The 45,492-nt window shown below is 65.8% G+C and carries 42 protein-coding genes, 1 tRNA gene and 1 pseudogene (1 of these 44 cut by a window edge); 29 read left to right on the top strand and 15 right to left on the bottom strand.

From position 1 onward, the window contains the following. On the top strand, positions 1 to 268 hold the end of the coding sequence (locus tag GL279_RS11280; protein ID WP_155064729.1) for a lysine--tRNA ligase. 1,325 nt of this gene lie to the left of the window's left edge; 268 of the gene's 1,593 nt are visible here — the last part of the coding sequence; its start codon lies off the left edge, out of view; the stop codon is at positions 266 to 268. A gap of 164 nt (positions 269 to 432) precedes the next feature. Beyond that, positions 433 to 2,724 (top strand): glycosyl hydrolase family 28-related protein, encoded by a 2,292-nt coding sequence (locus tag GL279_RS11285; protein ID WP_155064730.1) that lies wholly within the window; start codon positions 433 to 435, stop codon positions 2,722 to 2,724. Positions 2,725 to 2,811: 87 nt separating this feature from the next. On the opposite strand, the gene GL279_RS11290 is transcribed toward GL279_RS11285, so the two are convergent. Then, on the bottom strand, positions 2,812 to 3,291 hold the full coding sequence (locus GL279_RS11290; RefSeq protein ID WP_211371297.1) for a HugZ family pyridoxamine 5'-phosphate oxidase: 480 nt from the start codon (positions 3,289 to 3,291) through the stop codon (positions 2,812 to 2,814). Positions 3,292 to 3,527: 236 nt separating this feature from the next. Between GL279_RS11290 and acs the strand changes: the two genes are divergently transcribed. The 4 genes from acs to GL279_RS11310 all read left to right on the top strand — a co-directional run bounded on the left by acs (position 3,528) and on the right by GL279_RS11310 (position 8,145). Beyond that, positions 3,528 to 5,483 (top strand): acetate--CoA ligase, encoded by a 1,956-nt coding sequence (acs, locus tag GL279_RS11295; protein WP_155064732.1) that lies wholly within the window; start codon positions 3,528 to 3,530, stop codon positions 5,481 to 5,483. A 186-nt stretch (positions 5,484 to 5,669) separates the two neighbouring features. Continuing rightward, on the top strand, positions 5,670 to 5,978 hold the full coding sequence (locus GL279_RS11300; RefSeq protein WP_155064733.1) for a DUF485 domain-containing protein: 309 nt from the start codon (positions 5,670 to 5,672) through the stop codon (positions 5,976 to 5,978). After that, the gene (locus tag GL279_RS11305) at positions 5,975 to 7,690 is read left to right on the top strand and encodes a cation acetate symporter (RefSeq protein ID WP_211371298.1); all 1,716 of its coding nucleotides are present in this window, start codon (positions 5,975 to 5,977) and stop codon (positions 7,688 to 7,690) included. Before GL279_RS11300 ends, GL279_RS11305 begins: the two co-directional genes overlap by 4 nt. 68 nt (positions 7,691 to 7,758) lie before the next feature. Beyond that, the gene (locus GL279_RS11310) at positions 7,759 to 8,145 is read left to right on the top strand and encodes a response regulator transcription factor (protein ID WP_155064735.1); all 387 of its coding nucleotides are present in this window, start codon (positions 7,759 to 7,761) and stop codon (positions 8,143 to 8,145) included. A 125-nt stretch (positions 8,146 to 8,270) separates the two neighbouring features. On the opposite strand, the gene GL279_RS11315 is transcribed toward GL279_RS11310, so the two are convergent. Further along, positions 8,271 to 9,875: a peptide ABC transporter substrate-binding protein gene (locus GL279_RS11315; protein ID WP_155064736.1), complete on the bottom strand. Its 1,605-nt coding sequence runs from the start codon at positions 9,873 to 9,875 to the stop codon at positions 8,271 to 8,273. A 114-nt stretch (positions 9,876 to 9,989) separates the two neighbouring features. Here GL279_RS11315 and cobU point away from each other — a divergent pair, with 114 nt between their 5' ends. The 5 genes from cobU (at position 9,990) to GL279_RS11340 (ending at position 14,396) form a co-directional block, all read left to right on the top strand. Next, the gene (gene cobU, locus GL279_RS11320; protein WP_246175280.1) at positions 9,990 to 10,535 is read left to right on the top strand and encodes a bifunctional adenosylcobinamide kinase/adenosylcobinamide-phosphate guanylyltransferase; all 546 of its coding nucleotides are present in this window, start codon (positions 9,990 to 9,992) and stop codon (positions 10,533 to 10,535) included. Beyond that, a complete protein-coding gene (gene cobT, locus GL279_RS11325) occupies positions 10,532 to 11,488 on the top strand; it encodes a nicotinate-nucleotide--dimethylbenzimidazole phosphoribosyltransferase (protein WP_343039784.1) in 957 nt (318 codons plus the stop codon). Before cobU ends, cobT begins: the two co-directional genes overlap by 4 nt. Next, entirely contained in the window at positions 11,481 to 12,263 is a 783-nt protein-coding gene (gene cobS / locus GL279_RS11330) for an adenosylcobinamide-GDP ribazoletransferase (protein ID WP_155064738.1), read from the top strand. The genes cobT and cobS overlap by 8 nt, the downstream gene beginning before the upstream one ends. Positions 12,264 to 12,338: 75 nt before the next feature. Further along, a complete protein-coding gene (locus GL279_RS11335; protein WP_155064739.1) occupies positions 12,339 to 12,896 on the top strand; it encodes a TRAP transporter small permease subunit in 558 nt (185 codons plus the stop codon). A gap of 15 nt (positions 12,897 to 12,911) precedes the next feature. Further along, positions 12,912 to 14,396: a TRAP transporter large permease gene (locus tag GL279_RS11340; RefSeq protein ID WP_155064740.1), complete on the top strand. Its 1,485-nt coding sequence runs from the start codon at positions 12,912 to 12,914 to the stop codon at positions 14,394 to 14,396. A 55-nt stretch (positions 14,397 to 14,451) separates the two neighbouring features. On the opposite strand, the gene GL279_RS11345 is transcribed toward GL279_RS11340, so the two are convergent. Next, a complete protein-coding gene (locus GL279_RS11345) occupies positions 14,452 to 15,576 on the bottom strand; it encodes a TRAP transporter substrate-binding protein (protein ID WP_155064741.1) in 1,125 nt (374 codons plus the stop codon). A gap of 186 nt (positions 15,577 to 15,762) precedes the next feature. On the opposite strand from GL279_RS11345, the gene nrdR reads away from it, so the two are divergent. Next, positions 15,763 to 16,227, top strand: coding sequence for a transcriptional regulator NrdR (gene nrdR / locus GL279_RS11350; RefSeq protein WP_155064742.1), 465 nt, complete (start codon positions 15,763 to 15,765; stop codon positions 16,225 to 16,227). Positions 16,228 to 16,265: 38 nt separating this feature from the next. After that, positions 16,266 to 17,252 carry a bifunctional diaminohydroxyphosphoribosylaminopyrimidine deaminase/5-amino-6-(5-phosphoribosylamino)uracil reductase RibD gene (gene ribD, locus GL279_RS11355; RefSeq protein WP_155064743.1) on the top strand — a complete coding sequence of 329 codons (987 nt, stop codon included), beginning with the start codon at positions 16,266 to 16,268 and terminating at the stop codon, positions 17,250 to 17,252. On the opposite strand, the gene gloA2 is transcribed toward ribD, so the two are convergent. From gloA2 to GL279_RS11375, 4 genes are read right to left on the bottom strand one after another with little or no spacing between them, the layout of a single operon-like run. Beyond that, positions 17,240 to 17,629 carry an SMU1112c/YaeR family gloxylase I-like metalloprotein gene (gene gloA2 / locus GL279_RS11360; protein ID WP_425495603.1) on the bottom strand — a complete coding sequence of 130 codons (390 nt, stop codon included), beginning with the start codon at positions 17,627 to 17,629 and terminating at the stop codon, positions 17,240 to 17,242. The genes ribD and gloA2 overlap by 13 nt on opposite strands. Positions 17,630 to 17,677: 48 nt before the next feature. Then, positions 17,678 to 18,511, bottom strand: coding sequence for a 3-deoxy-8-phosphooctulonate synthase (gene kdsA, locus GL279_RS11365; RefSeq protein WP_155064744.1), 834 nt, complete (start codon positions 18,509 to 18,511; stop codon positions 17,678 to 17,680). Further along, positions 18,508 to 20,319: a KpsE/RkpR family capsule polysaccharide export protein gene (locus GL279_RS11370; protein WP_155064745.1), complete on the bottom strand. Its 1,812-nt coding sequence runs from the start codon at positions 20,317 to 20,319 to the stop codon at positions 18,508 to 18,510. The genes kdsA and GL279_RS11370 overlap by 4 nt, the downstream gene beginning before the upstream one ends. After that, positions 20,303 to 20,956 (bottom strand): ABC transporter ATP-binding protein, encoded by a 654-nt coding sequence (locus GL279_RS11375; protein WP_155064746.1) that lies wholly within the window; start codon positions 20,954 to 20,956, stop codon positions 20,303 to 20,305. Before GL279_RS11375 ends, GL279_RS11370 begins: the two co-directional genes overlap by 17 nt. Positions 20,957 to 21,186: 230 nt before the next feature. On the opposite strand from GL279_RS11375, the gene GL279_RS11380 reads away from it, so the two are divergent. From GL279_RS11380 to GL279_RS11420, 9 genes are all read left to right on the top strand, one after another. Next, entirely contained in the window at positions 21,187 to 21,792 is a 606-nt protein-coding gene (locus GL279_RS11380) for a uracil-DNA glycosylase family protein (protein ID WP_155064747.1), read from the top strand. Between the two features lie 131 nt (positions 21,793 to 21,923). Further along, on the top strand, positions 21,924 to 22,514 hold the full coding sequence (locus GL279_RS11385) for an ANTAR domain-containing response regulator (protein ID WP_155064748.1): 591 nt from the start codon (positions 21,924 to 21,926) through the stop codon (positions 22,512 to 22,514). Beyond that, complete coding sequence (locus GL279_RS11390; protein WP_155064749.1) at positions 22,505 to 23,701, top strand: ABC transporter substrate-binding protein; 1,197 nt, start codon at positions 22,505 to 22,507, stop codon at positions 23,699 to 23,701. Before GL279_RS11385 ends, GL279_RS11390 begins: the two co-directional genes overlap by 10 nt. 300 nt (positions 23,702 to 24,001) lie before the next feature. Further along, complete coding sequence (locus tag GL279_RS11395; protein WP_155064750.1) at positions 24,002 to 25,225, top strand: MFS transporter; 1,224 nt, start codon at positions 24,002 to 24,004, stop codon at positions 25,223 to 25,225. A 14-nt stretch (positions 25,226 to 25,239) separates the two neighbouring features. Beyond that, positions 25,240 to 27,669 (top strand): nitrite reductase large subunit NirB, encoded by a 2,430-nt coding sequence (nirB, locus tag GL279_RS11400; RefSeq protein WP_343039785.1) that lies wholly within the window; start codon positions 25,240 to 25,242, stop codon positions 27,667 to 27,669. After that, positions 27,666 to 28,001, top strand: a complete 336-nt coding sequence (nirD, locus tag GL279_RS11405; RefSeq protein ID WP_155064751.1) for a nitrite reductase small subunit NirD — start codon at positions 27,666 to 27,668, stop codon at positions 27,999 to 28,001. Before nirB ends, nirD begins: the two co-directional genes overlap by 4 nt. 11 nt (positions 28,002 to 28,012) lie before the next feature. Beyond that, the gene (locus GL279_RS11410) at positions 28,013 to 28,861 is read left to right on the top strand and encodes a formate/nitrite transporter family protein (RefSeq protein WP_155064752.1); all 849 of its coding nucleotides are present in this window, start codon (positions 28,013 to 28,015) and stop codon (positions 28,859 to 28,861) included. Positions 28,862 to 28,867: 6 nt separating this feature from the next. Beyond that, entirely contained in the window at positions 28,868 to 31,489 is a 2,622-nt protein-coding gene (locus GL279_RS11415) for a nitrate reductase (RefSeq protein WP_155064753.1), read from the top strand. A 100-nt stretch (positions 31,490 to 31,589) separates the two neighbouring features. Then, the gene (locus GL279_RS11420; RefSeq protein ID WP_246175281.1) at positions 31,590 to 32,351 is read left to right on the top strand and encodes an SseB family protein; all 762 of its coding nucleotides are present in this window, start codon (positions 31,590 to 31,592) and stop codon (positions 32,349 to 32,351) included. A gap of 69 nt (positions 32,352 to 32,420) precedes the next feature. Here the strand turns inward: GL279_RS11420 and mepK are convergent, their stop codons facing one another. Then, a complete protein-coding gene (mepK, locus tag GL279_RS11425; RefSeq protein ID WP_155064754.1) occupies positions 32,421 to 32,981 on the bottom strand; it encodes a peptidoglycan L,D-endopeptidase MepK in 561 nt (186 codons plus the stop codon). Positions 32,982 to 33,298: 317 nt separating this feature from the next. On the opposite strand from mepK, the gene GL279_RS11430 reads away from it, so the two are divergent. The 5 genes from GL279_RS11430 to GL279_RS11450 all read left to right on the top strand — a co-directional run bounded on the left by GL279_RS11430 (position 33,299) and on the right by GL279_RS11450 (position 38,232). Then, complete coding sequence (locus GL279_RS11430; protein ID WP_246175282.1) at positions 33,299 to 34,984, top strand: L,D-transpeptidase family protein; 1,686 nt, start codon at positions 33,299 to 33,301, stop codon at positions 34,982 to 34,984. A gap of 28 nt (positions 34,985 to 35,012) precedes the next feature. After that, positions 35,013 to 36,128, top strand: a complete 1,116-nt coding sequence (locus GL279_RS11435; protein ID WP_155064755.1) for a UDP-3-O-(3-hydroxymyristoyl)glucosamine N-acyltransferase — start codon at positions 35,013 to 35,015, stop codon at positions 36,126 to 36,128. Between the two features lie 12 nt (positions 36,129 to 36,140). Beyond that, positions 36,141 to 36,401 carry an acyl carrier protein gene (locus GL279_RS11440; RefSeq protein ID WP_155064756.1) on the top strand — a complete coding sequence of 87 codons (261 nt, stop codon included), beginning with the start codon at positions 36,141 to 36,143 and terminating at the stop codon, positions 36,399 to 36,401. A 137-nt stretch (positions 36,402 to 36,538) separates the two neighbouring features. Further along, positions 36,539 to 37,747, top strand: coding sequence for a beta-ketoacyl-[acyl-carrier-protein] synthase family protein (locus GL279_RS11445; protein WP_155064776.1), 1,209 nt, complete (start codon positions 36,539 to 36,541; stop codon positions 37,745 to 37,747). A gap of 161 nt (positions 37,748 to 37,908) precedes the next feature. Continuing rightward, positions 37,909 to 38,232, top strand: a complete 324-nt coding sequence (locus GL279_RS11450) for a 2Fe-2S iron-sulfur cluster-binding protein (protein ID WP_155064757.1) — start codon at positions 37,909 to 37,911, stop codon at positions 38,230 to 38,232. Between the two features lie 24 nt (positions 38,233 to 38,256). Here GL279_RS11450 and GL279_RS11455 read toward each other — a convergent pair whose 3' ends face one another. The 5 genes from GL279_RS11455 to GL279_RS11475 all read right to left on the bottom strand — a co-directional run bounded on the left by GL279_RS11455 (position 38,257) and on the right by GL279_RS11475 (position 42,755). Continuing rightward, complete coding sequence (locus tag GL279_RS11455) at positions 38,257 to 38,886, bottom strand: TetR/AcrR family transcriptional regulator (protein ID WP_155064758.1); 630 nt, start codon at positions 38,884 to 38,886, stop codon at positions 38,257 to 38,259. Positions 38,887 to 38,979: 93 nt separating this feature from the next. Next, positions 38,980 to 40,800, bottom strand: a complete 1,821-nt coding sequence (typA, locus tag GL279_RS11460) for a translational GTPase TypA (protein ID WP_155064759.1) — start codon at positions 40,798 to 40,800, stop codon at positions 38,980 to 38,982. A gap of 222 nt (positions 40,801 to 41,022) precedes the next feature. Continuing rightward, entirely contained in the window at positions 41,023 to 41,451 is a 429-nt protein-coding gene (locus GL279_RS11465; protein ID WP_155064760.1) for a protein tyrosine phosphatase family protein, read from the bottom strand. Between the two features lie 69 nt (positions 41,452 to 41,520). Continuing rightward, a complete protein-coding gene (gph, locus tag GL279_RS11470) occupies positions 41,521 to 42,204 on the bottom strand; it encodes a phosphoglycolate phosphatase (protein WP_155064761.1) in 684 nt (227 codons plus the stop codon). Beyond that, positions 42,201 to 42,755, bottom strand: a complete 555-nt coding sequence (locus tag GL279_RS11475) for a thioredoxin family protein (RefSeq protein WP_155064762.1) — start codon at positions 42,753 to 42,755, stop codon at positions 42,201 to 42,203. Before GL279_RS11475 ends, gph begins: the two co-directional genes overlap by 4 nt. 227 nt (positions 42,756 to 42,982) lie before the next feature. Between GL279_RS11475 and GL279_RS19695 the strand changes: the two genes are divergently transcribed. Next, positions 42,983 to 43,333 carry a TetR-like C-terminal domain-containing protein gene (locus tag GL279_RS19695; RefSeq protein WP_211371299.1) on the top strand — a complete coding sequence of 117 codons (351 nt, stop codon included), beginning with the start codon at positions 42,983 to 42,985 and terminating at the stop codon, positions 43,331 to 43,333. 42 nt (positions 43,334 to 43,375) lie between these two features. Here GL279_RS19695 and GL279_RS11485 read toward each other — a convergent pair whose 3' ends face one another. Next, positions 43,376 to 44,599 carry a BaiN/RdsA family NAD(P)/FAD-dependent oxidoreductase gene (locus GL279_RS11485; protein WP_155064763.1) on the bottom strand — a complete coding sequence of 408 codons (1,224 nt, stop codon included), beginning with the start codon at positions 44,597 to 44,599 and terminating at the stop codon, positions 43,376 to 43,378. A 96-nt stretch (positions 44,600 to 44,695) separates the two neighbouring features. Here GL279_RS11485 and GL279_RS11490 point away from each other — a divergent pair. Then, positions 44,696 to 44,770: transfer RNA gene (locus GL279_RS11490), tRNA-Gln, on the top strand. A gap of 191 nt (positions 44,771 to 44,961) precedes the next feature. Here GL279_RS11490 and GL279_RS11495 read toward each other — a convergent pair. Further along, positions 44,962 to 45,492, bottom strand: a pseudogene (locus tag GL279_RS11495) (hypothetical protein); the annotation flags it as partial.

Below are 45,492 nucleotides of genomic sequence, written 5' to 3' on the forward strand. Positions count from 1 at the left end.
CCGCGCGCTGGAGGATCTGGCAGGGCGGCTGGCGGCATGGGACCAGCCGGCCGATGCCGAGGCGCTGCAGACCATGGTTTTTGCCATCGGCCGCGAGCATGGGTTCGAGCCGATGAAGGACTGGTTCCAGGCGCTGTATCAGGTGCTCCTGGGTGCCGATCAGGGGCCGCGCTTTGGCGGTTTCATCGCGCTTTACGGCGTGGCCGAAACCCGCGCACTGATCGAGCGTGCCTTGGCAGGCGAACTGGCGGGGCCCACCCCCGCCTGACCTGAAACCTGACCGCCCGTTGATGCCGCTGTTGCGTCTGGCCCCGTTGCCGCGCACGGTTGGTTAACGGGCGGTTAACGCCAGATTGCCAAATTCCGACCAGAGCGCGCGGCCCGGAGATTTTCCCTTGGGCTCGCAAGATCTGGTAGAGGGAGACATTTGGCATGACCATTGCGATTGGCAGCAAGGCATTGATGCCGCGCGAGTTCCGGCTGGGGCTGAACCTGTGGTCGCGGACCGACGGCACACCCGACAGCCCGACCTGGGCCGGGCAAGGCAATGCCGCCGTGGTGGCCTCTGATCAGGATTTCGGCAATTGCCTGGAAATCCTCAAGCTCGATACGGTCACCTCGCTGCGCTATATGCGGCCGACGCCGATCAGCCCGGGCACCTATCTGCGCATCTCGACGCGCGTGAAGGCACTGGCAGGCAATATCCCGCAGGTGCGCATCGCGGGCTATGCGGGCGGGCCGGGCGGCGGCAATATCGCCGGCGCGGTGCAGATCGGGCCGGTGGTGACGCTGCCGGGCTATGGCAATGTGGTCGAGGTCTCGGCCGTGGTCGGCTCGGGGCGGCGCAATGGCGTCGACATGCCCTGGGGCCGGCAGGCGACCTTTGGCTATTTCGGCCTTGATCTGATCGGCGACAACAACGGTTCGGTGGTGATCGAGAATTTCGTCATCGAGGATGTCACGGCGGCCTTTGTGCCGGACATGCTGGACTGGGTCGATGTGCGAGACTTTGGCGCAGTCGGCGATGGCGTCACCGACGACCGCGCGGCCTTTGTCGCGGCCAATGCGGCTTCCGGCACCAATCAGGTGCTGGTGCCTGCGGGCACCTATTTCATCGGCTCGGATCTCAGCATCAGTTCGGTGGTGCGTTTCGTGGGCAAGCTCAGCATGCCGCGAACCGCGCGGCTGGCGCTGACCGGCAAGTTCGATTTCCCGACCTATGCCGCAGCTTTCGGCGACGAGACCGAGGGCATGAAGCGCGCTTTGCAGGCGCTGTTCGGCTATACCGATCACAGCGTGCTGGATCTGGCCGGGCGCTGCGTGCATCTGACCGAGCCCCTGCGCGTCGCCGATTACGCCCCTGCGCTGACGACGTTTTCCAACCGCCGCGTCATCACCAATGGCCAGATCGCCATCGTGCCGGGCAATGCATGGCAGACCGGCACCGTCACCGCAGCCGGCACCTATAACCCGGCGCTGCCGGTGACCCTGTCGGCGGTCGGCAATATCGGCACGATCGAGGTCGGCGCGCGGCTTTCGGGCCCCGGCGTCGGGCGCGAGGTCTATGTGCTGGCCAAGAACGCCGCCGCCGGCACCCTGACCCTGTCGCAGCCGCTTTACGGTGGTGCCGGCACGCGCAGCTATACCTTTACCCGCTTCCGCTATGCCTTTGATTTCTCGGACATGGAGCAATTGGCGCGGTTCAACTTCGACGATGTGGAGTTCCTGCTTGAGGGCAATGCCAGCGGCGTCATGCTGGCCAAGACCGGCTCGATGAACTGTTTCCGCGACTGCTATTTCACCCGGCCCAAGGATCGCGGCATCACCTCGATCGGCACTGCCTGTCAGGGGATGCTGGTGGATCGCTGCGAGTTCCTGTCCAACGAGATGGGTCTGCTGGCGCAAAACCGCAGCAGCGTCGCGCTGAACGTCAACAACAACGACACCAAGATCCGCCACAGCCGGTTCATCCGCTTTGGCCATTTTGCGGTGTTGAACGGCGGCGGCCACATGATCGAGGGCAACCACTGGTTTCAGGGCGATGCGGCGCAGAACGGCGTGCGTTTCGGCGGGCTGGTGCTGACCCAGACCAACGTGCAGGCGACGGTGACCGGGAACTATATCGACAACTGTTCGATCGAATGGACGAACGAGCATGACGCCCGGCCGAATTTCGAGGGGGATGAGTATTCCTTTGGCGGGCTGACCATCACCGGCAATACCTTTCTGGCCTCGGACACCAACCTTGGTTTTAACTGGCTGGTGGTCAAACCCTATGGCTCGGGGCATTTCGTGCATGGGCTGTCGGTGATGGGCAATGTGTTCAAATCGCTGAACAACAAGATCACCCGCATCGACCGCGTCGATACCACCTTTGCCAGTCTGGATTATACACGGATGCGCAACATCCAGTTTCAGGGCAATATGTTCAACGGCGTCAACACCTATGTCGCCAACCCGGTCGATGTCACCTTTACGCAGGCCACGGCCTCGAACCGCTGGCTGGTGCCGGTCAATGTCGCGCTGCCCTTCGACGGCTGGGCCAAGAACGTGCAATCGGTCATCGCGACCGGCCCGATCACCAATGCCAACAATGCCCGCGTGGCCGAAATGCCTTGGGTGCAGGCGGCCATGGGCACCACGCGCAAGCAGGTGGCGGTGAACTGGGGGGCCGCGACCAAGGGCACGATCTCGTTGCGGGTGCGGATGGACAACCCGGACTAGGCGCGCAGGGCATCGTCCTTTCCCTCTCGCGATGCCCCCGGCCCCCGGCTGCCCCTGTGGCGGCCGGGGTTTCCGGCGTTGCGGCGGTCAGAGGCCGGGCGTCAGCAGATCCTGCGCGTCAAGGTGAAAGGCGCGGCCAAAGCCGCCGTTCAGCAGTGCCGATTGCGGCACCAGCCGCCAGAAGCGGAAATCGGGCAGATCGACATAGACCCGCGCCTTGGGATCACGTGCCAGCCACAGATCGCGGCGCGCGGCATCGGCCGGCGCCGGTTCGGCGCGGGCGATGATCGACAGCCGGGCATGGGTCATCGGATCGCCCTTGGCCGCCTCGGCGTCAGTGATCATGAGACCGGCGCGCGGATCGGCCATCAGCGCGCGCGTATGCGCTGCAAGCCCCGAAAGCAGTGCCAGCGGCACGCCGTCGCGGTCCACCTGCAGCGCGATGCGGGTCACAAGTGGCGCACCGCTGGCCGGATCCAGACTGCCCAGCGTTGCATGGCGCGCGGCATGGATCAGCCGGCGGGCCAGCGCGCGGGCCTCGTCATCGGTGGGGCGGATGGGGTCCATGGTCAGTCTCGCCAGCAGCTTATGGGCGATCCATGCGCAAGCGCGCGGGTAATGTCAAAAATTTACTAAACCGCAAGCGATCTGGTGAAGTAATTTACAAAATTCTCCTTTTCAAAAAATGGTTTACGCAGAAGGGTAAAGCGTATTAACTTCGGCACAGCCAAAGCCGGCTTGCGCAGCAAGGGAAGAGGGTTGCGCATCGCGACGTGCCGCATAGCGAGTAGAGGAGGCCCGCCATGTCTGTTGAAAATACTGCCAAACATCCCATTCCGCCCGGGTTCGAGGGCGCGCTGGTCACGCCGGCCGACTATGATCGGCTCTATGCCGAATCGATGAATGACCCCGATGGTTTCTGGCGCCGCGAAGGGCGCAGGCTGGACTGGATCGAACCCTATACCAAGGTGAAGAACACCGATTTCACCATGGGCAAGGTCTCGATCAAATGGTTCGAGGACGGGGTGCTGAACGCCTCGGTCAACTGTATCGACCGCCACCTGCCGGCCCGTGCCAACCAGACCGCGATCATCTTTGAACCCGATGATCCGCAAACCCCGGCCCGCCACATCACCTATGCCGAGCTGTCGGAAAAGGTGAACCGCTTTGCCAACGTGCTGCTGAGCCAGGGCGTGATGCGCGGCGACCGCGTGGTGATCTATCTGCCGATGATCCCCGAGGCCGCCTATGCCATGCTGGCCTGCGCTCGGATCGGTGCCATCCATTCCATCGTCTTTGCCGGCTTCTCGCCCGATGCGCTGGCCAACCGCATCAACGATTGCGGCGCCAAGCTGGTCATCACCGCCGATACCGCGCCGCGCGGCGGCCGCCGCACCGGGCTCAAGTCGAACACCGATGCCGCCCTGCTGCATTGTTCGGACAAGGTGCGCTGTCTGGTGGTCAAGCATACCGGCGACCAGACCACCTGGATCCAGGGCCGCGACATCGACGTGCTCAAGCTGATGGAGGACGTCAGCCCCGATTGCCCGCCGCGCCCGATGGGGGCCGAGGACCCGCTCTTCATCCTTTACACCTCGGGTTCGACCGGCAAGCCCAAGGGTGTGGTGCATACCACCGGCGGCTATCTCGTCTATGCCTCGATGACGCATCAATACACCTTCGACTATCAGGAAGGTGACGTGTTCTGGTGCACCGCCGATGTGGGCTGGGTCACCGGGCACAGCTATATCGTCTATGGCCCGCTGGCCAATGGCGCGACCACGCTGATGTTCGAAGGCGTGCCGACCTTCCCCGATCCGGGCCGGTTCTGGGCGGTCTGCGAAAAGCACAAGGTGACGCAATTCTACACCGCCCCCACCGCCATCCGCTCGCTGATGGGGCAGGGGCCGGACTGGGTCGAGAAATACGATCTCTCGTCGCTGCGTGTCCTTGGCTCGGTCGGCGAGCCGATCAACCCCGAAGCCTGGGTCTGGTATGACAAGCATGTCGGCAAGGGCCGCTGCCCGATCGTCGACACCTTCTGGCAGACCGAGACCGGCGGCCATATGATCACCTCGCTGCCCGGCGCGATCGAGACCAAGCCGGGCGCGGCGACGCTGCCCTTCTTTGGCGTCAAGCCGGTGGTGCTAGAGCCGCAGACCGGCCAGCCGATCGAGGGCAATGGCGTCGAGGGCGTCTTGTGCATCGGCGACAGCTGGCCGGGGCAGATGCGCACGCTGTGGGGCGATCACGAGCGCTTCATGGAGGCCTATTTCCAGCAATATCCCGGCTATTACTTCACCGGCGACGGCTGCCGGCGTGACGAGGACGGCTATTACTGGATCACCGGCCGGGTCGATGACGTGATCAACGTCTCGGGCCATCGCATGGGCACGGCCGAGGTGGAATCGGCGCTGGTCGCCCATGCCAAGGTCGCCGAGGCCGCCGTGGTCGGCTATCCGCATAACCTCAAGGGGCAGGGCATCTATGCCTATGTCACCCTGATGAACGATGTCGAACCCAGCGAGGATCTCCGCAAGGAGCTGGAAGCCTGGGTCCGCACCGAGATCGGGCCCATCGCCAAGCCTGACCTGATCCAATGGGCACCGGGCCTGCCCAAGACACGTTCGGGCAAGATCATGCGCCGCATCCTGCGCAAGATCGCCGAGAACGACTTCGGCGCGCTTGGCGATACCTCGACGCTGGCCGAGCCGGGCGTCGTCGATGAGCTGATCGAAAACCGCATGAACCGCGCCTGAGCCCTTCGGGGCCGGTTCGATACCTGACTGAGCCTGCTGCGGGCGCCCTGCGCGCCCGTGGCCCGGCAGCGGCTGCGCGCGCTTAAAGGCCCGCGCCTGCCGCCGCCCCGCCCGTCCGCCGGTGGAGCGAGGACCGCCAGCGCCGGGCGCCAAGGACAATCGTGGCAGTGGAGGAACACGACGACGATGGAACAAAATCTGGCCGACCGGATCGCAGCGGATCCGAACTATCAACTGCTCAAGACAACGCGATCGCGCTTTGGCTGGAGGCTGACCATCGCCATGCTGGTGGTCTATTACGGCTATGTCCTGCTGATCGCCTTTGACAAGTCGGTGCTTGCCGCCCGGATCGGCAGCGGCGCGATGACCTGGGGGATCCCGCTGGGTTTTGGCGTGATCATCTTTACCATGGTGGTGACCGGCATCTACGTGCGCCGCGCCAACAGCGAATTCGACGAGCTGACCGAGCGCGTCAAGCGGGAGGCGCTGAAATGAGGGTTTCGATGCGCAACCTGCCGGCGCTTGCGCTGGCATCAACCCTTGCGCCGGGTCTGGCGCTGGCCGATGTGATCCAGGGCGGCACCAAGCAGGCGACGAACTGGACCGCCATCGCCATGTTCGGCGGCTTTGTCATCCTGACGCTGTTCATCACCAAATGGGCGGCCGCCAAGACCAAGTCGGCCTCGGATTTCTACACGGCCGGCGGCGGCATCTCGGGCTTTCAGAACGGGCTTGCGATTGCCGGCGACTATATGTCGGCGGCCTCGTTTCTGGGGATTTCGGCGGCGGTGATGACCACCGGCTATGACGGGCTGATCTATTCGATCGGCTTTCTGGTCGGCTGGCCGATCCTGACCTTCCTGATGGCCGAGCGGCTGCGCAACCTTGGCAAGTTCACCTTTGCCGATGTGGCGGCGTTCCGCTTTGCGCAGACGCCGGTGCGGATCTTTGCCGCCTCGGGCACGCTGGTCGTGGTCGCCTTCTACCTGATCGCGCAAATGGTCGGCGCGGGCTCGCTGATCCAGCTGCTCTTCGGTCTGGACTACTGGATCGCCGTGGTCATCGTCGGCGCGCTGATGATGATCTATGTGCTCTTTGGGGGCATGACGGCGACGACCTGGGTGCAGATCATCAAGGCCTGCCTGCTTTTGGGCGGCGCCTCGTTCATGGCCTTCATGGTCGTGCTGCATTACGGCTTCTCGCCCGAGGCGATGTTTGCCGATGCGGTCAAGGTCAAGGCCGATCTGGCAACCGCCGCCGGCAAGACCCCCGAAGAGGCCGCCGCCGAAGGCTGGTCGATCATGGGGCCGGGCACCTTCATCAAGGACCCGATCTCGGCCATCAGCTTCGGCATGGCGCTGATGTTCGGCACCGCCGGCCTGCCGCATATCCTGATGCGCTTCTTCACCGTTCCCAGCGCCAAGGAAGCGCGCAAATCGGTGATGTGGGCAACGGGCTGGATCGGCTACTTCTACCTTCTGACCTTCATCATCGGCTTTGGCGCCATCACCTTCGTGCTGACCAACCCCGATTTCGTCGGCGCGGATGGCAAGCTGGTCGGCGGCAACAATATGGCGGCCGTGCATCTGGCCCATGCGGTCGGCGGCAACGTCTTCCTGGGCTTCATCTCGGCAGTGGCCTTTGCGACCATCCTCGCGGTGGTGGCGGGGCTGACGCTCTCGGGCGCCTCGGCGGTCAGCCATGACCTCTATGCGACGGTGATCAAGAAGGGCAACCCTGAGCCGGGCAGCGAGCTGCGCGTGTCGCGCATCACCACCATCGCGCTTGGCATCGTCGCCGTCGTGCTGGGCATCGCCTTCAAGAACCAGAACATCGCCTTCATGGTGTCGCTGGCCTTTGCGGTGGCAGCCTCGGCGAACTTCCCGGTGCTGTTCATGTCGGTTCTGTGGAAGGATTGCACCACGCGCGGCGCGGTCATCGGCGGCTTCCTTGGGCTGATCTCCTCGGTGGTGCTGACGGTGCTCTCGCCCTCGGTCTGGGAGGCCACGCTCGGCAACCCGGTCGGCTCGGCACCCTTCCCCTATACCTCGCCGGCGCTCTTCTCGATGACCTTGGCCTTTGCCGGCATCTGGATCTTCTCGAAGCTCGATAACAGCGCGCGGGCGCGCACCGACCGGGCAGGCTTCCTCGCCCAGCAGGTGCGCTCGGAAACCGGGATCGGCGCTTCGGCGGCCTCGGATCACTAAGCGACAAACGGTCCGGCCGGGGAGTACCCCGGCCGGACCTTCCTCATTGCGGCGAAAGCGAGGTCGAGATGCCGGATCAGCTGTCCCACCGCACGATCCTGGTCATAGAGGACGAAGACAGCATCGCGCTGGCCATCGAATTCATCCTGCAACGTCAGGGCTACCGGCACGAGCGCCTGTCGCATGGCCGCGATGCGCTGAGCCGCATCCGCGAGCTGCGCCCCGATCTCGTGCTTCTGGACATCATGCTGCCCGACATGTCGGGCTATGAGATCATCGAGGCGATGCGCGCCGATCCCGGCCTGTCCACCGTCCGCGTGCTGATGATGACGGCGCGCGGCTCGGTGGTCGAACGCCGCAAGGGGTTCGAGCTCGGCGCCGACGGCTTCATCGCCAAACCCTTCGAGCTGGCCGAGCTACGCAGCGAAATGGCGCGCCTGCTCGACGCGGCCTGACCCCTGGCCCAGGCCTCGGCTTCTTTCGTGCCGAAATATCCCGGGGGGAACGCCTGACGGCCCCCGTCGAGGGGGCCTTCACGCGTGGGGGGCAGCGCCCCCCGCCTTTACCCCCGCCGTCGCGCTCAGGGTGCGACGCGGTAAAGATCCTTGGCCCACCATTCGCCCATCGCATGGCTGTTCGGCAGGCCGCGGATCTCGGGGCGGATCAGCTCGGCCTTGGCATAGTGATAAAGCGGGATCAGCGGCATGTCGCGCGCCAGCAGCGCCTCGGCGGCGGTATAGGCACGGGCGGGGTCGGCGGCCTGTTCGGCCTCGGTCAGCAGCCGCTCATAATCGGCGCTGGCATATTTGCCGTAATTCGGCCCGCTGGCGCGCAGCACGTTCAGAAAGCTCGAAGCGTCGTCATAATCGGCGCACCAGGCATAGCGCGCCAACTGGAACTCGCCGCTCTGCAGCCGCTCGGACAGCTGCTTCCACGGCAGCTCGCTGGTGCTGACCTGCACGCTGACGGATTTCCAGAACTCGACCGCCGCCGCCGCCAGCTTGCGGTCGTCCTCGCTGGCATTGACGCTCAGCACCAGTTTCAGCGGGTGCTTGGGACCAAAGCCCGCCGCCTCCAGAAGCGCGCGCGCCTTTTGCTGGCGTTGACCGTCGGTCCAGCCTGCCTGCTCCGACACCGGCGGCTGAAAGCCGGCAATCGCCCAATGCGTCCAGCTTGCGGCCGGTTTCTGGCCGCCCTGCAGGATGCGATCGACCACGACATCGGGCTGGATCGCATAGGCCAGAGCCTGACGCACCCGCGTGTCGCGCAGGGCGGCTGGGCCGGTGTCCGACAGGTTGACCAGATAGGAATAGGTGCAGGCATAGGGGCTGATCACGGTCTGGCCGGGCAGTTCGGCACGCACCGCGGCGACATCGCCGGCAGGGATCTGCACGCGGTCCAGCCCGCCCTCGCGATAGCGCCGCAGCGCCTGCGCCGGGTCGGCGATGGTCACGCCCGTGACCTTTTGCATCAGAACATGCGCGGCGTCGCGGTATTTCGGGTTCTTTTCAAGGCTGATCGACACGCCCAGATCATGGGCGCGCAGCACATAGGCGCCATTGCCGACCAGCTTGCCGGCGGCGGTCCAGCCCTCGCCCGCCGCCTCGATGCTTTTGCGATGCACGGGATAGGTCGCGGGATGGGCCAGCGTCTTCAGGAAATAGGGCGCGGGCTGGCTCAGCACCACCTGCAGCCGATGCGCGTCCAGCGCCTTGACGCCCAGCTCGGCCGGCTTCTTCTTGCCGGTCAGAACCTCGGCTGCGTTCTGCACATGCATCAGCTCCAGCCGCCACGCGTTTTCCGAGGCGGTGTCGGGATCGGCCAGCCGGCGCCAGGCATAGACGAAATCATTGGCCGTCACCGGATCGCCGTTCGACCATTTCGCGTCCGGGCGCAGCTGGAACACATAGCTCAGCCGGTCGTCCGAGACCTCGTAGGAGCTGGCGACACCCGGCTGCATGGCGCCGCTGGCATCCTCGTCCATGAGCCCCTCGAAAAGCTGACGGATGACCTCGGCGCCCTCGGCATCGACGTTCTTTTGCGGATCAAGGCTTTTGACCGCATCGGGCAACCAGAATCTGTAGCTCTGCTCCTTGGCCAGAACCTCGCCCGGCGCGGGCTGGACGGCCAGCGCCGGCAGGCCGGCACCGATCAGCAGGACAGAGGCCAGCAGGGACCGCATCATCGGAAAAGCCTCGTTCGCTGTTTCGCGCCAAGGCGCTAATTCGCGCGAATGGGGCGGCGCGGCAAGCCGGTTTTGCCGCTTTCGCAGCGCCCGCGCATGTGAAACAACATCGCCATGGCACAGACAGGCCGCATCATCATGGTTACCGGGGGCGCCCGTTCGGGCAAATCCGCCTTGGCCGAAAGCATCGCCAGCCGCCTTGGCGCGGCGCGGATCTATATTGCCACGGCCGAGCCCGGCGATGGCGAGATGGCCGAACGCATCGCGCTGCATCGCGACCGGCGCGGCGCCGGCTGGCAGACGGTCGAAGAGCCGCTGGACCTTGCCGGGGCGCTGGCGCGGACCGAGGGGCAGGGGGTGCGGCTGGTCGATTGCCTGACGCTGTGGCTGGCCAACCAGATGGCTCAGGGCGCCGACAGCCAGACCGACACCGGCCCGGCGATCAAGGCGCTGTGCGCGGCGCTGGCGGCGACCCGATCGCCGGTCGTTCTGGTCACCAATGAGCTGGGTTTGGGCATCGTGCCCGAAAATGCGCTTGCCCGTCGCTTTCGCGACGCGCATGGCTGGATGAACCAGGCCGTCGCCGCCGTCGCGGACGAGGTCTGGATGGCGGTCAGCGGCCTGCCGCTGCGCCTGAAACCGGAAAGAGAGACGCCGTGAAAGAATTTGACGAGATCGCTGCCGCTGCCGCGCGCAACCGGCAGGCCGAGCTGACCAAGCCGCCGGGATCCCTTGGCCGCCTTGAGGATCTGGCCGTGTTTCTGGCCGGCTGGCAGGGCCGCGCGCACCCGCAGCTTGACCGCGTGCAGGCGCTGGTCTTTGCCGGCAACCATGGGATCTGCGATCAGGGCGTGAACCCGTTCCCGGTCGAGGTGACCGCGCAGATGGTGGCGAATTTCAGCAATGGCGGCGCGGCGATCAACCAGCTTTGCCAACTGGCCGGGGCCGATCTACAGGTGATCGCGCTGGATCTGGACCGGCCGACGCGCGATTTCACCCGCGCCATGGCGCTGGACACCGACGACCTGATCGCCTCGATCCAGACCGGCAAGAACGCCGTCGATCCCGAGGCCGATCTGGTGGTGCTGGGCGAAATGGGCATCGGCAATTCCACGGTGGCGGCGGCGCTGGCGGCGGCGACCTTTGGCGGCACGGCAGAGGATTGGGTCGGCCCGGGTACCGGCGCCGATGACGAGATCCTTGCCAACAAGATCCGTGCCGTCGATGCCGGGCTGAAACGGCACAAGGGCGCGGCCAGCGCCGCCTCGATCCTTGGCAGCTATGGCGGGCGCGAGCAGGCGGCGATCTGCGGCGCGGTGATCCGCGCGCGCGAGCTGGGCATCCCGGTGATCCTTGACGGTTTCATCTGTTCGGCCGCCGCTGCGGTGCTGCTGGTCAATGACAAGCAGGCGCTGGACCATTGCCTGATCGGCCATGAAAGCGCCGAGCCGGGGCATCGCCGGCTGGTCGCGGTCATGGGCAAGAAGCCGGTGGTCGGGCTGGACATGCGGCTGGGCGAGGGCTCGGGTGCGGCGGTGGCGCTGTTGATCCTGCGCGCGGCGCTGGCCTGCCATAACGGCATGGCGACCTTTGCCGAGGCCGGCATTGGCTAAGCCCTGGACCGAGGCTGCGACCGCATTCCTGTGGTTGTCGCGCCTGCCGGTCGCAGGGCTGCTGGCGCGGGCGCCGGTGCCTTTGGCGCGGGCGGCATGGGCCTTTCCGCTGGTCGGGCTGGTCTTGGGCGGGTTTGCCGGGCTGGTGCTGATGCTGGCGGCATGGCTGGGCCTGCCGCCGGGGGTGGCGGCGCTTTTGGCGGTGGCGGTGCTGGTGCTGGGCACCGGCGCGCTGCACGAGGACGGGCTGGCCGATTACTGCGACGGCTGCGGCGGCGCGACCACGGTTCGCGCGCTTGAGATCATGCGCGATTCCCGCATCGGCAGCTATGGCGTTCTGGGACTGGTGCTGGTCACCGGCCTGCGCGTCGCGGCCATTGCCTCGGCGGCCGAGGCAGGGTCGCTTTATGCGGCGACGGCCGTTCTGGCGGCGGCGGCGCTGTCGCGGGCGGGCATGGTCGCGGCGCTGCGCCTGATGCGGCCGGCGCGGCCCGATGGGCTCGGGCATGGCGCGGGCCGGCCCTCGGGCGCGGGGGTGCTGCTGGCATGGGGGCTGGGCGCGGCCTGTTTGCTGGTGCCGGCCAGCCTGACGCCGGCTCCGGTGGCGGCGGTGGCGGCGGCGCTGGCCACCTGTGCGGCGGCGCAGCTTTGGCTGGGCTGGCGGGCCAATCGCCGGCTGGGCGGGCAGACCGGCGATGTGCTGGGCGCGCTGCAACAACTGGGCGAAACCGCCACGCTGCTGGCGCTTGTCGCGCTGCGCCCCATGCTTGCTTGACCGGTTCCGGGGCTTCGCCCATACCTGACCCAAGGGGGACCGGCACCCGCCGGCCCCGCCCCCGCAAGGGGCGACATGGGGGAGGTTTTCGGCGTGAATGCTCTTCTGGCCCTGTCGCGAGGCATTGATCGCGTCAATCTGATGATCGGGCGCTGGGTGTCTTGGCTGGTCTTGCTGGCGGTGCTGATCAGCGCCGGCAATGCGGTCATCCGCAAGCTGTTCAACAGCTCGTCCAATGCCTGGCTTGAGGTGCAATGGTATCTCTTTGGCGCCATCGTGCTGCTGGGCGCGGCGGCGGCGCTGTATCGCAATGAACATGTCCGGGTGGACCTGATCTATGGCGCGGTCTCGGACCGGGCGCGGCTGTGGATCGACCTGTTCGGGATCCTGTTCCTGCTGCTGCCCTTCGCGCTTTACGCGGTCTGGGTGACATGGCCGGTCTTTGTCCAGTCATGGCGCATCAACGAACATTCCTCGAATGCGGGCGGGCTGGTGCGCTGGCCGGCCAAGCTGATCCTGCCGGTGGGTTTCGCGATGCTAAGCCTGCAGGGCCTGTCCGAACTGGTCAAGCGCATCGCCGCGCTGCGCGGGCTGATCGCGCTGGAGACGAAATACAGCAAACCCCTGCAATAACCCGGAAAGCCCCCCATGTTCGCATTCGGCATCCTGCCTCCGGCCATGTTCCTGTGCATGATCTGCTTTATGCTTTACGGCTTTCCGGTGGCCTTTACGCTGGGCGCGGTCGGCATGCTGTTCGGCGCCATCGGCATCGCGACCGAGCATTTCGCCCCGGCCTTTCTGGGCAACCTGCCGCACCGTTTCTTTGGCATCATCTCGAACGAGCTGCTGCTGGCGATCCCGTTCTTTACCTTCATGGGCGCGATCCTTGAACGCTCGGGGCTGGCCGAGGATCTGTTGGAGGGCACGGGCAAGCTGTTTGGCGCGGTGCCGGGCGGGCTTGCCTATGCGGTGATCGTGGTCGGCGCCATTCTGGGCGCGATCACCGGGACGGTCGCGGCATCGGTCATCACCATGGGCGTCATCTCGCTGCCGGTGATGCTGCGCCATGGCTACAACCCGCGGCTGGCGACCGGGGTCATCGCCGCCTCGGGGACGATCACGCAGTTGATCCCGCCCTCGCTGGTGCTGGTTGTGCTGGCCGACCAGCTGGGCCGGTCGGTCGGCGACATGTATCTGGGCGCGATGGGGCCTTCGGCGCTGCAGGTGCTGATCTTTCTGCTGTTCATCCTGCTCTTGTCGCTGGTCCGGCCGCAGCACATGCCGCCGCTGCCCAAGGAGGGGCGCGGCGATCTGAACGCGGCGCTGGTCATCAAGGTGCTGGCGGGGATCGTGCCTTCGGTCGTGCTGATCTTTCTGGTGCTGGGCACCATTTTCATCGGTCTGGCGACCCCGACCGAGGCCGGCGCGCTTGGCGTCGTCGGCGCGATGATCCTTGCGCTGCTGCATGGCCGGCTGAACCTTGCCATGGTGCGCGAGGCGGTGCATTCGACCGCCGATCTGACGGTGATGGTGGTGTTCATCCTGATCGGCTCGACCGTGTTCAGTCTGGTGTTTCAGGGCATGGACGGCGGCCGCTGGATCGAGCATCTGCTGTCGCACCTACCGGGCGGGCCGATCGGATTCCTGATCTTCGTCAACGTCTTCGTCTTCTTTCTGGCCTTCTTTCTGGATTTCTTCGAGATCGCCTTCATCGTCGTGCCCTTGCTGGCGCCGGTGGCGCAATCGCTGGGCATTGATCTGGTGTGGTTCGGGGTGCTTTTGTGCATCAACATGCAGACCAGTTTCATGCACCCGCCCTTTGGCTTTGCGCTGTTCTACCTGCGCTCGATCGCCTCGCGCGAGGTCAGGACGACCGACATCTACATGGGTGCGATCCCATGGCTGGGGATGCAGCTTTTGCTGGTCGGGATCGTGATCTTCTGGCCGGGGCTGGTGACCGGGATGCTGGACAGCGGGCCCAGGGTCGACATCGACAAGCTGCAGATCCAGATCCCCGAGGACAGCGGTCTGGGCGGCTTCGGCAATCTGGGCGGCGCGCCGGGCTTTGGCGATGCCCCGGCGGCGGGCGGGCTGGATCCGCTGTCAGGCCCGCCGCCGGGCCTGTCGAACTAGCGCGCCTGACATAAGGACCGCCGCGCGCGGGTCGCGGCGGCCCCGGTTGCGGGCGTTACAGCATCTTGTTGCGCTGCTGGATCATCATGAAGGTGTCATAGGTATATTCGGCGGTCTGGTTGTACAGGAACCAGTTGGCGCGGGCCTCCTTGATCGAATCCCAGATCTTCTTGAAATTGGCGTTCGAGGCGTCCAGTTCGGCATAGACCTCGGTTGCGGCCTTGTAGCAGGCGTCGAGGATCTCGGCGCTGAACGGGCGCAACTGAGCCCCCGCCGCGACCAGTTCCTTCAGCGCGATCGGGTTCAGGTGGTCGTATTTCTGCAGCATGTCGGCATCGGTCGCCTGACAGGCAGTATGCAGCAGGGCCTTGTAGCTGTCGGGCAGCGCGTCGAATTTCGCCTTGTTGAAGAAGAAATGCACCGTCGGCCCGCCTTCCCACCAGCCGGGGTAATAGTAATAGGGCGCGACCTTGTAGAAACCCAGCTTCTGGTCGTCATAGGGCCCGACCCATTCCGAGGCGTCGATGGTGCCCTTTTCTAGCGCCGGATAGATGTCGCCACCGGCAATCTGCTGAGGCACCGCGCCCAGACGCTCCAGCACCTTGCCGGCAAAGCCGCCGACCCGGATCTTGAGCCCCTTGAGGTCATCGACTGTCTTGATTTCCTTGCGGAACCAGCCGCCCATCTGCGCGCCGGTATTGCCGCCGGGCAGACCATAGATGTTGTAACCGGCAAGGAACTCATTGAAAAGTGCGATGCCGCCGCCATGATATTGCCATGCGTTCTGCGCCCGCGCCGACAGGCCAAAGGGCACCGCAGCACCCAGGGCAAAGGTCGGGTCCTTGCCCCAGCTGTAATAGGCGACGCTGTGGCAGGCCTCGACCGTGCCCTCGGTCACCGCGTCTTGCGCCTGCAGGCCGGGAACGATCTCGCCGGCGGCAAAGACCTGCAGCTGGAACTTGCCGCCGGTCGCTTCGGAAAGACGTTTCGCCAGCACCTCGGCCCCGCCATAGATGGTGTCGAGCGACTTGGGAAAGGCCGAGGTCAGGCGCCATTTCACCTCGGGCATCTCTTGTGCGATGGCCGGGGCCGCAAGCGTCGCGCCGGCCGCCGCGGCGGCACCGCCGACCGTGGCCCGGGTCAGAAAGCCGCGCCGGTCGAACTGCATCTTTCGGGTCATGTTTTCCTCCGCTCCGCACGGCCTTTGCGCGGCCGGCCCGGCAAAGCTTCGCATGCCGCCGCGCCAGCTGTCGAGACGGTTGCGCGGCGCCCGAAATCATTCATCTTGTGGTCCGAACTCTGGGCTACCCAAGGCGTTAGGGCGCTCCTATACTGGCTGCGGTTCAAGCCTGATAGGGGACAAGGGATGCGCTGTCCGTTCTGCGGAAACGTCGATACCCAGGTCAAGGATTCGCGTCCGGCCGAAGACAATGTGGCCATCCGTCGCCGCCGGTTCTGCCCCGCCTGCGGTGGCCGTTTTACCACCTATGAACGCGTGCAGCTGCGCGATCTGGTCGTGGTCAAGACCAGTGGCCGGCGCGAGGATTTCGACCGCACCAAGCTGGAGCGCTCGATCCGCATCGCCATGCAGAAACGCCCCATCGACCCCGAGCGCATCGACCAGATGATTTCCGGCATCGTGCGGCGACTGGAAAGTCTGGGCGATACCGACATCCCCTCGAAAGTCATCGGCGAGATCGTGATGGAGGCGCTGGCACGCATCGACACCGTGGCCTATGTCCGTTTTGCCAGCGTCTACAAGAACTTCCAGGCTGCCGACGATTTCGACAAATTCGTCAGCGAATTGCGTCCCGGCGTGGTCGAAGAGTGAGCCGGGCCGGCGCGCCGGGCGCAGATGATGCCCGGCACATGGACCATGCCCTGACCTTGTCGCGGCGGGGCCTTGGCAACACTTGGCCCAATCCGGCGGTGGGCTGCGTGCTGGTCAGGGAGGGCCGCGTGGTGGGCCGGGGCTGGACCCAGCCCGGCGGGCGTCCGCATGCCGAGGTGCGCGCGCTGATGCAGGCGGGCGACGCCGCGCGCGGTGCCACGGCCTATGTCACGCTGGAACCCTGTTCGCATCACGGCAAGACGCCGCCCTGCGCCGAGGCGCTGATCGGCGCAGGCGTCGCCCGTGTCGTCACCGCGCTGACCGATCCCGATCCGCGCGTCTCGGGCCGGGGCCATGCCATGCTGCGCGCGGCAGGGATCGAGGTCACCGAAAATATCCGCGCCGAGGCCGCTCGCGATTTGCAGCGCGGCTTTCTGACCCGCGTGACGCAGGGCCGGCCGATGCTGACGCTGAAGCTGGCGACCAGCTTTGACGGCCGCATCGCCACCGCCTCGGGCGAAAGCCAGTGGATCACCGGGCCGGCGGCGCGGCGGCATGTGCATCTGCTGCGGCTGACGCATGACGCGGTGATGGTCGGCGGTGGCACCGCCCGCGCTGACCGCCCGGCGCTGAACGTGCGCGGGCTTGGCATGGTGCGCCAGCCGGTGCGCATCGTCGTCTCGGGGCAGGCGCTGCCAGATCTGCCCGAGGAAGGCACGGACCATGGGCCGCTGTGGCAGTTTTCCGGCAGCCCCGAAAGCTTCATGGCCGATCTGGGCGCGCGCGGGCTGACGCGGGTGTTCTGTGAGGGCGGCGGCGAGCTGGCCGCCTCGCTGCTGCGGGCCGGGCTGGTCGATCAGCTGATCGGTTACAGCGCCGGGATCGTGCTGGGCGGCGACGGGCGCGCTGCAACCGGCCCGCTGGGGCTGGTCCATCTGGCCGACGCCCCACGGTTCCAACTGGTGGAAAGCCGGCGCATCGGCGCCGACCTGATGCACCGCTGGCTGCGCGATCAGGCCTCGTAAAGCTCCAGCGGCAGGCCGTCGGGATCCTTGAAGAACGTATAGCGCCGGCCGGTATATTCATCGACGCGCACAGGCTCGGTCGCGACGCCATGACCGTTCAGATGCCGGCAGCAGGCCTCGATATCGGCGACGGCAAAGGCCAGGTGACGCAGGCCCTGCGCCTCGGGCCGGTTGGGGCGCGGCGGCGGGTCGGGAAAGGAAAACAGCTCAATCTGGCCGCCGTCGGGCAGGGCCAGATCCAGCTTCCACGATTGCCGCGCTGCCCGGTAATTCTCGGCCAGAACCGTCAGGCCAAGGATGCGGGTGTAGAAATCGCGCGCGCGGTCATAATCGGCGCAGATGATCGCGGCATGATGCAGGCCCAGCAGCATGGTCATGCCGCAGAGCCGAAGCGCGTGCCGGGAATGGAGCCGGCCCGCACCGGTCTAGCCCATCACCGGGTCGGATTTCGCCAGCGCGTCAAAGCGCATCAGCGAGGCGATCAGCGCCGGCATCCGGTCCAGATGGATCATGTTCGGCCCGTCCGAAGGCGCGTTGTCGGGGTCCTGATGCGTCTCGATAAAGACGCCGGCCACGCCCAGCGCCACCGCCGCCCGCGCCATCACCGGGGCAAATTCGCGCTGCCCGCCAGACGAGCCGCCCTGACCGCCGGGCTGCTGCACCGAATGGGTGGCGTCCATGATGATCGGATAGCCGGTGCGGGCCATGATCGGCAGGCTGCGCATGTCGGCCACCAGCGTGTTGTATCCAAAGCTGACGCCGCGCTCGGTCAGCATGATGCCGGGATTGCCGGTCGAGGCCACCTTGTCGGCGACATTCGACATATCCCAGGGCGCAAGGAATTGGCCCTTCTTGATATTGACCACGGCGCCGGTTTCACCTGCGGCCAGCAACAGATCGGTCTGCCGGCACAGGAAGGCGGGGATCTGGATCACGTCGACCACGGCGCCGGCGGCGCGGGCCTGCGCGATGTCGTGGATATCGGTCAGCACCGGGCAGCCGATGCGGGCGCGCACCTCTTCCAGCATGCGCAGGCCTTCCTCCATGCCGACGCCGCGACGGCCCGACAGCGAGGTGCGGTTGGCCTTGTCGTAGCTCGCCTTGAAGACAAAGCTGGTGCCATGTTCGGCGCAGGCCTTGGCGAGAGTTTCGGCAATCATCAGCGCGTGATCCAGCGTCTCAAGCTGGCAGGGGCCGGCGATCAGCCCCAAAGGCAGGTCGTTGCCGAATTGCAGATCGCCGATTTTCACATGGTTCATGAGGACACCTGTTCACGCAGGATCGAGGCGGTCAGCGACATCATCAGATAGATGCCGGCGAAGATCAGGAAAGCCACGATCGTGTTCTGGAAAGCCTTGGGATAGGTCGCTTCGTCCGGGGACACCGGCGCGATGGACAACGCAAGGTAACGCACCTGCTTGTTGGCCTCGATCCGCGCGTTTTCCATTTGCGCGGCGGCGGCGGCCAGCAGGGTCTGGCGGGTGGCGAGGTCGGATTCCGCGATGCGGATCTCGCCCGAGATGGTGGCCAGCGAGTTGCGGGCGGTATTGCCCTCGGTCAGCTGGCTGCGGGTGCTGGCCAGCATGGCTTCGAGCCGCGAGATATCGCCGCGCACGCCCTCGACCCGGCTGCGGTTGGGCTGGGCGTTGGCCTGCAACTGACCCAGTTCCAGCCGCTTTGACGCGAGCTGTTTTTCAAGATCGGCGATATGGCCCATGATGACCGTGCCTTCGGCCACCGGGTCCAGCACGCCCAGCCGCTGTTGCAGCTCTTGCACGCGGCGCTGCGCCTCTTGCACCTTGGTCTCGGCCTCCTGGTAGCTTTCGACCGAGCCCTTCATCTGGTCGGCGCGCAGCCGGGCCGTCATCTGGTCGACCTGACCCTCGGCATATTTGATCAGCGCCAGCGAGAATTTCTGGCTCAGCTCGGGGTCCGGGGCGATGACCTCCATATTGATCACGCCCTCGGTCGGGTCATAGCCGATCTTGACCAGCCCTTGATACAGTCTGTAGGCCTGCTCGTTCGACGCGTCCGAGGCCAGCCGCAGGATCGGGTCGACCGAGGGATCCTGAAACGCCTGCTTGAAGCCCAGATCCTTGTCCAGCCGCAGCATGGCATCGCGCGAGGTCAGATAGCTTTGCACCGCGACCGAATCCGGGTTGGTGGCCAGCTGCGTGCCGCTGAACAGCCCGCCGAGCCCGCCCGAGGCGGTCTTTTCCGCCTGCTGGATCTGGAATTGCGAGATGGTCGCGTATAGCGGTGTGGCCATGCGGTTGTAGTAATAGCCAGCGATGATCGTCGGCAGGACCACCAGCGCCGCCAGCCGCGCCATCAGCATGATCAGCCGGCGGCGGCGGCGGCGGGCGATGTCGCGCTGGATGCGGATGATTTCGGCGGCGCGCTTGTCCTCGGTCAGCGCCTCGCGCGAGGGCAGCGAGGTCTGGCCCGGCGGCATCGGCACGATCTCGGTGCCGCGGCCCTTGGGGGGCTGGTTGCGGCGGACCTGCGCCGGGACATTGGCCTTGACCGGCTGCTGCTGGGCGCGCGCGCTTTCGTCGGCAAGGATCTGGCCCACGGCGGCGCGATGGAACGGGTCGATGCCCCGGTCGCGCAGGATGACCACGGCCTCATGCTCGGTCTCGACATCGATGCCGTGCATCGAGGCGATGCGGCGCGCCATGCGCAATTGCCGGCCGGTCAGGTTTTCGGCGCGCACGGCGGCGATGCGCTCGGCCATGCCGGGGGTCGGGGCAGGGCGCGCGGCCTTGGGCGCGGCGCTGCCGGGCGGGGGGGCGCCGGGGCGGAAATCCATGCCGGCAAAGCCGTCCTCATCGGGATCGGGCGCAAAGAGGTCGGACGGGTCGCGGGGCTGCGCTGCGGCGGACGGCCGCGCCGCGGGGCGGGCCGGTTCGGCCTCGGCGCGGCGGGCGGTTTCCTCTTGGGTGCGCTTGCGGACCTCGACCTGAACCTTGCGGGCGGTTTCCACCGCCTCGGGATCGCGCTGGACCGACAGAACAGATTCCTCGCGGCTGATGCGATAGACCCGCGCCTTAGGCGGTGTAGTCATAATATTGCTTTGCCTCTTCGAGGGTTTCAAACTGATAGAGCCGCCCGTCCCGAAGCACGGCGGCGGAATTGCAGAATTTCTCGATGGTCTTGGCCTGATGCGACACCACCACCACCGTCGCCGATTTCAGCCGGTCGTAAAGCACCGAACCGGCCTTGCGGTTGAATTCGACATCGGTGGTGGTCGGCATGCCTTCGTCGATCAGGTAGATGTCGAACTCCAGCGCCAGCATCAGTGAAAATGTGAAACGCGAGCGCATGCCGGCGCTATAGGTGCCGACCGGCATGTCGAAATATTCGTCGATATCGGTCATCCAGCGGCAGAACGCCTCGACGTAATCGGGGTCGAGCCCGTAGATGCGCGCGATGAAGCGGGCATTTTCGTTGGCGCTGAGCGTCGAGGTGATGCCGCCCATGAAGCCCAGCGGAAAGGACACCCGGCAGGTGCTGCGGATATTGCCCTCATCGGGTTTTTCCAGCCCGCACATCATGTTGATCAGCGTGGTCTTGCCGGTGCCGTTCGGGGCAAGGATGCCCATGGAATGGCCCAGCTCGATGCGGAAAGACGCCTGGTCCAGGATGACCTTGCGTTGGGTGCCGGTCCAGAAGGACTTGGAGACATTATCGAATTCGATCATCTTTCGTCCTGGATCGGCTTTGCCGCAATTCCCTTCTGGTCGCGCATGACAGCATGCCCGGCCGCGCAGGCTCCCGGTTGCTGGCCGGGACAATAGGCCCGACCGGCGCGCCTGTCCACCTTGGCACGAGAGTGCCGGCAGCCGGCGCCGATGCAAAGGGCTTTTTATCCGGGATTTCATTCATATTTGCGTCCCATGGATGGACCCGGAACGGCGTTGGGGGCAGGGCGATGACGGATGAAACCGCTGGGGCAGGGCAGCCAGATCTGGCGCGCGAGATCGCGGCCTGCCGCGCCTGTGCCGGCAAGATCCCCTATGAGCCGCGCCCGCTGGTCCAGCTGTCGCGGACCGCGCCGATCCTGATTGCCAGTCAGGCCCCCGGCACCAAGGCGCACGACTCGGGCCTGACCTTCGACGATGCCTCGGGCGACCGGCTGCGCGACTGGCTGGGCGTGTCGCGTGCGCAATTCTATGATCCGGCGAATTTTGCCATTGCTGCCATGGGGTTTTGCTATCCGGGCCGCGCGGGCTCGGGCGATGCGCCGCCGCGTCGCGAATGCGCGGCGTTGTGGCGGCCAAGGCTGACGGACTGGCTGGGCGGGGTGCAGCTGACGCTGCTGGTGGGCAGCCATGCGCAGGCGCATTATCTGGGGCGCGGCACCATGACCGAACATGTCCGCGCCTTTCGCGACCATCTGCCGCGATACCTGCCGCTGCCACATCCGTCGTGGCGCACGAAGCTGTGGATGCAGCGCAACCCGTGGTTTCAGGCCGATGTCCTGCCCGAGCTGCGTGCCCGCGTCCATGCGCTGCTGCAGGCCCGCCGCAAGGACTGAGTGCCAGAATTTCGGGCATCCGGCAGAAGGTGCGCGGATTTGCCGCTTTTCCGGGCGCCGCAGCCAATGCCCTGTTGTCATTACCGACCCGGCGGTGGCACTGGCTGAGGCAACAGCCTGGATTGCCGCGCATGGAAAAGCGACTTTCGATCATCATCGTCGAGCCCGATCCCGAACGCGCCCTGCCCATCGTGGACGGGCTGCGCGAGCTGGGCGAACATGACATCCGCATCATCGCCGAGGAAACCGGTCTTGCCCGCCAGATCGCCGAGTTCCGCCCCGATGTGGTGCTGATCGATCTGGCCAACCCCTCGCGCGATATCCTCGAAGAGCTGGCGCTGGCCTCGGGCCCGCTTGAACGGCCGGTGGCGATGTTCGTGGACCGCTCGGACGAACAGCTGACGCGGGCGGCGATCGAGGCGGGGCTGTCGGCCTATGTCGTGGACGGGCTGCGACCTGACCGGATCAAGCCAATCCTTGATGCTGCCATCGCGCGCTTTCACATGATCCAGCGCATGCGCACCGAACTGGCCGCCACCCGCGCCGCGCTGGAGGAACGCAAGATCATCGACCGCGCCAAGGCGGTGCTGATGAAGGCGCGCGGCATCGACGAAGAGGCGGCCTATGCGCTGCTGCGCAAGACGGCGATGGATCAGGGCAAGCGGGTGGCCGACATCGCCCAGCAACTGGTCATGGCGGCGGGGCTGTTGACATGCAGGTGACGCGGCTGCGCCTGGGCTATCTGCCGCTGATCGACGCCGCGCCGCTGATCATGGCGCAAGAGATGGGCTTTGCCGCCGAAGAGGGGCTGGCGCTGGAGCTGGTGCGGCTGAACGCATGGGCGCAGGCGCGCGACATGCTGGGTGCCGGGCTGATCGAGGCGGCGCATATGCTGGTGCCGATGCCGGTGGCGCAGGCGCTTGGGCTGGGTCCGCGCCTGCCGGCGATGGATCTGGTGATGTTCCTGTCGCAGGGCGGGCAGGCATTCGCGATCAATGCCGCACTTGAGACACGGCTGCGGGCCGGCGGACATGGCTTTGATTTCGCCGATGCCCGCGCCGCCGGGCTGGCGCTGCGGCGCGCGGTTTCGGGCGTGCTGCGCGTGGGCGTGCCCTTTCCGTTTTCGACGCAATCCGAGCTGGTCCGGCACTGGCTGGGCGCCAGCGGCTTTGCCCCCGATGCGGTCGAGCTGGTGACGGTGCCGCCCCCCCGGATGGCCGCCGCCCTGGCCATGGGCGAGGTCGATGCCTTTTGCGTGGGCGAACCCTGGGCCAGCTTTGCCGTGGCGCAGGGGGGGGCGGCGCTGCTGCTGCCGGGCCGGGCGATCTGGGCCGCGCCGCCGGAAAAGGGACTGGTGCTGCGGCGCGATTTTGCCGCCAGCCAGCCCGAGCTGACCGGCGCGCTGATGCGGGCGCTGTGGCGGGCCGGGCGCTGGCTGGACGATCCCGAACATCGCGGCAGTGCCGCCGAGATCATCTCGCGCCCGGAATATCTGGACCTGCCCTCGGAACTGGCCGGGCGCGGGCTGGGCGGCACCTTGATGATTTCGTCAGGCGGGGAATTGCGCCATGCGCCGGATTTCATCGCCTTCAACGCCGGCGCGGCCAGCTTTCCATGGCGCAGCATCGCGGCGCTGCTGGCCGACCGGATCGCGCGGCGCCAAGGGCTGGACCCGGATGCGGCGATGCAGGCGGCCATGGGGCATTTCCGCACCGATCTTTACCGTCAGCACCTGCGCGCAGCTGGTGCGAGCCTACCCGGCGCGTCGTCGCGGCTGGAAGGTGCGCTGAAGGCCGACCGCATGGTGCCCGCCGAAAAGGGCCAGATGATTCTTCGCGCCGATGCGTTTTTCGACGGCCAGACCTTTGAGCCGCCGCCATGGCGGCCCGAGCCTTTGTCCAGAAACTGACCAAAACGCGGGCAGGGGGCTGAAAAACCGCCGGGTTTTTGCGCGCCATGTCTGCGCCGGGCATCAAGCCGCCCCGGATGGCTTGCCGCGCGCCACCCCGTGGCGGGATAAGGTGGGCAAGGCCCGGCGCAATGGCGTGCCACCGGCCCGCTCGCAACGATGCGGCACGATCCCGCGAGGACGCGGAATCCCTGAAAGCGCAAGTCGCGGTCAGCCGCATGGGCCAATGGCCCGGCCACATCCGTGCCCCTTTCGCTTTCCGACAGCCATCGACCCCCGGTTCAGCCATCGGAGCATCTCATGTCCGCACCCGTCCCAGCCCCCGGCACGCCGGCCGCATCGCGCCGCGCCCTGACGCTGTCCACCCTGTCCTTTACCGTCTGTTTCGCGGTCTGGACGATCTTTTCCATCATCGGCATCCAGATCAGGCAGCAGCTTGACCTGACCGAGACGCAATTCGGCCTGTTGGTCGGCATGCCGATCCTGACCGGCTCGCTGGTCCGCATCGTGCTGGGCGTCGCCACCGACCGCATCGGCGGCCGCGCCGTCTATACGCTGACCATGCTGGCCGCCGCCGCCGCCACCTTCTTGCTGTCCTGGGCCACGACCTATCCGCAGATGCTGCTGGCCGCTTTGGGCGTCGGCATGGCGGGCGGCAGCTTTGCTGTCGGCGTGGCCTATGTCTCGCGTTTCTTTGACGGCGCGCGGCAAGGCACCGCGCTAGGTATCTTCGGCGTCGGCAATGTCGGCGCGGCGGTAACGAAATTTGCCGCCCCCTTCGTGATGCTGGCCTTTGGCTGGCAGGTAACGGCGCAGATCTGGGCCGGCGTTCTGGCACTGACCGCCATCGGCTTCTGGCTGCTGAGCAAGGATGATCCGGTGACCGTTGCCCGTCGCGGCAGCAAGGCGCCCTTGCGCAGCCTGCGCGCCGAATTCGCGCCGTTGGCCAATATCCGGGTCTGGCGCTTTGCGGCCTATTACTTTTTCAGCTTCGGTGCCTTTGTCGCGCTGGCGCTGTGGCTGCCGCATTACCTGATCGGCGTCTATGGCTTTGACGTGCGGACCGCCGGCATGGTCGGCGCCGCCTATTCGATCCCGGCCTCGGTGTTTCGCGCCTATGGCGGCGTGCTGTCGGACCGGATCGGTGCGCGCACGGTGATGTATGCGACCTTCCTTGTGTCGCTGGCGGCCACCGCCATCCTGTCGCTGCTGCCGGGCCTGCCGGTCGCGGGCTTTCTGATCGCGATCTTTGTGCTGGGCTTTTTCATGAGCCTCGGCAAGGCCGCCGTCTACAAGCACATCCCGACCTATTACCCGGCCAATGTCGGCGCGGTCGGAGGCCTTGTCGGCATGATCGGCGGGCTGGGCGGGTTCTTCCTGCCGCTGCTTTTCGGCTGGCTGCATGAGCTGACCGGCCTTTGGTCCAGCTGCTTCATGGTGCTGTTCGCGCTGGTCGCCGTCTGCGCGCTGTGGATGCACCTGTCGATCCGCCGCCTGAACTCCCCCGCCCTGCAAGCCGCCTGAAAGGAACCTTGGCCGTGAAAAAGAAACTAGTCGTCATCGGGGCGGGCATGGCCTCGGGCCGCATGCTGGAGCAGATCTTCGAGGCCGCGCCCGATGCCTATGAGGTCACCCTGTTCAACGCCGAGCCGCGCGGCAACTATAACCGGCTGATGCTGTCGCCGGTGCTGTCGGGCGAAAAGACCTACGACGACATCGTCACCCACGATGCCGATTGGTATGCCGCGCATGGCGTCGATTGCCGCTTTGGCGAGCCGGTGGTCAAGATCGACCGCAAGAACCGCGTGGTCTACTCGAACAAGGGCGGCGCGCCCTATGACGCGCTGGTCATCGCCACCGGCTCGGCCCCGTTCATCATCCCGGTCGTGGGCAAGGACCTGCCCGGCGTCGTCGCCTATCGCGATCTTGAGGACACGCAGGCGATGATGGCGACCGCCGGCAAGGATGCCGTGGTGATCGGCGGTGGTCTTCTGGGTCTTGAGGCAGCGGCGGGCATGGCCGCGCAGGGCGCCCGCGTCACCGTCATTCACCTGATGGGCCATCTGATGGAGCGTCAGCTGGACCCGGCGGCGGGCTATCTGCTGCAAAAGGACCTTGAGCGGCGCGGCATCACCGTGCATTGCAAGGGCGCGACCAAGGCGATCCTGGGCCATGACCGGGCCGAGGCCGTGCTGCTGGAAGATGGCACCGTCTATCCCGCCGATCTGGTCTGCATGGCCGTGGGCATCCGCCCCGAGACGCGCATCGCCGTCGATGCGCATCTGGAGGTCGAGCGCGGCATTGTCGTCGATGACGCCCTGCGCACCAGCGATCCGCATATCTTTGCGCTTGGCGAATGCGTCGAGCATCGCAAGCAGCTGTTTGGGCTGGTCGCGCCACTTTACGATCAGGCCAAGGTGCTGGCGAAAACCCTGCTGGGCGAGGCCGCCGAATTCGTCCCGGTGCAGACCGCGACCAAGCTGAAGGTCACCGGCTGCGATCTGTTCAGCGCCGGCGATTTCGCCGAAGGCCCCGGCCGCGAGGATATCGTGTTCCGCGATCCGGGCCGTGGCATCTACAAGCGGCTGGTGCTTGAGGATAATCGCATCATCGGTGTCGTAATGTATGGCGAGACCGGCGACGGCAGCTGGTTCTATGGGCTGATGAAAGAGGCCACCGACATCAGCGACATGCGCGACACGCTGATCTTTGGCCCGGCGTTCCAGGGGGGTGCCGCACTGGACCCTATGGCGGCCGTTGCAGCCTTGCCGCTTGAGGCAGAGATCTGTGGCTGCAACGGCGTCTCCAAGGGCACGATCCTGAACGCGGTCGCGGGCGGCGCCTGCACGCTGGACGCGATGCGCGCCTGCACCAAGGCCAGCGCGTCCTGCGGCACCTGCACGGGCCTCGTGCAACAGGTCATGGCGCTGGCGCTTGGCGGCGAGGTGGTCGAGGCCGCTGCTGGCATGTGCAAATGCACCGATCACAGCCATGACGATGTGCGACGCCTGATCAGGACCATGGGGCTGAAGTCGATCCCTGCCGTCATGCAGGAACTGGGCTGGAAAACCGTGGGCGGCTGCCATTCCTGCCGCCCGGCGCTGAACTATTACCTGCTGGCCGAATACCCGCTGGACTATCAGGACGACCGCCAGTCGCGTTTTGTCAACGAGCGCAACCACGCCAATATCCAGAAGGACGGCACCTATTCGGTGGTCCCGCGCATGTGGGGCGGCGTCACCACGCCGGCCGAGCTGCGCGCCATCGCCGATGCGGCCGAGAAATACAACGTCCCGATGGTCAAGGTGACCGGCGGCCAGCGCATCGACCTGCTGGGCGTGCGCAAGGAAGACCTGCCGCATATGTGGAACGATCTGAATGCCGCCGGAATGGTGTCGGGCGCGGCCTATTCCAAGGGGTTGCGGACGGTGAAAACCTGCGTCGGCAAGGAATTCTGCCGCGTCGGCACGCAGGATTCGACCGGGCTTGGCATCAAGCTGGAAAAGCTGATGTGGGGGTCATGGACGCCGCACAAGCTGAAGCTGGGCGTTTCCGGCTGCCCGCGCAACTGCGCCGAGGCCACCTGCAAGGACATCGGCGTCGTCTGCGTGGATTCGGGCTACAACATCTCTATCGGCGGGGCTGCCGGGATGGAGGTCAAGGAAACCGTCGCGCTGGCCTCGACGCCCTCCGAGGATGAGGCAATCCAGATCATTCTGGCCGTGACCCAGCTTTACCGCGAAAACGCCCGCTATCTGGACCGGATCTGGAAATGGATGGGCCGCGTCGGCCTAGACTGGATCAAGGCGCAGGTGGTCGAGGATCTGGAAAACCGTCAGGCGCTGGTCGCGCGGTTCGAGATCAGCCAGTCGGTCTATCGCCACGACCCATGGGCGGAACTGTCCACCCCTTCGGAAACGCCCAAATGGGGCCCCCTTGCCGATCTGACCCTGGAGGCTGCGGAATGACCGTCTTTGTCGATATTGGTGCGCTGGATGACATTCCCCGGCAAGGCGCGCGGCTGGTCAAGACCGCGCAGGGCTGTGTTGCGGTGTTCCGCACTGCCGACGACCGGGTCTTTGCGCTGGACGACCGCTGCCCGCACAAGGGCGGGCCGCTGTCCGAAGGCATCGTGCACGGCGACCGCGTGACCTGCCCGCTGCACAACTGGGTCTTTGACATGAACTCGGGCGTAGCCCAGGGCGGCGATGAAGGCCGGGTGCGCACCTATGCCATCAAGATCCAGCAGGGCCGCATCCTGCTGGACGCCAGCCTGATCCGCGCCCGCAACGCAGCCTGAGGAATTAGATCATGTCTTACGTCAATCCTGCTGATTTCGCCAAGAAAATGATCGACGCCGGCGAGTCGAAGGTGTTCATGTCGACCAAGGACACGCTGATCCGGGCCTATATGGCCGGGGCGATCCTGGCCTTGGCTGCGGCGTTCGCGGTCACCGTCACCGTGAACACCGGCGAGCCGCTTCTGGGCGCGCTGCTGTTCCCGGTCGGGTTCTGCATGCTTTACCTTCTGGGCTTTGACCTGCTGACCGGGGTGTTCACGCTGGTGCCGCTGGCGTTGATTGACCGGCGGCCGGGCGTGACGGTTAAGGGCCTTATGCGCAACTGGGGGCTGGTCTTTGCCGGCAATTTCGCGGGCGCCTTCACCGTCGCACTGTTCATGGCGATCATCGTCACCTTCGGCTTTTCCGAGGCGCCCAATGCCATCGGCGAAAAGATCGGCCATATCGGCGAGGGGCGGACGCTGGGCTATGCCGCGCATGGCATGGGCGGGATGCTGACGCTGTTCGTGCGCGCGGTCATGTGCAACTGGATGGTCTCGACCGGCGTGGTCGCGGCGATGATGTCGACCAGCGTCTCGGGCAAGATCATGGGGATGTGGATGCCGATCCTCGTGTTCTTCTACATGGGGTTCGAACATTCCATCGTGAACATGTTCCTGTTCCCGGCGGGCCTGCTGCTGGGTGGCAAGTTTACCATCGCCGATTACATGATCTGGAACGAGATCCCGACCGTGCTGGGCAATCTGGTCGGCGGGCTGACCTTTGTGGGCGCGATGATCTATGCCACGCATCACAAGACCTCGCCCGAGCTGAACCGCGACCCGGCCCCGAAAGCCGCAACCCCCGTCCCGGCCGAGTGATCCGCCATGAACATCGCTTCATCCCGCCCCGCGATCCGCACCACCTGCGCCTATTGCGGCGTCGGCTGCGGGGTGCTGGCCACGCCTGACGGCGCGGGCGGCCTGACCATCGCCGGCGACCCCGAGCATCCCGCGAATTTCGGACGGCTCTGCGTCAAGGGCGCCGCCCTGGGTGAAACGGTCGGCACCAAGGGTCGGCTGCTGGCCCCGCGCATCCAGGACCGCGAGGCCACATGGGATCAGGCGCTGGATCTGGTCGCACAGCGGTTTTCCGAAACCATCGCCGCACATGGGCCGGATTCGGTAGGTTTCTACGTCTCGGGGCAGATGCTGACCGAGGACTACTATGTCGCCAACAAGCTGATGAAGGGCTTCATCGGCTCGGCCAACATCGACACCAATTCGCGACTGTGCATGGCGTCATCTGTCGCCGGGCACCGGCGGGCCTTTGGCACCGATACCGTGCCGGGGCTATACGAGGATCTGGAGCTGGCCGATGCGGTGATCCTGACCGGCTCGAATCTGGCATGGTGCCATCCGGTGCTGTATCAGCGCCTTGCCGCCGCCAAGGCCGCCCGGCCCGAGATGCGGATCGTGGTCATCGACCCGCGCCGCACCGCCACCTGCGACATCGCCGACCTGCACCTGCCCTTGGCGCCCGGCTCGGATGCGGTGCTTTTTAACTGGCTCTTGTCGCTGTCGCCGCTGTCGCCGTTTTGCGCCGAACATGTCTCGGGTCTTGACGAGGCCATGGCGGCGGCAGGTCAGGTGGATGTGCGCGAGACCGGCCTGGATTTTGGCCTGCTGCGGCAGTTTCTGGCGATCTGGCAGCAGACTGACAAGGTGGTGACCGTCTATTCGCAGGGCATCAACCAATCCGACAGCGGCAGCGACAAGGTGAATGCCATCCTGAACTGCCATCTGGCGACGGGTCGGATCGGTCGTCCCGGCATGGGCCCGTTCAGCGTCACCGGCCAGCCCAATGCCATGGGCGGGCGCGAGGTCGGCGGTCTGGCCAATATGCTTGCCTGCCATCTGGAACTGGAAAACCCCACCCATCGCGCCGCCGTCCGCGACTTCTGGGCCGCGCCCGGCATGGCCGAGAGGCCGGGGCTGAAGGCCGTGGACATGTTCCGCGCCGTCGAGGACGGGCGCATCAAGGCGCTGTGGATCATCTGCACCAATCCCGCTGTCTTGATGCCCGAGGCGGATCGTGTGGCCCGCGCCATCGCCGGCTGCGATTTCGTCGTGGTCTCGGACATGTTTGCCACGACCGACACGGCGCGGCTGGCGCATGTGCTATTGCCGGCGACCGGCTGGGGGGAAAAGGACGGCACCGTCACCAATTCCGAACGCCGCATCAGCCGTCAGCGCCGCCTGCTGCCGCCCGCAGGTCAGGCGCGCGACGACTGGCGCATTCTGGCCGATGTCGCGGTGCGGATGGGCTGGCCCGATGCCTTTGGCTGGCAAGGCCCGGCCGAGGTCTTTGGCGAATATGCGGCGCTGTCGGGCGTCGCGGGTGATCTGGGCAGCGATTTCGACATCTCGGCCCATGCCGGAATCGACGCGGCGGGCTATGAGGCGCTGCAACCCTTTCTCTGGCCGCAATCGGCGCGGCGGCAGGGCGGGCGCTTTTTCGGCGCGGGGCGGTTCCATACTCCCGATGGCAAGGCGCGGATGCTGGCGGTGCAGCCACGCCTGCCAGAGCCCGCGCCGGACGCCCTGCCGTTCCGCCTGAACACCGGGCGCATCCGCGACCAGTGGCACACGATGACACGAACCGGGCTGGCACCGCGGCTGTCGCGCCATCTGGCCGAGCCTTTTCTGGAAATCCATCCCGAGGATGCCGTGCGGCTGGGGCTGGCGCCCGCCACTTTGGCCGAAGTCGAAAACCCGGCGGGCCGCGCCATCCTGCGGGTGCTGGTGACCGATCGCGTGCGTCCGGGCCATCCCTTTGCGCCGATGCATTGGACCGGCGAGACCGGGCCCAGCGGCCGCGTCGATGCGCTGGTGCCGGGGCTGACGGATCCGGTCTCGGGGCAGCCGGCGCTGAAATCGGCGGCGGTGGCGATCCGGCCCTTTGCCGCGCGCTGGTTCGCCTATGCGGTGGCCGCGCAGGATTTTCGTCCCGATTGCGACTATTGGGCCCGCGCGACCCTGCCCGGCGGCATGCAGACCGAGATGGCGGGGGCCGCGATGCCCGGCGACTGGGTCCAATGGGCGCAGGCGCTGTTCGGCCAGTCTGAGGCGCCTATCGTGGTGCAGGATGCCCGGCGCGGCACGCTGCGTCTGGTATTCCTGCGACAGGGGCGGCTGCAGGCGGCGCTGTTCGTTGCGCCCGAGCCGGTCGGCCTGTCGCGCAGCCATGTCGCGGCGGCGCTGGCGGGCGAATGCGCGCCGACGCTGCTGGCCGGCCAGCCCGGCGGCGATCAGCCCGATGAGGGGGCGCTGGTCTGTGCCTGTTTCGGGGTCGGCGTGAACACCATTCTGCGCGGCATCGCGGGGCAGGGCCTGATGACGGTCGAGGCCATTGGCGCGGCATTGCGCGCGGGCAGCAATTGTGGCTCGTGCCGGCCCGAGCTGCGGGCGCTGATCTCGGCCCATGCCTGCCGGGTGGCGGCCGAATAGGCGCGAGGGGCGCGGGCGGGCGCGATCTTTTCCTTGCCTCGCCCGCGCCTGCGCAATACCGGCTGGTGCGAACGCAATCGCGAAGACGAAAGCCCGTGACATGTCGCTGACCCCGCTGGACCTGCTGTGCGAAACCCCGTTCCATGACGCCGATGCGCCGACCCGTGCGCTGGCGCTGTCGCGCCTTGCCGATACCGAGCTTTTCGCCGCGCTGACCCAGGAGCCGGCCGATGACCGCGCCGAGTTGCAGATCTATGAGCTGCCAGAAGGGCCGGTGGCGCTGGCCTGCGATCTGGAAGAACGGCTGGCCGGCTTTGTCGGCGGCCCGGTGGCCTATGTCGCCCTGCCGGGGCGGCTGCTGGTCGCGGCGCTGGCAGCCGAGGGGCGGGGCCTGCTGGTCAATCCCGGCCAGCCCTCGCAGATGCTGCTGGAGCCGGGTGTGCTGCAATGGCTGACCGGCGCGCTGGAGGCGCGGCCGAACCTTGCCCCCGATGCGGCATCCGCCGATCTGCGCCCGCCCGAGCCCGCGACCGTCGCCGATCTGGCCGGGCCGCTGTCGCTGCGTCTGGGTGACATGGTGGGGTTGGTGGCGCGGGCGGCGCTGTTCGGTTCGGTCTGGGCGGATGGGCGGCGCAACCATACGCTGCTGCTTCTGGGCGTGGCCGAGACGCATCGCGAGGCCTTGGCCAAGGCCTTTGCCGAACTGCTGGCATTCCTGCCTGAACAACCCGGGGGTGTGGATATCGCCTTTGCTGATTCGGCCCTGCCGCCGGTGGCGCTGGTGCTGGACATCCCCGAACCGCAGGCCGAGGCCGTAGCACCGCAACGTGATCCCAAGGCGCCGCCCCGGCTGCGCTGGTAGGGAAAATGCAAAACCCGCCCGAAAAAGGGCGGGTCTTGGCAGGTTCACACAAGCGTGAAGATCGGTGATTCAGGCGCCCCAGGTGCGGACCGGACCGCAGTCCATATGCACGAAGTTCGAGCGCGAGTATTTGCCGACCCCGCCTGCCTGGCAAGCATAGGCAGCCTTGTACATCTGCGAGACAGAGCGCGACTTCAGCCGCATGTCTGCCGCCTTGCCGACCATATGCAGCGAGTTGCGCGCGACCCCGGCGGAGCGCGAGCGCAGCATGGCATTGGTCTGGGGGGAACGATAGCCCGACAGCATCATGAAGGGCTCATTGGTTTGCAGCAGCCGGTGCGAGGCTGCGGCGATGTCGATGGTGCGCGGGTCGATCCCGATCACCGTCCCCGTGCGCCAGTCGCGCATGAAGACATTGATTTCATTCAGGGCGTCGCGGATGTATTTGCCCTCGACCCAGTAAACCGTGTCGATGCTTTCCCCGGTCCGGCCCGAATACATGCGAATGCGGCGGATGTCGCCAGCGCCGCGCAGCACACCGAAGGCATTGGCCATAACCGGCGCTGCTGCCACCGTCGTCGCCGCGAACACACCCATGATGCCGCGACGCGAGATAGTTTCGAACGTCATGTCAGATCGCCTGTCCTGCTTCGTTTGTTGTGTCGGAGAGGATCACATGTGGAAAGCGCCCGCCCGACCGCCCCAGCTTTAACCGGAACTGTTTAACAATATGTCACCAGCCCGCGAGGCGAGGAAAGCTTTTGATTCCCGCAACAGCGGACATCCGCCATGATCGGCGATTATCCGCCGATAAAAACCTGTCCATGGAACGCAACCGGCGGTTTTGCTGCGGCCGTGCCAATCCGGCATCAGCTTGACAGGAAAACACCGACCCCCGCTGGACCCCGGAATCAGCCGATGCCACCCTTGCGCCAAGGAATAAAGGAATGTCGCTGGTGGCCCTGTTTGAGATGATTCGCGCCATGGTTGTGGCGCCGCTGTCCGTGGCGGCAGTGCTGGGGCTGGGCATGGCGCCGCAAGCTGCGGCGGCACAGGGGTTGGAAACCGCTTCGATCAGCGCGCTGCCGGCGCCGAGGCTGTTGTTTTCCGAACGTGAAATGCAGCTGGCCGAGGCGGTTGCCCATGATCCGGGGCTGGCCGATTTCTATGGCTCGAACGGGCTGAAGCCGGTCTTTCTGGGCCCCGAGGGCGCGGCGCGCCGCCAGGCGGTGATCGCCGCGGTCGAGCAGGCGGCCAGCCATGGTCTGCCCTTGGCGCGCTATCGCCCCGATCTGCTGGCCGGGCTGGCGCAGAACGGCGGCGACACGCTGGCCGAGGAGCTGACCTTTGCCCGCGTCTTTGACCGCTGGGCGCATGACCTGACCGGGGGCGTTCTTGACCCGCAAAAGGTTGATCCCGGCATCAAGCGCAAGGTCGAGCGTCCGGCGGCGGGCGATCTGCTGCGCGGGCTGGTGGCAAGCGACGATCCGGCGGGCTTCATTGCCCGGCTCGGGCCCAGCGATCCGCGCTATGGGCAATTGCGGCAGGCTCTGGCCGCGAGCGCGCCTTTGGTCGCGCCGCCCGGCACGCCGCGCGTGCCCGAGGGCAGCTGGCGTCTGGGCGACAGCGGGCCAGCGGTGCAGGCGCTGCGCACGCGGCTGGCGGCGATGGGTTTTGACGCGGTGCCCGAGGCCTCGGCCGAGGTCTTTGACGCGCCGCTGGCGATTGCCGTGGCCAGATTTCAGGCGCAGGCCGGTATGGGCGCCGACGGCATCGCCGGGCCGCGCACCGTGGCGCGGCTGAACCGCAACGGTGAGGCCGATCCGGCCCTGCTGGTCGCGCTGGAGCGGATGCGCTGGATGAATGGCGCGGACCCGATGGCGCGTCAGGTCTGGGTCAACCTGCCCGAATTCACCGCCCGCATCCTGCAGGACGGGCAGGAGGTGTTTTCGACCCGCGTGGTGATCGGCAAGGCCGATCCCGAATACGAGACCCCGGAATTTTCCGAGACGATGAAATATATCGTCGCCAATCCGCGCTGGAACGTGCCGCGCTCGATCACGGTCAAGGAATATTTGCCGCGCCTGCAGGCCAATCGCAATGCGGTCGGCCATCTGGACGTGGTGGACGGCGCCGGCCGCGTCATATCGCGCGACCGCATCGATTTCCGCAAATACACCGCCTCGAACTTTCCCTATCGCATGCGGCAAAAGCCCAGCGATGACAATGCCTTGGGTCAGGTCAAATTCATGTTCCCGAACCCGTGGAACATCTATCTCCATGACACGCCGACCAAGCATCTGTTCAACCAGTCGAGCCGCGCCTATTCGCATGGCTGTATCCGCATCGGTCGGCCCATCGATCTGGCGCATGAGCTGCTGGCCGGGCAGGTCGGCAACCCCGAAGCGACCTTCCAGAAGGCGCTGCGCTCGGGGCAGGAAAGCTTTCTGAACCTGCGCCAGCCGATCCCGGTGCATCTGGTCTATTTCACCGCTTTCCCCGATGCCGACGGCCAGATCCGGCGTTTTCCCGACATTTATGGCCGCGACGCACAGGTCCATGCCGCGCTGACGGCAAGCGCCGAGCGCGCCGCACGCGATAGCGGTCTGGATTTCGGCGACTTGCGGGACTAGATCATTCCCCAACCAAAGGGGGACGCGCATGACCTTGACCATTGCCGAGCTTGCCCGGGCGCTGGATGCCCGGCTTTGGGGGGATGGCGAATTGGCCGTCACCGGCGTCGCCGAGGCGGGGCAGGCGGGCGAGGGGCAGATCTCGCTGGCGACCAATCCGGCCTATGCCGAGAAGCTGGCGCCAGGCGGCATGGCCCTGATCGCCGAGGGCATGGACCCCGAGGCGCTGGGGCTGCGCGCGGCCATCGTGGTGGTGCGCCCGCGGTTGGCCATGTCCGGGCTGACCCGCGCCTTTGATCGCGGCCCCGAGATAGCGCCGGGCGTGCATCCCAGCGCCGTCATCGACCCGAGCGCCGAAATCCCCGAGGATGCTGCCATCGGTCCCTTCGTGGTGATCGGGGCACGGGTGCGGCTAGGGCAGGGCGCGCGCATCGCCTCGCATGTCTCGATCGGGCGCGACACGGTGATCGGCGCCGAGGTGCTGCTGCATCCCGGTGTGCGCATCGCGCATGAGGTGGTGATCGGCGACCGCGTGATCCTGCATCCCAATGTCTCGATCGGGGCGGACGGGTTTTCCTTTGTCACCCCCGAGAAATCCGGTGTCGAAGAGATCCGCCACACGCTGGGCGAACGCGCCGAGATCCGCCAGCAGCACTGGACTCGGATCCATTCGCTGGGGGGCGTGGTCATCGGCGACGATGTCGAGGTCGGCGCAAACTCGACCATCGACCGCGGCACCATCCGCGCCACCCGCATCGGCCGCGGCACCAAGATCGACAATCTGGTCCAGATTGGTCACAATTGCGTGGTGGGCGAGGATTGCATGCTTTGCGGTCTGGTCGGCGTGGCCGGATCGGCGCGCATCGGCAATCGGGTCGTGCTGGCCGGTCAGGTCGGTGTCTCGGACAATATCTTCGTCGGTGACGACGTGATCGCCGGCGGTGCCACCAAGATCTTTACCAATGCGCCGGCCGGGCGCGTTCTGCTGGGCAGCCCCGCCGTCAAGATGGAGACCCAGGTCGAGGCGCAAAAGAACATCCGCCGGCTGCCGCGACTTTACGCGCAGGTGGCGGAGCTTCGTGAAACTGTTAAGAATTTGTCGGAAAACCGCGTCGAAACCGGCAAGACGCCGGACAGGGGCTGATTGGAGACCGAAATGACAGAGATCCGCGACCGTATCGTTCAGATCATCGCCGAACAGGCCATGCTGGATCCGGCCGAGCTGAAACCCGAAATGTCGCCGCAGGATATCGGCATCGACAGCATGGGGCTGGTCGAGTCGATCTTTGCCATCGAGGAAGAGTTCGACATCTCGATCCCCTTCAACGCCAATGATCCCGAGAACTCGGATTTCGACATCTCGTCCCTGGGCGCGATCATCTCGGCCGTCGAAAAGCTGGTTGCGGCAAAGGTATGAACGCCAAGAAGGCCAAGCCGGGCAAGCTGCCCAAACCCGAGCGCAAAACCGAGAAGGTCACGGGCAAGGTCAAGAACGCCACCAAGATGGCGCGCGCCATGCTGGGCCGCGTCATCATGGGGCGTCATGCCAATGGCATGCGGCGGGTGGCGATCACCGGCATGGGCACGGTGAACGCGCTGGGGCGCGACGTGCCGGCGACCATGGAGGCCATGCGCGAGGGCCGCTGCGGCATCGGTCCGCTGGAGTTCCGCGATGTCGAGCGGCTTGCGATCCGCATCGGCGGTCAGGTCCGTGACTGGGACGCCGAGCAATACTTCAACCGCCAGCAGATCGTGCTTTACGACAAGTTCACCCAGTTTACGCTGCTGGCGGCGCGCGAGGCGGTCGAGCAATCCGGGCTGGTCTTCGAGGGTGAGCTGGGTCTGCGCTCGGGCGTGGTGCTGGGCACCGCGGCAGGCGGCATGAACACCTGGGACGAGAATTATCGCACCGTCTACGAAGAGGGCAAGAACCGCGTTCACCCCTTTGTCGTGCCGCGGCTGATGAACAATGCCGCCGCCTCGCATCTCAGTCTGGAATACGGGCTGATGGGGCCAAGCTTTACCGTCGCCACCGCCTGCGCCAGCTCGAACCACGCCATGGGCATGGCCTTCAACATGGTGCGTTCGGGGGCGGCCTCGGTGATGCTGACCGGCGGCTCCGAGGCGATGCTGTGCTTTGGCGGCGTCAAGGCATGGGAAGGCCTGCGCGTCATGTCCAAGGACGCTTGCCGCCCGTTTTCCGCGACCCGCAACGGCATGGTGCAGGGCGAGGGCGCGGGCGTCTTCGTCTTTGAGGATTGGGAACATGCCGTGGCGCGCGGCGCCGACATTCTGGCCGAGGTGGTGGGCTTTTCGATGTGCGCCGATGCGCAGGATATCGTCATGCCCTCGGCCATCGGCGCCGAGCGGGCGATCACCGGTGCCATGCTGGACGCGCATCTGCGGCCCGAGGAGATCGGCTACATCAATGCGCATGGCACGGGAACAGCGGCCAATGACAAGACCGAATGCGCGGCCGTCGCGCATGCCTTTGGCCATCACGCCGACCGGCTGATGATTTCCTCGACCAAGTCGATGCACGGGCATCTGATCGGCGGCACAGGCGCGGTCGAGCTGTTGGCCTGCATCATGGCGCTGCGCGAAGGCGTGATCGCGCCCACCATCGGCTATGAAGAGCCGGACCCCGAATGTGCGCTGGACGTGGTGCCGAACGAGGCGCGCGAGGCAAAGGTCGGCGCGGTGCTGTCGAACGCCTTTGCCTTTGGCGGGCTGAACGCGGTCATCGCGCTGCGCAAGGCCTGAGGCACGGAGAGGCAAGGGAAGGCAAGGGAAGGGGGCTCTGCCCCCTTCGCCGCAAGCGGCTCATCCCCCGGAATATTGGGACACGAAAGAAGCCGGGGGCGGGGCTTTTCAGGCGCCCGGCGATGGCCTATCTGCTGTGCGAAAGCTGAAGGAAGGCACCCATGGCGAAGATTACCTATATCGAGCACAACGGCACCGCCCATGAGATCGAGGTGAAGCCCGGCATGACCGTCATGGAGGGCGCGCGCGACAATGGCGTGCCCGGCATCGACGCGGATTGCGGCGGCGCCTGCGCCTGTTCGACCTGCCACGTCTATGTCGCGCCGGAATGGGTGGATCGACTGCCGCCGAAAGACCCGATGGAGGAGGACATGCTGGATTTCGCCTATCAGCCGGATCCGGCGCGGTCGCGGCTGACCTGCCAGATCAAGGTCACGGCGGAACTGGACGGGCTGGTGGTCAATCTGCCCGAACGGCAGATCTGAGGCGGATGACGGCGGCGGCGGGGCTTAGCCTGCCGCCTTGGGGCCGTGTTGGGCGATGATCCCGTCGAGGAACTGATCGAAGACATCCTCGGCGAGATTGGCGCCGGGGCGCTCGTCGTCCTTGGTCCAAGGGTCGGTGCCACGGCCGACGAAGACCACATTCGCACCCCGGATCAGGCAATGCAGGAACAGGATGATCCGGTCGATATCGGCCGTTTTATCCAGCATGCCGATATCGATCATCTCGTGCAGCTTGCGTTCGAAGAGCTGGCGGATCGAGATGGTGAAGCGGTAGAGCGTGCTGTCCGTGGGCAGGTCGCCCATCAGGCCGTCGACCAGCATCGCGAAGAGCCGCGGGTGGCGATAGGCCCAATCGCCGTAGCTGCGCGCGAGCGAGCGCAACTGCGCGTCCGGGCTATGCGGGTCGGATTCGATGATCCCCTGACGCAGCGCATCATTGAGCAGCATCACGCTGTCATAGATCACGCCTTCGCGCAGATCGTCGAGGGTGGCGAAACAGGCCCTGACCTCCTGCGGGGCGACCCCGGCCAAGGCGGCAAGGTCGTCGAGAGAGGACGGCAGCGCGCCCTGTTTCTCGACGGCGGTCTTGGCCGTCTTGATCAGGTTCTGATACAGGTTGCCAGGGTCGGACATTTCTTGCCCTCTGAGGGATCTCACTGCCAATCTAGCACAATTCCGCCGAGGCGGAATTGTGTGTTTTCAAAAAACTGAAGTCTGGCAGAGGGATCAGCCGTCGGCGCGGGCCTGACGCTTGCGCTCATGCGGGTCCAGATGGCGCTTGCGCAGGCGGATGTTCTTGGGCGTGACTTCGACCAGCTCGTCATCGTCGATATAAGCGATGGCCTCTTCCAGCGACTGGCGCACCGGCGGCGTCAGGCGCACAGCCTCGTCCGTGCCCGAGGCGCGAACGTTGGTCAGTTTCTTGCCCTTCAGCGGGTTCACTTCCAGATCGTTGTCGCGCGAATGCTCGCCGATGATCATGCCCTGATAGACCTGTTCCTGCGCGCCGATGAACATCTTGCCGCGCTCTTCCAGGTTCCACAGCGCATAGGCGACCGAGACGCCATCCTCCATCGAGATCAGCACGCCCTGACGGCGGCCCTGGATCGGGCCCTTGTAGGGCGCCCAGCTGTGGAAGATGCGGTTCAGCACGCCGTTGCCGCGCGTGTCGGTCATGAATTCGCCCTGATAGCCGATCAGCCCGCGCGAGGGGACATGGGCCACGATGCGGGTCTTGCCATGGCCTGCGGGCTTCATCTCGACCAGATCGCCCTTGCGGGTGCCGGTCAGCTTGTCGATCACGGCGCCGGTATATTCGTCATCGACGTCGATGATGGCTTCCTCGATCGGCTCGTGGCGGACGCCGTCAATGTCCTGGAAGATCACGCGCGGGCGCGAGATCGACAGCTCGAAGCCTTCGCGGCGCATGTTTTCGATCAGCACGCCCATCTGCAATTCGCCACGGCCCGAGACGATGAAGGCATCGCCGCCGGGGGTGTCCTCGACCTTGATCGCGACGTTGGTTTCGGCCTCTTTCATCAGGCGTTCGCGGATGACGCGCGATTGCACCTTGTTGCCGTCGCGACCGGCCAGCGGGCTGTCGTTGATGCCGAAGGTGACGCTGATGGTCGGCGGATCGATCGGCTGTGCGGGCAGGGCGGTTTCCACCTCGAGCGCGGCGATGGTGTCGGCGACGGTCGCCTTGGTCATGCCCGCGAGGCTGACGATGTCGCCGGCAACGGCCTCGTCGATCGGCGTCTGGGTCAGGCCGCGGAAGGCCAGCACCTTGGAGATGCGGAACTGTTCGATGCGCTCGCCGTCGCGCGACAGCGCCTTGACGGTATCGCCGGCTTTCGCACGGCCAGCCTCGACGCGGCCGGTCAGAATGCGGCCGATGAACGGGTCCGAGCCCAGCGTGGTGGCAAGCATCTGGAAGGGCTCGTCCTGACGGGCGACCTGCTTCGGGGGCTCGACGTGGCGCAGCACCATGTCGAACAGCGCCGACATGTCCTTGCGCGGACCCTCCAGCGTCTCGTCGGCCCAGCCGCCGATGCCCGAGGCGTAGAGATGCGGAAAGTCCAGCTGCTCGTCACTGGCACCGAGGTTGGCAAAAAGGTCGAACACTTCGTCCAGCGCCTTGTCGGCGTCGGCAGCGGGCTTGTCGACCTTGTTCAGGACCACGATGGGCTTCAGGCCCAGGGCCAGCGCTTTGGAGGTCACGAATTTCGTTTGCGGCATCGGGCCTTCGGCAGCATCGACCAGCAGACAGACGCCATCGACCATCGACAGGATCCGCTCGACCTCGCCGCCGAAATCGGCGTGGCCGGGGGTGTCGACGATATTGATGCGGGTGCCTTTCCATTCGACCGAGGTGGCCTTGGCCAGAATGGTGATGCCGCGTTCACGTTCGATGTCGTTGCTGTCCATGGCGCGTTCCGCCACGGCCTGGTTCTCGCGGAACGAGCCCGACTGTTTCAGCAACTGGTCGACAAGAGTGGTCTTGCCGTGGTCGACGTGGGCAATGATCGCGATATTGCGGATATCCATGGGGAGCTGGCCTTTGAATTGAGTTGCGGCCCCCCTAGCGCAGCAGGGGCCGAAACGCCAGCATCAATATGGAATCCGACAGTTGCGTGACTAGCGCAGGCCCAGCAGGCTGAGGATCAGCAGCACCACCACGACCAGACCGACGATATAGATGATCGAATTCACGGCAGCTTTCCTTGGCGGGAGGCGGGCCGGGGCCGGCGCGCCCAAGGGGAATGGCGCTCAGCCCTTGCGGGCGGCCAGCGCGTCGATCATCGGGCGGACGCCCGACAGGTCATAGCCAGCCTCGGCTGCGGTTTGCAGCAGGCTGTCGGCGGGCGTGGTTCCGGCCTCGGTCAGTGCCCAGAGCACGGTCGAGCGGTTGCCCGAGCGGCAATAGGCGATCTTGCGGCCCGGCAGCGCCAAGGCCTCGGCCTGGGCGTCGACCATGGTTTGGGTGACCTGACCGGGCACGAAGGGAATGGCGCGATATTCCATGCCGGCGGCGGCGGCCGCGGCCTGCATGGCCGCGCCATCCTCGTCGGGGCCGACCTCGGCGTCGGGGCGATTGTTGATCACCACGCGAAAGCCCTGTGCCGCCAGATCCGGCAGATCCTCGGGCGTAATCTGGGGCGAGACCGAAAGCTCGGGGGTGATTTGGCGCAGATCCATGGACTCTCCTTCGCGACGCTTGCGCCACTGGATCACCGTGTTTGGCCACGCTGTCAAGCGGCGCGGCGCTCAGGCGACGGGGGCGTTTTCCTCGACCAGCAGCGGCAATTGCGCGTAATCGTCGAAGCTGGCGGTAAAGCGCATCTCTTCGAGCGGCGACTTGCGGTAGCCCCGCGCAAAGATCAGGAACGGCACGCCGGTATTGGCCGCGCATTCCGCGTCGAATTCGCTGTCGCCGACATAGACGCCGCGCGGCTGGTGCGGATCGGCGCCCAGTGCCGCAAGTGCGGCGCGCAGCGGTGCGGGATCGGGTTTGCGCTGCGGCAGGGAATCGCCGCCGACAACGGTGGCAAACAGCCCCGAGATGTCGAAATGCTCCAGCACCGCCTGCGTCGGGCCCAGCGGCTTGTTGGTGCAGATGCCAAGCGCATAGCCGCGATCAGCCAACAGGCCCAAAGCCTCGGTCACCTGTGGATAAAGCCGGGTCAGCGCGGTGGCGTCGTGATAGCGGGTCATGAAGGCCGCGACCAGATCGCGATGCGCCTCGGACGGCAGGCCGGTCGCCGCGATGACGCGCCGCCACAACAGATCGACGCCGCCGCCGATGAAGCTGCGCACCTGATCCAGCGTCAGCAGCCGCGCGTCATGCAGGCGCAGGACGGCATTAACCGTGGCGTGAATGTCGGGGGCGCTGTCGATCAGGGTGCCGTCAAGGTCGAAGACCACCGGGCAAGGCGCGAAACAGGTGTTCATTGCGTTTTCCATTTGATTGAGCAACCGATCGAGGCGGTCTGGTCCTGCGGTCCTTGTCCGGTGCGGGCGATCTGGGCCATGGCCTCGAAGAGTTCGCGCTTGGCGCCCGGATCGCCCGGCGTGCGGCCCGAGGCATCCAGCCGGCCGCGATACTGCAGTTCCAGCCTGTCGTTGTAGCCAAAGAAGTCGGGCGTGCATTCGGCGCCATAGACGCGCGCGACATCCTGACTTTCGTCATAGAGATAGGGAAAGCTGAAGCCGTGGCGCAGGGCCTCGGCCTTCATGTGTTCGGGCGCGTCCTGCGGATATTCCGCGACATCATTGGCCGAAATCGCGACAACACCGATGCCCAGGGCCTGCAGCTCGGCCGCGTCGCGCTGGATGCGGTCGATCACGGCCTGAACATAGGGACAGTGGTTGCAGATGAACATGACCAGCGTGCCCTTGGGCCCGGCGATCTGCGCCAGCGAAAACAATCTGCCATCCGGATCGGGCAAGGCAAAATCCGGAGCCTTGGCGCCAAAATCGCACACCGGGGGACGCACGGCCATGATATACCTCATCTTGTCAGCGCGCCCAAGCTAGCAAGAGATTCCCGGGGCTTCGAGCGGATTTCCGGGGATATTTGCGAAAGTATGAGGTGGGGTTGATCATATTGTTACATAATACGGATTATCACTATAAAAATGAGCACAAAGTGGAGTTGCCGCGAACTGGCATAGTTGATTTCTCGCCTCCGGCTTGATGCCTGACGCTGGCCGGATCAGCATGACTTGGCATGGAGGCTTCGACAGCCGCCTATTTGCGCTTTGCAACGGGGAATCCGGGCCTTTATCGGCTGATGTTCAGCGCGGATGCCGGAGAGCCTGCGGACGTGCATCTTGACGAGCGGGCGCTTGCGACCTGCCAACCGCTTATCGAACTTCTGGAGCGGGGCCAGGCCGAGGGGGTTCTGCGCCAGCGCGACATTGATGGGCAGATGGCTGCGTGCTGGGGGCTAACGCACGGCTTGGCCCTGCTGACCATTGATGGGATCTTGCTGCCTGAAAAGTCGGCACCGATGCGGTCAACAACGCTCTTGCAACGCTCCTGGAGGGTTTGGCCTGCGTGTCGCTGCTGGGAAGCGTGATGAGATTCCCGAACGGAAATAAATACTGTTGATAACACTGTATTAATCTGGCGCCCGCGCAGTCGTCTGCCCCGCAATTGCGCGCGCCGCGGCATGTGCCGAGGCCCATGCCCATTGGAAATTATAGCCGCCCAGCCAGCCGGTCACATCGACCACCTCGCCGATGAAATACAGCCCCGGTGCGCTACGCGCCTGCAGGCTACGCGCGTCCAGATCGCGCGTGTCGACGCCGCCGAGCGTTACCTCGGCCGTGCGCCAGCCCTCTGACCCGACGGGGCGCAATTGCCATTCGTTCACCCGGCGCGCCAGAATATCGAGCTGGCGGTTGGGCTGATCGGCCAGCCGCGCCTCGGTCAGGCCCAACTCGGCCGTGATCGCTTCGGCCAGACGGTTCGGCAGCCAGCGGGCCAGCGCCGTGGCGACCGCGACACGACCGCCCTGCCCCCGTGCCGCCCGCAGTTCAGCGGCAAGATTGCAGTCCGGCAGCAGATCCACCTGAATGCTTTCGCCCGGTTGCCAATAGCTTGAAATCTGCAGGATCGCCGGGCCCGACAGCCCGCGATGCGTGAACAAAAGCCCGTCGCGGAAAGTCGCGGCGCTGCGGCCGCTGCCGTGACGCACCTCGGCCTCCAGCGACAGGCCGCTAAGCGGCTTGCACAGGTTCAGATCCTGTTCGGCAAAGGTCAGCGGCACCAGCCCCGCCCGTGGCGTTACCAGCCGCAAACCGAATTGCGCCGCGATCTCATAGCCAAGCCCGGTCGCGCCCATCTTGGGGATCGAGCGGCCGCCGGTTGCCACGACCACCTGCCGGCCCGCCGCCATCCCCCTGCCCGTCGTGACGACAAAGCCGGTATCCGTCCGGGCGATGCCGGTGACCGAGGTCTCCAGCCGCAGCACCGCGCTGCGCATCCGATGCAGCAGCATGTCGATGATCTGCCGGGCGCTGCCGTCACAAAAAAGCTGGCCCAGCGTTTTCTCGTGCCAGGCGATTCTCGCCGAATCGACCAGAGCGACAAAGTCCCCCGGCGCGAATCCCGACAGCGCCGAGGCGCAGAATCGCGGATTCTGCGACAAGAATCGTTCGCGATTCGTCGCGAGGTTGGTGAAGTTGCAGCGCCCTCCACCCGAAATGCGGATTTTTTCACCGGGTGCGCGGGCGTGATCCAGCACCAGAATGCGATGCCCGGGGTCGGCTGCAATCAGCGATCCAGCGCAGAAAAGCCCGGCTGCACCGGCCCCCAGAATGATCGTATCAAACTCTTCCATGCCGGTCGCATAGCCGTCGCAAAAACTACCCACAAGAAATTTCCGATTGGGTCTTGCAGCCCCCTGCCGGCTTGGCTAGATACCGCCTCACAGAGTTGGGGCGTGGCCAAGTGGTAAGGCAACGGTTTTTGGTACCGTGTACCGTAGGTTCGAATCCTACCGCCCCAGCCAAAAATCACAAGAATTTATAGAGCGTTAGACTGCGGCCAGTGATTGGTTCTTCCTGCAGAGCTATCATCGATCTAGCTAGTCGCGAAGTCTCTAGCATCGGCCCTGCTCCACGAGGAGTAGAGCCGCAAGTGCCCCAAGAAATGCCCCGGAGTGGTCTTCTCGCGGGCTTTAAGGGCAGGTAAATGAACGGTTCAGTCGTCCTTCTTGCCGAGCAGTCTGCCGCGTAGGCTACCAAGCGCGGATTGAGTGCGGTCAGCCACTGCAGACGCTCCGCTCTGGACAACCGTAGCTACTTGCGATGAGTAGTGCCCTGCCTTGCGCATCAGTTGCGCCTGCGTCGAAAGTACAGCAGAGAACTCTCGCTCGACTGCCTCGACCGCCAGCTCTTCCTTTTCGTCGAACTCGCCATCGGCATGCACGATCTCGTTGAGGAACTGAAGAATTTCCTTGCGGATGGCTTCGGGGTTGCAGTCAGGGTTGTCGATCTGGAACTCGGCAAGTGTCCGGGCCATCTCCTTGAGGCTCTGGTTCCTGATCTGCAACTCAATCAGCGGCAATGCCCGGCCAGTGTAATCGGGCGCGATACCCCATTCCTCGTAAGCGCGACGCTGATCCCCTCCTGCCGCTGGTGATCTGAACGGGCCAATCTCCGTGCGCATGAACGTCGGAGGTGTTGGCTTGGAACGAGACGGCAAAATGGGCGGCCATTTGGACGGCTTCTC

Origin of the sequence: Paracoccus limosus, assembly GCF_009711185.1 — a bacterium.
In the GTDB taxonomy this organism is placed as follows: Bacteria; Pseudomonadota; Alphaproteobacteria; order Rhodobacterales; family Rhodobacteraceae; genus Paracoccus; species Paracoccus limosus.

Bases quoted from the DNA above. Each gene is read 5' to 3' on its own strand.
- typA (WP_155064759.1), bottom strand. From the start codon at position 40,800: ATGGATATCCGCAATATCGCGATCATTGCCCACGTCGACCACGGCAAG.
- GL279_RS11440 (WP_155064756.1), top strand. From the start codon at position 36,141: ATGACAGAGATCCGCGACCGTATCGTTCAGATCATCGCCGAACAGGCC.
- GL279_RS11395 (WP_155064750.1), top strand. From the start codon at position 24,002: ATGTCCGCACCCGTCCCAGCCCCCGGCACGCCGGCCGCATCGCGCCGC.
- GL279_RS11415 (WP_155064753.1), top strand. From the start codon at position 28,868: ATGAACATCGCTTCATCCCGCCCCGCGATCCGCACCACCTGCGCCTAT.
- GL279_RS11390 (WP_155064749.1), top strand. From the start codon at position 22,505: ATGCAGGTGACGCGGCTGCGCCTGGGCTATCTGCCGCTGATCGACGCC.
- nrdR (WP_155064742.1), top strand. From the start codon at position 15,763: ATGCGCTGTCCGTTCTGCGGAAACGTCGATACCCAGGTCAAGGATTCG.
- GL279_RS11340 (WP_155064740.1), top strand. From the start codon at position 12,912: ATGTTCGCATTCGGCATCCTGCCTCCGGCCATGTTCCTGTGCATGATC.
- GL279_RS11290 (WP_211371297.1), bottom strand. From the start codon at position 3,291: ATGGACCCCATCCGCCCCACCGATGACGAGGCCCGCGCGCTGGCCCGC.
- GL279_RS19695 (WP_211371299.1), top strand. From the start codon at position 42,983: ATGGAGGCTTCGACAGCCGCCTATTTGCGCTTTGCAACGGGGAATCCG.
- acs (WP_155064732.1), top strand. From the start codon at position 3,528: ATGTCTGTTGAAAATACTGCCAAACATCCCATTCCGCCCGGGTTCGAG.
- GL279_RS11420 (WP_246175281.1), top strand. From the start codon at position 31,590: ATGTCGCTGACCCCGCTGGACCTGCTGTGCGAAACCCCGTTCCATGAC.
- GL279_RS11310 (WP_155064735.1), top strand. From the start codon at position 7,759: ATGCCGGATCAGCTGTCCCACCGCACGATCCTGGTCATAGAGGACGAA.
- kdsA (WP_155064744.1), bottom strand. From the start codon at position 18,511: ATGAACCATGTGAAAATCGGCGATCTGCAATTCGGCAACGACCTGCCT.
- GL279_RS11375 (WP_155064746.1), bottom strand. From the start codon at position 20,956: ATGATCGAATTCGATAATGTCTCCAAGTCCTTCTGGACCGGCACCCAA.
- gph (WP_155064761.1), bottom strand. From the start codon at position 42,204: ATGAACACCTGTTTCGCGCCTTGCCCGGTGGTCTTCGACCTTGACGGC.
- GL279_RS11345 (WP_155064741.1), bottom strand. From the start codon at position 15,576: ATGACCCGAAAGATGCAGTTCGACCGGCGCGGCTTTCTGACCCGGGCC.
- GL279_RS11385 (WP_155064748.1), top strand. From the start codon at position 21,924: ATGGAAAAGCGACTTTCGATCATCATCGTCGAGCCCGATCCCGAACGC.
- GL279_RS11410 (WP_155064752.1), top strand. From the start codon at position 28,013: ATGTCTTACGTCAATCCTGCTGATTTCGCCAAGAAAATGATCGACGCC.
- GL279_RS11315 (WP_155064736.1), bottom strand. From the start codon at position 9,875: ATGATGCGGTCCCTGCTGGCCTCTGTCCTGCTGATCGGTGCCGGCCTG.
- ribD (WP_155064743.1), top strand. From the start codon at position 16,266: ATGGACCATGCCCTGACCTTGTCGCGGCGGGGCCTTGGCAACACTTGG.
- GL279_RS11455 (WP_155064758.1), bottom strand. From the start codon at position 38,886: ATGTCCGACCCTGGCAACCTGTATCAGAACCTGATCAAGACGGCCAAG.
- GL279_RS11285 (WP_155064730.1), top strand. From the start codon at position 433: ATGACCATTGCGATTGGCAGCAAGGCATTGATGCCGCGCGAGTTCCGG.
- GL279_RS11475 (WP_155064762.1), bottom strand. From the start codon at position 42,755: ATGGCCGTGCGTCCCCCGGTGTGCGATTTTGGCGCCAAGGCTCCGGAT.
- GL279_RS11335 (WP_155064739.1), top strand. From the start codon at position 12,339: ATGGGGGAGGTTTTCGGCGTGAATGCTCTTCTGGCCCTGTCGCGAGGC.
- cobU (WP_246175280.1), top strand. From the start codon at position 9,990: ATGGCACAGACAGGCCGCATCATCATGGTTACCGGGGGCGCCCGTTCG.
- nirD (WP_155064751.1), top strand. From the start codon at position 27,666: ATGACCGTCTTTGTCGATATTGGTGCGCTGGATGACATTCCCCGGCAA.
- GL279_RS11430 (WP_246175282.1), top strand. From the start codon at position 33,299: ATGTCGCTGGTGGCCCTGTTTGAGATGATTCGCGCCATGGTTGTGGCG.
- gloA2 (WP_425495603.1), bottom strand. From the start codon at position 17,629: ATGACCATGCTGCTGGGCCTGCATCATGCCGCGATCATCTGCGCCGAT.
- mepK (WP_155064754.1), bottom strand. From the start codon at position 32,981: ATGACGTTCGAAACTATCTCGCGTCGCGGCATCATGGGTGTGTTCGCG.
- GL279_RS11450 (WP_155064757.1), top strand. From the start codon at position 37,909: ATGGCGAAGATTACCTATATCGAGCACAACGGCACCGCCCATGAGATC.
- GL279_RS11370 (WP_155064745.1), bottom strand. From the start codon at position 20,319: ATGACTACACCGCCTAAGGCGCGGGTCTATCGCATCAGCCGCGAGGAA.
- GL279_RS11300 (WP_155064733.1), top strand. From the start codon at position 5,670: ATGGAACAAAATCTGGCCGACCGGATCGCAGCGGATCCGAACTATCAA.
- GL279_RS11435 (WP_155064755.1), top strand. From the start codon at position 35,013: ATGACCTTGACCATTGCCGAGCTTGCCCGGGCGCTGGATGCCCGGCTT.
- GL279_RS11305 (WP_211371298.1), top strand. From the start codon at position 5,975: ATGAGGGTTTCGATGCGCAACCTGCCGGCGCTTGCGCTGGCATCAACC.
- GL279_RS11485 (WP_155064763.1), bottom strand. From the start codon at position 44,599: ATGGAAGAGTTTGATACGATCATTCTGGGGGCCGGTGCAGCCGGGCTT.
- GL279_RS11380 (WP_155064747.1), top strand. From the start codon at position 21,187: ATGACGGATGAAACCGCTGGGGCAGGGCAGCCAGATCTGGCGCGCGAG.
- GL279_RS11445 (WP_155064776.1), top strand. From the start codon at position 36,539: ATGCGGCGGGTGGCGATCACCGGCATGGGCACGGTGAACGCGCTGGGG.
- GL279_RS11465 (WP_155064760.1), bottom strand. From the start codon at position 41,451: ATGGATCTGCGCCAAATCACCCCCGAGCTTTCGGTCTCGCCCCAGATT.